The sequence below is a fragment of the Flagellimonas aurea genome (assembly GCF_017313785.1).
GTDB lineage: Bacteria > Bacteroidota > Bacteroidia > Flavobacteriales > Flavobacteriaceae > Flagellimonas > Flagellimonas aurea.
Window position 1 is genome coordinate 1 of sequence record NZ_JAFLNL010000002.1, and the last position, 57,671, is coordinate 57,671.

Annotated in this window: 53 protein-coding genes (1 of these 53 running past the window's edge); 21 read left to right on the top strand and 32 right to left on the bottom strand. The window is 41.2% G+C overall.

The window, feature by feature from the left end; translation table 11 throughout:
• Positions 1-286: 286 nt before the first annotated feature.
• Positions 287-1,864, top strand: coding sequence for a BspA family leucine-rich repeat surface protein (locus tag J0656_RS03400; RefSeq protein ID WP_207031559.1), 1,578 nt, complete (start codon positions 287-289; stop codon positions 1,862-1,864).
• Between the two features lie 456 nt (positions 1,865-2,320).
• Here J0656_RS03400 and J0656_RS03405 read toward each other — a convergent pair whose 3' ends face one another.
• Positions 2,321-2,758 carry a hypothetical protein gene (locus tag J0656_RS03405; protein WP_207031560.1) on the bottom strand — a complete coding sequence of 146 codons (438 nt, stop codon included), beginning with the start codon at positions 2,756-2,758 and terminating at the stop codon, positions 2,321-2,323.
• 423 nt (positions 2,759-3,181) lie between these two features.
• On the opposite strand from J0656_RS03405, the gene J0656_RS03410 reads away from it, so the two are divergent.
• Entirely contained in the window at positions 3,182-4,042 is an 861-nt protein-coding gene (locus J0656_RS03410) for a sigma-70 family RNA polymerase sigma factor (protein ID WP_207031562.1), read from the top strand.
• A gap of 185 nt (positions 4,043-4,227) precedes the next feature.
• Here the strand turns inward: J0656_RS03410 and J0656_RS03415 are convergent, their stop codons facing one another.
• The 9 genes from J0656_RS03415 to J0656_RS03455 all read right to left on the bottom strand — a co-directional run bounded on the left by J0656_RS03415 (position 4,228) and on the right by J0656_RS03455 (position 13,181).
• A complete protein-coding gene (locus J0656_RS03415; protein WP_207031564.1) occupies positions 4,228-4,899 on the bottom strand; it encodes a ferredoxin reductase domain-containing protein in 672 nt (223 codons plus the stop codon).
• Positions 4,900-5,016: 117 nt separating this feature from the next.
• Positions 5,017-5,439 (bottom strand): OsmC family protein, encoded by a 423-nt coding sequence (locus tag J0656_RS03420; RefSeq protein ID WP_207031566.1) that lies wholly within the window; start codon positions 5,437-5,439, stop codon positions 5,017-5,019.
• A gap of 208 nt (positions 5,440-5,647) precedes the next feature.
• On the bottom strand, positions 5,648-6,748 hold the full coding sequence (locus tag J0656_RS03425; protein ID WP_207031568.1) for an alkene reductase: 1,101 nt from the start codon (positions 6,746-6,748) through the stop codon (positions 5,648-5,650).
• 64 nt (positions 6,749-6,812) lie between these two features.
• The gene (locus J0656_RS03430) at positions 6,813-7,403 is read right to left on the bottom strand and encodes a Crp/Fnr family transcriptional regulator (protein ID WP_207031569.1); all 591 of its coding nucleotides are present in this window, start codon (positions 7,401-7,403) and stop codon (positions 6,813-6,815) included.
• 263 nt (positions 7,404-7,666) lie between these two features.
• Complete coding sequence (locus J0656_RS03435) at positions 7,667-8,095, bottom strand: FKBP-type peptidyl-prolyl cis-trans isomerase (RefSeq protein ID WP_207031572.1); 429 nt, start codon at positions 8,093-8,095, stop codon at positions 7,667-7,669.
• A gap of 215 nt (positions 8,096-8,310) precedes the next feature.
• Positions 8,311-9,372, bottom strand: coding sequence for a leishmanolysin-related zinc metalloendopeptidase (locus J0656_RS03440; protein ID WP_207031574.1), 1,062 nt, complete (start codon positions 9,370-9,372; stop codon positions 8,311-8,313).
• A 167-nt stretch (positions 9,373-9,539) separates the two neighbouring features.
• The gene (locus tag J0656_RS03445; protein WP_207031576.1) at positions 9,540-10,385 is read right to left on the bottom strand and encodes an MORN repeat-containing protein; all 846 of its coding nucleotides are present in this window, start codon (positions 10,383-10,385) and stop codon (positions 9,540-9,542) included.
• A 34-nt stretch (positions 10,386-10,419) separates the two neighbouring features.
• Positions 10,420-11,244, bottom strand: coding sequence for a DUF2490 domain-containing protein (locus J0656_RS03450; protein ID WP_207031578.1), 825 nt, complete (start codon positions 11,242-11,244; stop codon positions 10,420-10,422).
• 2 nt (positions 11,245-11,246) lie between these two features.
• The gene (locus tag J0656_RS03455; protein ID WP_207031580.1) at positions 11,247-13,181 is read right to left on the bottom strand and encodes a hypothetical protein; all 1,935 of its coding nucleotides are present in this window, start codon (positions 13,179-13,181) and stop codon (positions 11,247-11,249) included.
• Positions 13,182-13,435: 254 nt separating this feature from the next.
• Here J0656_RS03455 and J0656_RS03460 point away from each other — a divergent pair, with 254 nt between their 5' ends.
• The gene (locus J0656_RS03460; RefSeq protein WP_207031582.1) at positions 13,436-16,825 is read left to right on the top strand and encodes an amidohydrolase family protein; all 3,390 of its coding nucleotides are present in this window, start codon (positions 13,436-13,438) and stop codon (positions 16,823-16,825) included.
• Between the two features lie 67 nt (positions 16,826-16,892).
• On the opposite strand, the gene J0656_RS03465 is transcribed toward J0656_RS03460, so the two are convergent.
• Together J0656_RS03465 and J0656_RS03470 are read right to left on the bottom strand one after the other, a co-directional pair.
• Positions 16,893-18,581 (bottom strand): leucine-rich repeat domain-containing protein, encoded by a 1,689-nt coding sequence (locus tag J0656_RS03465; RefSeq protein ID WP_207031584.1) that lies wholly within the window; start codon positions 18,579-18,581, stop codon positions 16,893-16,895.
• A 281-nt stretch (positions 18,582-18,862) separates the two neighbouring features.
• On the bottom strand, positions 18,863-20,878 hold the full coding sequence (locus J0656_RS03470; protein WP_207031586.1) for a M13 family metallopeptidase: 2,016 nt from the start codon (positions 20,876-20,878) through the stop codon (positions 18,863-18,865).
• Positions 20,879-21,073: 195 nt separating this feature from the next.
• Between J0656_RS03470 and J0656_RS03475 the strand changes: the two genes are divergently transcribed.
• The gene (locus J0656_RS03475; RefSeq protein ID WP_207031588.1) at positions 21,074-23,146 is read left to right on the top strand and encodes a DUF3857 domain-containing transglutaminase family protein; all 2,073 of its coding nucleotides are present in this window, start codon (positions 21,074-21,076) and stop codon (positions 23,144-23,146) included.
• A 124-nt stretch (positions 23,147-23,270) separates the two neighbouring features.
• On the opposite strand, the gene J0656_RS03480 is transcribed toward J0656_RS03475, so the two are convergent.
• The 4 genes from J0656_RS03480 to J0656_RS03495 are packed head-to-tail and all read right to left on the bottom strand — an operon-like array spanning position 23,271 to position 26,151.
• Positions 23,271-24,548, bottom strand: a complete 1,278-nt coding sequence (locus J0656_RS03480) for an aminotransferase class V-fold PLP-dependent enzyme (protein ID WP_207031590.1) — start codon at positions 24,546-24,548, stop codon at positions 23,271-23,273.
• A 36-nt stretch (positions 24,549-24,584) separates the two neighbouring features.
• Complete coding sequence (locus tag J0656_RS03485) at positions 24,585-25,205, bottom strand: YdeI/OmpD-associated family protein (protein WP_207031592.1); 621 nt, start codon at positions 25,203-25,205, stop codon at positions 24,585-24,587.
• Complete coding sequence (locus tag J0656_RS03490; RefSeq protein ID WP_207031595.1) at positions 25,202-25,546, bottom strand: VOC family protein; 345 nt, start codon at positions 25,544-25,546, stop codon at positions 25,202-25,204. The genes J0656_RS03485 and J0656_RS03490 overlap by 4 nt, the downstream gene beginning before the upstream one ends.
• Before the next feature lie 23 nt (positions 25,547-25,569).
• Positions 25,570-26,151, bottom strand: a complete 582-nt coding sequence (locus tag J0656_RS03495) for a YdeI/OmpD-associated family protein (RefSeq protein WP_207031597.1) — start codon at positions 26,149-26,151, stop codon at positions 25,570-25,572.
• A gap of 125 nt (positions 26,152-26,276) precedes the next feature.
• On the opposite strand from J0656_RS03495, the gene J0656_RS03500 reads away from it, so the two are divergent.
• The 5 genes from J0656_RS03500 to J0656_RS03520 all read left to right on the top strand — a co-directional run bounded on the left by J0656_RS03500 (position 26,277) and on the right by J0656_RS03520 (position 33,256).
• On the top strand, positions 26,277-28,472 hold the full coding sequence (locus tag J0656_RS03500; protein WP_207031599.1) for a transferrin receptor-like dimerization domain-containing protein: 2,196 nt from the start codon (positions 26,277-26,279) through the stop codon (positions 28,470-28,472).
• A gap of 187 nt (positions 28,473-28,659) precedes the next feature.
• A complete protein-coding gene (locus tag J0656_RS03505; RefSeq protein ID WP_207031600.1) occupies positions 28,660-29,244 on the top strand; it encodes a porin family protein in 585 nt (194 codons plus the stop codon).
• Positions 29,245-29,511: 267 nt separating this feature from the next.
• Complete coding sequence (locus J0656_RS03510; protein WP_207031602.1) at positions 29,512-31,266, top strand: serine hydrolase; 1,755 nt, start codon at positions 29,512-29,514, stop codon at positions 31,264-31,266.
• A 60-nt stretch (positions 31,267-31,326) separates the two neighbouring features.
• Positions 31,327-32,214: a carbon-nitrogen hydrolase gene (locus J0656_RS03515; protein ID WP_207031604.1), complete on the top strand. Its 888-nt coding sequence runs from the start codon at positions 31,327-31,329 to the stop codon at positions 32,212-32,214.
• A gap of 1 nt (position 32,215) precedes the next feature.
• Complete coding sequence (locus tag J0656_RS03520; protein ID WP_207031605.1) at positions 32,216-33,256, top strand: agmatine deiminase family protein; 1,041 nt, start codon at positions 32,216-32,218, stop codon at positions 33,254-33,256.
• On the opposite strand, the gene J0656_RS03525 is transcribed toward J0656_RS03520, so the two are convergent.
• Both J0656_RS03525 and J0656_RS03530 read right to left on the bottom strand, forming a co-directional pair.
• Positions 33,253-34,494: a glycosyltransferase gene (locus tag J0656_RS03525; RefSeq protein WP_207031607.1), complete on the bottom strand. Its 1,242-nt coding sequence runs from the start codon at positions 34,492-34,494 to the stop codon at positions 33,253-33,255. The two genes, J0656_RS03520 and J0656_RS03525, sit on opposite strands and share 4 nt — an antisense overlap.
• Before the next feature lie 62 nt (positions 34,495-34,556).
• The gene (locus J0656_RS03530) at positions 34,557-36,068 is read right to left on the bottom strand and encodes a DEAD/DEAH box helicase (RefSeq protein ID WP_207031609.1); all 1,512 of its coding nucleotides are present in this window, start codon (positions 36,066-36,068) and stop codon (positions 34,557-34,559) included.
• 240 nt (positions 36,069-36,308) lie between these two features.
• Between J0656_RS03530 and J0656_RS03535 the strand changes: the two genes are divergently transcribed.
• Positions 36,309-37,172: a sigma-70 family RNA polymerase sigma factor gene (locus tag J0656_RS03535; RefSeq protein ID WP_100818963.1), complete on the top strand. Its 864-nt coding sequence runs from the start codon at positions 36,309-36,311 to the stop codon at positions 37,170-37,172.
• Between the two features lie 415 nt (positions 37,173-37,587).
• Here the strand turns inward: J0656_RS03535 and J0656_RS03540 are convergent, their stop codons facing one another.
• Both J0656_RS03540 and J0656_RS03545 read right to left on the bottom strand, forming a co-directional pair.
• A complete protein-coding gene (locus tag J0656_RS03540; protein ID WP_207031611.1) occupies positions 37,588-37,941 on the bottom strand; it encodes a hypothetical protein in 354 nt (117 codons plus the stop codon).
• Positions 37,942-37,953: 12 nt separating this feature from the next.
• Positions 37,954-38,733 carry a hypothetical protein gene (locus tag J0656_RS03545; RefSeq protein WP_207031613.1) on the bottom strand — a complete coding sequence of 260 codons (780 nt, stop codon included), beginning with the start codon at positions 38,731-38,733 and terminating at the stop codon, positions 37,954-37,956.
• 127 nt (positions 38,734-38,860) lie between these two features.
• Here J0656_RS03545 and J0656_RS03550 point away from each other — a divergent pair, with 127 nt between their 5' ends.
• On the top strand, positions 38,861-40,147 hold the full coding sequence (locus J0656_RS03550) for a dipeptidase (RefSeq protein ID WP_207031614.1): 1,287 nt from the start codon (positions 38,861-38,863) through the stop codon (positions 40,145-40,147).
• On the opposite strand, the gene J0656_RS03555 is transcribed toward J0656_RS03550, so the two are convergent.
• Together J0656_RS03555 and J0656_RS03560 are read right to left on the bottom strand one after the other, a co-directional pair.
• Positions 40,144-40,563 (bottom strand): acyl-CoA thioesterase, encoded by a 420-nt coding sequence (locus J0656_RS03555; RefSeq protein WP_176619984.1) that lies wholly within the window; start codon positions 40,561-40,563, stop codon positions 40,144-40,146. The genes J0656_RS03550 and J0656_RS03555 overlap by 4 nt on opposite strands.
• Before the next feature lie 170 nt (positions 40,564-40,733).
• Positions 40,734-41,633: a DUF72 domain-containing protein gene (locus tag J0656_RS03560; RefSeq protein WP_207031615.1), complete on the bottom strand. Its 900-nt coding sequence runs from the start codon at positions 41,631-41,633 to the stop codon at positions 40,734-40,736.
• Positions 41,634-41,947: 314 nt separating this feature from the next.
• On the opposite strand from J0656_RS03560, the gene J0656_RS03565 reads away from it, so the two are divergent.
• Positions 41,948-42,361 (top strand): glyoxalase, encoded by a 414-nt coding sequence (locus J0656_RS03565; RefSeq protein WP_207031616.1) that lies wholly within the window; start codon positions 41,948-41,950, stop codon positions 42,359-42,361.
• Here the strand turns inward: J0656_RS03565 and J0656_RS03570 are convergent.
• Positions 42,347-43,030, bottom strand: a complete 684-nt coding sequence (locus tag J0656_RS03570; RefSeq protein WP_207031617.1) for a DUF2461 domain-containing protein — start codon at positions 43,028-43,030, stop codon at positions 42,347-42,349. The two genes, J0656_RS03565 and J0656_RS03570, sit on opposite strands and share 15 nt — an antisense overlap.
• A 92-nt stretch (positions 43,031-43,122) precedes the next feature.
• On the opposite strand from J0656_RS03570, the gene epsC reads away from it, so the two are divergent.
• The 3 genes from epsC to J0656_RS20090 all read left to right on the top strand — a co-directional run bounded on the left by epsC (position 43,123) and on the right by J0656_RS20090 (position 45,426).
• Positions 43,123-43,914, top strand: a complete 792-nt coding sequence (epsC, locus tag J0656_RS03575) for a serine O-acetyltransferase EpsC (RefSeq protein ID WP_207031618.1) — start codon at positions 43,123-43,125, stop codon at positions 43,912-43,914.
• Positions 43,907-44,791 (top strand): cysteine synthase CysM, encoded by an 885-nt coding sequence (gene cysM / locus J0656_RS03580; protein ID WP_207031619.1) that lies wholly within the window; start codon positions 43,907-43,909, stop codon positions 44,789-44,791. The genes epsC and cysM overlap by 8 nt, the downstream gene beginning before the upstream one ends.
• Before the next feature lie 374 nt (positions 44,792-45,165).
• The gene (locus J0656_RS20090; protein WP_237688837.1) at positions 45,166-45,426 is read left to right on the top strand and encodes a hypothetical protein; all 261 of its coding nucleotides are present in this window, start codon (positions 45,166-45,168) and stop codon (positions 45,424-45,426) included.
• Between the two features lies 1 nt (position 45,427).
• Here J0656_RS20090 and J0656_RS03590 read toward each other — a convergent pair whose 3' ends face one another.
• The 4 genes from J0656_RS03590 to J0656_RS03605 form a co-directional block, all read right to left on the bottom strand.
• Positions 45,428-46,897 carry a magnesium chelatase gene (locus J0656_RS03590; protein WP_207031621.1) on the bottom strand — a complete coding sequence of 490 codons (1,470 nt, stop codon included), beginning with the start codon at positions 46,895-46,897 and terminating at the stop codon, positions 45,428-45,430.
• 8 nt (positions 46,898-46,905) lie between these two features.
• Positions 46,906-48,069 (bottom strand): vWA domain-containing protein, encoded by a 1,164-nt coding sequence (locus J0656_RS03595; protein ID WP_207031622.1) that lies wholly within the window; start codon positions 48,067-48,069, stop codon positions 46,906-46,908.
• 117 nt (positions 48,070-48,186) lie between these two features.
• A complete protein-coding gene (locus tag J0656_RS03600; protein WP_207031624.1) occupies positions 48,187-49,035 on the bottom strand; it encodes a DUF4249 domain-containing protein in 849 nt (282 codons plus the stop codon).
• A gap of 3 nt (positions 49,036-49,038) precedes the next feature.
• Positions 49,039-51,444, bottom strand: a complete 2,406-nt coding sequence (locus tag J0656_RS03605) for a TonB-dependent receptor (protein WP_237688838.1) — start codon at positions 51,442-51,444, stop codon at positions 49,039-49,041.
• 163 nt (positions 51,445-51,607) lie between these two features.
• Here J0656_RS03605 and J0656_RS03610 point away from each other — a divergent pair, with 163 nt between their 5' ends.
• The 6 genes from J0656_RS03610 (at position 51,608) to J0656_RS03635 (ending at position 55,396) form a co-directional block, all read left to right on the top strand.
• Positions 51,608-52,147, top strand: coding sequence for an RNA polymerase sigma factor (locus J0656_RS03610; protein WP_108246070.1), 540 nt, complete (start codon positions 51,608-51,610; stop codon positions 52,145-52,147).
• Positions 52,147-52,689, top strand: a complete 543-nt coding sequence (locus J0656_RS03615; protein ID WP_207031626.1) for a hypothetical protein — start codon at positions 52,147-52,149, stop codon at positions 52,687-52,689. Before J0656_RS03610 ends, J0656_RS03615 begins: the two co-directional genes overlap by 1 nt.
• Positions 52,690-52,702: 13 nt before the next feature.
• Positions 52,703-53,758, top strand: coding sequence for a hypothetical protein (locus J0656_RS03620; RefSeq protein WP_207031628.1), 1,056 nt, complete (start codon positions 52,703-52,705; stop codon positions 53,756-53,758).
• A gap of 63 nt (positions 53,759-53,821) precedes the next feature.
• Positions 53,822-54,487: a hypothetical protein gene (locus tag J0656_RS03625; protein WP_207031629.1), complete on the top strand. Its 666-nt coding sequence runs from the start codon at positions 53,822-53,824 to the stop codon at positions 54,485-54,487.
• Positions 54,487-54,633 (top strand): hypothetical protein, encoded by a 147-nt coding sequence (locus tag J0656_RS03630; RefSeq protein WP_207031631.1) that lies wholly within the window; start codon positions 54,487-54,489, stop codon positions 54,631-54,633. The genes J0656_RS03625 and J0656_RS03630 overlap by 1 nt, the downstream gene beginning before the upstream one ends.
• A 43-nt stretch (positions 54,634-54,676) precedes the next feature.
• Complete coding sequence (locus J0656_RS03635; protein ID WP_207031632.1) at positions 54,677-55,396, top strand: head GIN domain-containing protein; 720 nt, start codon at positions 54,677-54,679, stop codon at positions 55,394-55,396.
• Between the two features lie 13 nt (positions 55,397-55,409).
• On the opposite strand, the gene hisIE is transcribed toward J0656_RS03635, so the two are convergent.
• The 5 genes in view from hisIE to hisA are tightly spaced (at most 37 nt apart) and all read right to left on the bottom strand, a layout consistent with a single transcriptional unit that may run on beyond the window.
• Positions 55,410-56,006, bottom strand: a complete 597-nt coding sequence (gene hisIE / locus J0656_RS03640) for a bifunctional phosphoribosyl-AMP cyclohydrolase/phosphoribosyl-ATP diphosphatase HisIE (protein ID WP_207031633.1) — start codon at positions 56,004-56,006, stop codon at positions 55,410-55,412.
• A 2-nt stretch (positions 56,007-56,008) separates the two neighbouring features.
• Positions 56,009-56,764 (bottom strand): imidazole glycerol phosphate synthase subunit HisF, encoded by a 756-nt coding sequence (hisF, locus tag J0656_RS03645; RefSeq protein WP_207031634.1) that lies wholly within the window; start codon positions 56,762-56,764, stop codon positions 56,009-56,011.
• Positions 56,765-56,801: 37 nt separating this feature from the next.
• Positions 56,802-57,128: a DMT family transporter gene (locus tag J0656_RS03650; protein WP_207031635.1), complete on the bottom strand. Its 327-nt coding sequence runs from the start codon at positions 57,126-57,128 to the stop codon at positions 56,802-56,804.
• A gap of 16 nt (positions 57,129-57,144) precedes the next feature.
• Positions 57,145-57,663 (bottom strand): DinB family protein, encoded by a 519-nt coding sequence (locus J0656_RS03655; protein ID WP_207031636.1) that lies wholly within the window; start codon positions 57,661-57,663, stop codon positions 57,145-57,147.
• Positions 57,656-57,671, bottom strand: the 3' portion of a protein-coding gene (gene hisA / locus J0656_RS03660) for a 1-(5-phosphoribosyl)-5-[(5-phosphoribosylamino)methylideneamino]imidazole-4-carboxamide isomerase (RefSeq protein ID WP_207031637.1). 716 nt of this gene lie beyond the right edge of the window; only the last 16 of its 732 coding nucleotides appear in the window; the start codon falls outside the window, past its right edge; it ends in the stop codon at positions 57,656-57,658. The genes J0656_RS03655 and hisA overlap by 8 nt, the downstream gene beginning before the upstream one ends.

Consider the following 57,671-nt stretch of genomic DNA (forward strand, 5'->3'; position numbering starts at 1 on the left):
CAATTAAATTTGTTTTTGCCATACATCGAAAAAGTTAAAATAGGCAACATAATTTTTGTTTGGAATACTTATATTAGCATAGTCTTACCTGTCACTCGGTTGTACCCTTTGTAAATTATAGAACAAATGTCGTCCTGTTGTATTTTAAGGGTTTTGCTACGCTCTTAATAGGCTATTATTTGAAGTATTAAATTTTTATATCGTTATTTACTTTATTTCGTCGATAAATTTTAAATTACACTTTAAAGCTAATTTTCTTAATTAGCTTTAAAGAAAATAATTAATAATGTACCAGCCCTATTCCCTTTTAATTAGAAGAATTCATTTAATTTTTATTATAATCATATTTTCTTTTTCGGCTTGTTCAAAAGATGAAAAATCAATGGACCAGCTATTTCCTGATGATAATGTTAAAGTAACATCCATTGAAATATTGAGTTCTGAGGCTCAGGTTATAAAAAATAACAACTTACAATTATCAGTTGAACTAAAACCTGAATCAGCTTTAAACAAAAACATTATTTGGAGCAGTTCCAATGAAAGCACTGCAACTGTAAACAATAATGGATTAGTTTTCGCAAAGTCAGTTGGAACTTCTACCATTACAGTTAAATCTGAAGAAAATCAGTCAATATCAGACACTATTGAAATAACTGTAGTTGAAGATAGTAGTTTGGCATTTGTTACAGTCTGGAAGACGGATGTTGAAACTTCAGACAACAAGGATGAAATCACAATTCCAACCCACCCTGATTATACGTATGATTATCAAGTCGATTGGGGAGATGGAACGATTGATTCACATTTAAGTGGAGATGCTACACATACTTATGCAGAACCTGGAATTTATATTGTAAAGATTGCTGGAAAATTTCCGTCAATTTATTTTGGCAATTATGGTCCTCCAGGTGTTACATCAATTCCTAATAAAGATAAATTACTATCCATAGAACAATGGGGCAACATTATGTGGGAGACCATGGAAGTTGCGTTTTTTGGATGTAGAAATATGGATGTGAAAGCAACAGACATTCCTGATTTGACATTAGTAAATTCTACCAGCTACATGTTCGGTGACTGTCCATCATTAATAGCCAACCCTTCAATCAATGATTGGGATACTTCTACAATAACAAATATGAGTAGAATGTTTGGATATTCAACCAATTTTAATCAATATATTGGAGATTGGGATGTGTCCAATGTAGTCGATTTGAATGCCATGTTTATTGAGGCCTCAACATTTAACCAAGACATAGGAACTTGGGATGTAAGTTCGGTAACAAATATGGAAGATATGTTTACACGTGCGTTGGCATTTAATCAAGATATTGGTGATTGGAATGTTAGCTCAGTTACAGATATGCGAGCAATGTTTGCAGAAGCAAGTAGTTTCAATCAAAACATTGGAAATTGGGATGTTGGAATGGTCGAAGATATGGGAGCCATGTTTGCTGAATCCGGATTTAACCAAGATATTGGGTCTTGGAATGTTGAAAATGTAAAAAATTTATCTAATATGTTTCGTGGAGCGAGTCTATTTAATCAAAATATTGGAAATTGGGACGTAAAGAATGTATATAGCATGGAAAAAATGTTTTTGGATGCTATCTCTTTTAACCAAGACCTTGGAAATTGGGATATAAGTAATGTTAACTTTTTTGGCGAAATGTTCAAAGGAGCAAAATTGAGTACAGAAAACTATGATAATCTACTTATTGGTTGGAGTAATTTACCTGAGGTAAGTGGATATAATACAAAATTTCATGCAGGTGAAAGTCAATATTGTTTAGGAGAAGATGCTCGTATAAAGTTAGTCTTAAAAGGTTGGCAAATCCAAGATGGAGGCTATAATTGTAATTAGTTTTTTTAACTCCTGAAAGGAATAATTGAACCCAAAACCCGCTCTGCAAATTTTCAACTCCCCCACTCCTTGACGACCAAACTCAAGACAGGCTGCGGGTTCGGCAAAATAGTATTCATTACATTATTTAAAAGGAAATTTTAGAAGAAATTTTTCGGGAAGTTCAGCACAAACTTTCACTTTTATCCAAAGCTCAAGTTACATAACGCAAGAACATTATATTACATATGTTCTCGTGTAGCAAATTGCGTATTGCTGCACTATTTGATAAAAAATCAGTTCTAACCCTTTAGCGTTAAAAAACAACACCGATTTTATGTCAGAGCAAATTGTGATACAATGTTGGTTTCATTCGTAAGCTATAGAATAAATAATGTTGCTTTAAATTAATTGCAAATTCTTGTCAATTACAAAGTTCAAGGTCTACATTATAACATAACCTAGTTAGACAATATATCATTTATTTACAAATTCAATAAATACGGGGGTAGTAATTGTTCCTCTACACCACCTTTCATTATTGGGGAATGGTGTTCTTCCGCTGGTTATACGGGCTGTATTATATTTCCAACCATAACTAATCCATCTAAGATTTTTATATTCGAACATTTTTCGCTCAACCCATCTTTTGGCTTCTCTATCCACAATGCCTCTAACCCGACTTATTCTTCCGCAACTAGTTACCCCTCCCCAACTATCATACAAATTGGTTTCTATCCGTAAAATCTTATCTTTATGAATTGACGAATAGTCTTCAACTTTCACTTCTATACCATTTTCTTCGGTATTCAACGTCTCCTCGGTCCATTCTTTTAAATTTTCCGATAAATTAATTTCTTGAGATTCTTCCATTCCTTGGAAAAACTCATTCTTATTAAATGTGATTGATTCCATCTTATATAATTAAAATCTTTAAAGGTTATAAATACAACTATATTATTAAGTTTATCGGGGGAAAGTAACTCGTAGGAAGTCAATAACTTGGAGACCAACAAGATAGTTCATATCTCCGAAAAACAATTGCGCGAAATCCTTAAAAATTCTGGGGTTTTTACCCAACAAGATACATTATACCCCTACTCCACTTGGCTTTGCTCAGTACATGTGCAGGTTCCACAAAACTGTATTTTTTTACATTTTTAAGGATTTTTAATGATGTCTTTGCCAAGAAAATGGGATAAACGCTACATTTTCCATACAAAAAGTATAAAAATCCCCTCTTTTATGGGGTATTTTCAAAGAAATCTCATTTTTACTAGGATTTTTGCAAAAAACGGTTATCTTCTAAGTTAGAAATTGTTACACTAAAAAATATATATGAGGCAACTAAAGATTACGAAACAGATTACCAACAGGGATATCAAATCGTTGGAAAAGTATTTTCAGGAAATTTCCAAAATTGATTTGATAACAGCAGAAGAAGAAGTAGAACTGGCCAGAAGAATTCGAGAAGGTGATCAAGTTGCCCTTAACAAATTAGTAAATGCCAACCTTCGTTTTGTGGTGTCCACCGCAAAACAATACCAAGGTAGTGGCCTACGCCTTTCCGACCTGATCAATGAAGGGAACATAGGTCTGGTGAAAGCTGCCAAACGTTTTGACGAAACCAGGGGATTTAAGTTTATCTCCTATGCGGTTTGGTGGATCAGGCAGTCCATACTGCAGGCCATTTCACAAAACTCGCGTATGGTGCGGTTGCCCCTTAATAAAATCGGGGAAATCAGTAAAATAAAGAAAGTCTATTCCGCATTGGAACAAACACACCAAAGACCTCCGAGCGCGGCCGAAATAGCCAACGAACTTGATATGAGTTCCGCAAAGGTAAAATTGGCCATGAAAAATTCAGGAAAACACTTGTCCATGGATGCGCCATTTCAAGAAGGTGAATCCTCCAACCTATATAATGTCGTAGCATCAAAAGACTCCTCGAGTCCCGATGATAAAATGATCAAAGATTCCCTAAGCTCCGATATCAATCAAGCGTTAAAAACCCTTCCCAATCGTGAGAGCGAAATTATACGTCTCTATTACGGTCTTGGAGAACGGACCCCAAAAAGTCTGGGCGAAATAGGTGAACTATTTGACATTACCAGGGAACGCGTACGACAAATCAGGGAAAAAGCCATTAGAATGCTGAGAAAACGTTCGCACAACCAAGTGTTACAAGCTTATTTGTAAGGAGCGGTAAGTAATTTACAACAAAGAAGCCGTCCAAAAAGCAACAATATTTTGATTTTGTCCGGTTGAGCGCAGTCGAAACCCATTGATTATCAATATACTTTTGGTTCTCGACTCCGCTCGAACTGACAGATGACAAGCTTTTTGGACGGCTTCCTTTTATTCTTGATAAATAGGTATTTTCTTTAGGACAACTCCTCTGCTACCATTTGATCTTTGGAAATACCTAGACTTTCCAGATCTTTTTGAACGGACTTCATCATCGGTGGCGGTCCACAGAGGTAAAACTTGGCGTCCTTGTCCGTGATGTGCTCTTTTAAAAAGTCGGTGTCTATATGACCATGCGGGAACTTGCTGCTCTGCTCATCGGAAAGGATGTTGATAAAATCCTTGCCCAACCATTTTTCAAATTCCGCTTGCATAATAATGTCTCGCTCTCGCTTATTGGCGAACAACAAACGGTTTCCTTCCAATTGGTTCTTTTGGGCCAAATACCTAAAGATGGCAATAAACGGGGTTACCCCTGCCCCACCAGCCAAAAATACACCTGGGCCTTGGTAGGAGATGGCGCCCCAAGCATCGTCCAGCAATAAATGGTCGCCTTGTTCCAGTGTTTGCAACATATCGGTTACGCCGTTGTGATCGGGATAGACCTTTATGGTAAACTGTAAAAAGCCATCATCGGGAAGTCCTGTAAAGGTAAATGGGCGCTTTTCTTCGCGCCAACCCTCCTTGTCCAGGGCAACTTCGGTAGCCTGACCTGGCTCAAAATTATAATCAGCAGGTCGTTGCGTCTGTATGCGTAGTACGTTGTGGGTTATAAAACCTATTTCTTGAATCTTAACTTTGTGTGGCATGATATGTTTTTAACTGTTAAACAAAATGTTTCCGTCACTCCTCAATAAGTCTTTCCTAAAAAATAAGGCCAACCTATAACGGCTGGCCCTGTATTGTTTTTCAACTAAAATTTGAGGTTACTTTTTTAAAGAGACCTTTAGTTGAATATCCGCTTTTAGCAGTTTTGAGATAGGACAAACCTCCTTGGCTTTATGCGCAATTTGCTGAAATTGCTCGGCGTCTATATCGGGAATGTCACCTTCTAAATCCAAATTTATCACGGTCACCTCCCCATCTTCGAATGTTACGGTAGCATCAATATCTAAACTTTTTGGGGTAAATCCGTCCTCTCCCAATAAAAAGCTTAACTGCATCGCAAAACAACCTGCGTGTGCCGCTCCTACCAATTCTTCCGGGTTGGTGCCTTTTTCTCCATCTTCAAATCGCGTGTGGAACGAATGGGGCGTTTTGTCCAACACCCCACTTGCCGTGCTCAAAGTTCCTTTTCCTTCTTTGCCCGATCCTTTCCACTGGGCCTGTGCTTTTCTTGTAAATTTCATGTGTTATGTTTTTAAAATTATTTATTCGTTGTGCATTTTGAAAGATTCATTTTCCAAAACCGTCAATTCGAGTGAAATTCCAAAGGAATTTTTTATCGAGAATCGATTTTGGGCTTGAAATTCTGGTTCTCGCTACAATTTTTCTTTCGAAAAACCACTCGAACTGACAAACTTCAATCAAAATGACAACAGATTTGTATTCAATTTTTTATGCTTCCTGTTTGACATTTGCCTTGGGGTAATCGGTATAGCCTTCCTTGCCTGGGGTATAGAAGGTGTCCTTGTCCCACTCGGCCAGTTCTATATCGTTCTCAAAGCGCTCCACCAAGTCTGGATTGGAGACATATGGTTTCCCGAAGGCCACCAAATCCGCATTTCCCGAAGCTATGACGGCATTGCCCGATTCTTGGTCAAATCCGCCATTGATCATTAACGTACCATTGTACAACGGTCTAAAATGTTTGGCAATCTCCGTTACCGCGTAGGGTATATCGGAAACGTCCGTAAAGGGCTCCGATAAATGGATGTAGGCCAAATTGTAATCGTTTAATTTTTTGATTATATATTCAAAGGTGGGAATGGTGTCTTCGTCCATCGTCATTCCAAAAACCCCGTTTAATGAGGGATTGAAGCGGGCACCGATTTTTTCCTCTGGAATAACCTCTTTCACGGCATCCAACACTTCAAAAAAGAAGCGGGCTTTGTTTTCATGGCTGCCACCGTATTCATCGGTCCTTTTATTGGAGGTACCATTAAAAAATTGATGGAAAAGGTAGCCGTTGGAGGAGTGAATCTCTACGCCATCAAACCCTGCTTCTACCGCATTTTTGGCGGCATTCTTAAAATCTTCCACCGTGGTTTTGATATCCTCCTTGGTCATTTCCTTCGGGGTTACGGTGTCTTTGAAGCCCTCCGGTGTGTACGATTGCTCTTCGGGGTTTATCGCCGATGGTGCCAAAGGCAGTTCCCCACCATGAAAATCAGGGTGAGACATTCTACCCACGTGCCACAACTGTATAAAGATTTTCCCTCCTTTGTCGTGGACGCGTTTGGTCACCTTTTTCCATCCCTCCACTTGAGCTTGGGTATGTATTCCAGGCGTATTTATATAGCCTACCGCCCGTTCCGATACTTGGGAGCCTTCGGTTATGATCAAACCTGCCGAAGCACGTTGCTCATAATAAATGCCCTGAAGCTCATCGGTCGGCTTTTTTTCGTCGTTATCGGCCCTACTGCGGGTCATTGGTGCCATTACGACACGGTTTTTCAACTTGATGTTCTTATTGTACGGTGTAAGTAAACTTTGCATATATCTGATTTTATTTATCAGAAAGATACAATCGGTATAGCCTAAATTGATTGACCTAAATCAATTAGCTTTTTTTTAACTCGCGTAGTTTTTTTCGGGCGCGGCTAAGGCCCTCCGCGGTAACTCCCAAATAATTGGCTACTTGATAATTGGGAACACGTCCATTGATATTCGGGTACTTATCACAGAATTCCAGATAACGTTCTTTAACACTTTTTCCCAAAGATGACAGGATACGTTTACGTTGCGATATAAAAGCACTGGTGACCAATAACCTGAAATAGCGTTCGAATATGGGGGCTTCTTGAAATAGATTTTGAAGGTCATCGTAATTGATGGCCAATAAGGTGGAATCTTCCAAGGCTTCAATATATAATTTAGAGGGCACTCCGTTATAGAATGCATCAAAATCCCCGAGCCACCAATTTTCTATGGCAAACTGTACGATATTCTTATTTCCTTTTTGGTCCAAATAATATGCGCTTAAACAACCATCAATCACAAAATATTCATGTTTGACAAAGGTATCTGGCTGCAATAAAAATTTCCCTTTGGCAACGGCTACCTCTCTTAGTTTTGTGGTGAACAATAGCAAATCTTCTGAGCTTGCGTTTACTTGTTTCTTTACATGTTCGATTAACGGTTGATGTATCATTCAGGTTTGAAAAGTATATGTGATGCTGATGTTTAAAGGACATTGTTTATATCAATCCGATATTTCTTCTAAAAATAGGGATAGTAGATAGAACTCAGTTGTTTAATCGTAAAATTGATTAGTCGTAAAAGTTGATTTGGAAATTAGAGGGCACTCTTGATTATTCACATCCTATTTTATCAACTACATTATTCCCTAAACAATAACCCATAAAAAAACCACCCAAAGGGTGGCTTTTCCAATCTAGTATAAAAATCGTGCTTTTATAGTATCTCAACCACTTCAAGGTCGAACACCAAATCTTGGCCAGCCAACGGGTGGTTGGCATCTATAATAATATCTTCTTCTTCTACCTTGGCCACTCTAAACTGTTGCTCTTGTCCTTGGGCATTGGAGCCAACCAAACCCATGCCCACTTCTGGTTTTAGGTCTTCCGGCAATTGTGTTTTAGAGATTTTTTGAAAAAGGGCGTCGTTTACCTCTCCATAGGCGTCTTGCTTATCTATGGTGATGGTTTTCTTTTCGTTAACGGCCATATCAATAAGACCTTTTTCAAAACCTGGTATAAGCTGACCCTGTCCTAATGCAATTTCCATAGGTTCGCGCTCCAAAGAACTGTCAAAAACCTGTCCGTTGGTCAATTTACCTGTGTAGTGCACCTTTACAGTGTCATTCTCTTTTACTGTACTCATAATTTTTGTTTATAGTTTTAAAATCAAAACGTTGCAAATATACAGGGTATAAAATGGTTCAACGAAAGAGTTGGCGGATACCTTTGGAAAAATTCGGTTTTTATCCAAGTTTGCTTGAATTTGTGCTAGAATTCTGCATAAACACGATGAAATTGCATAAAAAAAGCCCACAATGTAAACCAATGTGGGCCATAGTTTTTAAAACGATCTATGCTTTACTTTTTACCTGTATTCACGAAACCTACCGGCATTAAAAGTATTTCTTTGGAGGCAATGTTGAGCCCTTCGGAAGTATCACCCTCCTCAATAGTACTCAAATCAACACCTGGTGTTCCTCGTGGTAGATCGTACTGCTCTCCTACGCTTGCTGCACCGTAGCCCAGATCTTTCATGGAACCGGCGGTAATCCTGCTCAATGGATTTTCTCCCAAGTTTAAGAATCCGGTCATAAGTTCGTTGTTCAAAGTGGACTCTTGCCAGTGCCCGAATGCCGTTCCGGGTCCATATAGGCTTTCTATGGGCAGTTCGCCTGTTCCTCCTTCAGCATTCCAGAATACATTTGCTTTATGTCCTGCAAAATATGGGGTGGTCTCTCCACCGAGCATCAAAGTTCTGTCAAATCCAAAATCAGCAGTGTTCCAAAGTGTTCCAATGCCCAAAACGTGCCCCATTTCGTGTACAATCACATCTTCGAACAAGTCCAAGCTTTCCAAAAAGTCCAGGTCTTCCACGTCAAAGTACATAACGCCCGAAATTGGCAAGAAATCACTTGTGCGGACAAAATTGGGCCCGGCCTGTCCCAATATACCACCTGGACCGTCGATTGGTGCCAATGCCACCTCGATCACAATATCGTCAAGAGTTCCATCTACCGCGGGAGGAAAACCGGTAAATGCAGATGGAATGGTTCCTGTTATGGACGGAACGTCCTTTATAATGATTCGCTCCCATCGGGCTGCGGCTTGATCAAATACTTCTTGCTGACGTTCGGTTGGCGGCAATAAAAACTTTAAGCTGATATTAAAACGTCCGTTATCGGCACCCGCGGCACCTGTTGCCCTTGCGGTCGAAATATCCGTGGTAATCAAATCATCCAAAATAATGGGATCTCCTGTGCGTGCTGCAAGTGTAACCAACGTAGGTTCGGACTTTTGGATGGAGTTTACATCTTCGTCCATACCAACATCGTTGGAGCAAGAGGAAAAAATCAGCATTCCCGCAGCTGCTGTAAATGATAAAGAATAGCGGAAAGTTTTTGTGAGGTTTCTCGTAATCATGTTCTCAATTTTTAAGTTAATCCAGTAAACCAAAGTTTTGATTTTAACTAAATTTAACAAAAAAATGGAGATTACTCTAACCTTGTAACAAAACAGCAATGATTATGTATAGAATGAGGTTATCTATGTAAGAATGGTTCTTTTTTGATGATACTTGAATCCAAGAATCACTTTTTATTGACCTCTACCAATTTATCATCGTTCCATTCACCACCTGCGACCACATCGCCCTCGGCATCGTAGAACCTACCAGCTCCGTTTCGCTTGTCGTTTTTCCACTCACCGGTGTACTTTTCTCCATTGGGCCAGTAGTAGGTACCATATCCATTACGCTTGTCATCTTCATAACTTCCTACGTAATATTCGCCATCGGCCCAGTAAAAAGTGCCTTCGCCGTGGCGTTGGTTGTTTTTCCAATCACCTTCGTACCTACTTCCAGTCTCTAAAAGCGCAACGCCAAAACCGTGGGCCTTGCCATCTTTCACCTGACCGATATAGTGTAGTTGGTTGCCTTTCTTGCTTTTGAACGTAAGATATTCCCCAAATGATTTTTGCTGCAACTGTTTTTTAAGACGGGCCAATTGCACTTTGGCTTTTTCCAAGGAAAAGTTAATTGAATCATACTTTCTAACGGCCTCTTCTTCGGCCCAGTTTGATTCTTGGAGGGTATCCTGTTTTGCAGTTACGCTGTCGGGCATGGGGCTGACAACTATTCTGTTTTGCTTTAACTTTTCCGCCAAGGCTATGCGCAAAGGAATCACCATATTGTTTTCCTTACTGGAGTTCATGGACGCATGGTATGATGAAATTGCGGTATCATACTCTTCTTGGAGCAACAAAGAATCAATTTTATTCAGTTGCTCATAGGTATTTATTTTTTCCGAAATAACCTTGTTTTCTTCTTTGATCTGTGCAAGATCTTTTTGAAGTTGAACCGATCGGGAGGCAAAGAAAAACATTGCCACGGCAAAAAGAGCTAAAAGTATGTAGGGAGCGTATTTTTTTAATTTCATGCGTTAATTGCTTGGTTCACTATTACATACGTGATTAATCGGTCAAATGGACGTCCGGTAACTTTTTTTTAACTCTTCTAAAGTCAGGGGAATAATACATATGGAATCGCAATGTCCAACCTTGTTGATAATAGCCTCCATTGTACCTTTCCTGTCCTTGATTGTACAGAACACCAGCGGCGAATGTGAGCCTAGGGGTAACAATATACCCAATGGTGGTCGTTAAGCGTAGGTCTTCCATCGGGCTTGCGACCACCTCCTTGCCACTCTGCATGATCAACTCTGCCTCCGGTGCCACATAAATGGTTTTGGGGCTCAGTTTATTATTGTTCAATGGAATTTTGGCCCTGAACATGTATCGCCAACGGTTTCTAAAAATATAGTCACTATTCTCTGTGAAGCCTTTGCTCCAACGGTGCTCTATTCGAATTCGATGATAGAACATGGCCGAATAAAACGGCATGGCAAACTGATATTGGTGCCAGATACGCCATTCGGGAACCACATTTTTATCTTCCGAATCTTCATCGGTATTAAAATTGATACGCACTACCCCACCCAATCTAAAATTGGTCTTTTTGTTGAAAATATAACCAATGGCATGTCGGTTATAAATTTGACCGATCTGTCCAATAAACGGGGTGCTTTTGGTTTCCTGAAACCTAAAATGTGTCTGGGCATCCCAGAAGAATCGTTTGCCTATTCTTATGTTTCCATAGGTGTTGACCCAAACTTTCGTCTTTGGGTCTTTGTACTGTGACGTTTCGGGAAGCACTTCGGATTCTGACTCTTGTGCAAAAACCGCACATCCAAATAATAAGACAACAACCGCCAAAAAGCTATTTCTACAATTCCTCATGCTTATTGGTTTTGGGTGGTTGATTGTTCGAGTATCAGTGCCAAAACCTCTGTTGGTCGTTTTTCACGACGGAGTTTGCGCTCCAATTTGCGGGTGTCCTTATTTCTCAAATCCAATATACTTTGGTGAGTTTTCATCATCTGGTCGTTCAATGTCCCCGTATTGTCACATGTTAATTCTTCTGTTGCCGTGTTCAAGAAATAAGGAATCAGGATATCCCTGTAGGCCGATACAATTCGTTTTTTTACCTCCTCTTCCATCACATTGGCCATAAAAGGATTCCAGACGGCATCGGTATATTCCTTTTCCACAACTTCGATACGATTTGGAAGTTCTTTAATGCCTGTTGCCAATTCGCTGAGTTGCACAAGACATGCTTTTGCTCCTTTTCCATATTCCAGTTTTTCCTGGGGATTTTTGACATCCGCATAATGGGTCAAAGAGCTATCGGCCAAATGTTTTAGCTGTTTTAATGCATTCGTATATTCTGATGAAAGTCCTGAAACGGAATCCAATTTCTGCTCTAGATCATTGTTAAGCTCAATAAGTTCTTCTTCCAGTCCATTCAACATTTGAAGCTGTTCCTCGTTGCTCAACCGTGATGCAAGAGAACCCTTTATGTATTCCAAACTCATTTTTGCGTACGTGGCCAAAGCCTCGACCGCCAACAGGTCGTTGCTTTCATATTCAAACTCTTCAGAACTTGGAAGCCTAAATGTTCTTGTATTGCCTTCTTCGTCGGCCACCGCTAAAATATCCGTACTGGGTTTGCCATTGGGCCAAAGTCTTTCCAATAGCAATGGAATCTCTTGGTACTGGACAATTTCCAATTTCTTATGTGCCACTAATGTGGATAAAGGAATCAAGAAGGCGTTTTTTATTTTTTGGGCCGCATTGTAGTAAAAAAGTGCTTCTGGGTCCGTACGTTTTACGATATTCAAATGGCTGTTTTCCAGTATTGTGGAGCTCATTTTTGAGGCATCCTTATATTCCGAAACAATTTTGTCCAAGGTTTTGTTTTGAAGGGAATCCAAAGGAAAGTAAGGTACCCTGACTTTCATGTTGGGCTTAAAATCAGAGGTTCCCAAATGGTTTAGCACAGTGTTGACCTTTTGATAGTAATCCATGTTCTGGTCCAACAAACGTACTGTTTGGCTTTCCCTGCTTTGCAAATGGATAAGCGATTGAAGCAAAGCAATATAGCCCTCGTTCAACTGAACGGTTTTATAGGATGCAACGCTCTTGGTAAATACGTTTATATCCTGTGATTTGCCCTCGGACTTTATTTTTATGGTTCTCAGCAATCCATCCTCGAAGAACCAATCCTCGATATCCTCAACGGCCTCTGTTCCATAGTACGACCATTCATCGTGCGCAAGACCGTCCCTTAAGAATCGACCCACCAGCACGCTGCTATCGTTCTCTATCTGAAAATTTTGACGCGGTACTCCCTTGTCAAAAGAAATGGTGCTTTTAAATATGATTTTTTCAACCTCGGAGTCCTTTATCTGGTTAATGGTGTAGTTCCAATTACCATCCGGTTTACCATCTATTAGGTTTCCCTCACCTATTTCTTGCACGCCACTGACCAAAACCCGGTATTCGTAGCCCACCACCTGACTCTGGCTATTGGTTTTGTATTCGCCAAATTCAAATTCCCATGGTCCGTTGGCAATACCTTTATCAAACTTGCCCGAAAAACGAAAGGATGTGTCCTCGTTTTCCACCAAGGTCTCCAAATTGGATTGTTGTAATTGAAAATCACCGTCAAAAATGGTATCGAGGTCTGAAATAACGAATTGATAAACTGCTTTTCCCGAATAAGGCCCCACTTTAAGCGGACCCTCGTATGTTTTTCGTTCTTGCCCAAAGGTCTGAAGCGAAAGCATCAAAAATAGAAATACAGGAAAAAGCCGTTTTTTGGAAGGCTGTATCATGGAGTAATCTAGTGTTAGTCGAATCGTCCATTTAAATACGTTCCCAAAGGGATATATGGACGACAAGGCCAATGATTTTACGATATTTATGGATATACCCGTTATTTATTGAACGGTTATTAAAGCTCAAAGGAAAATTCTATCAAACTGCTTATCCAGTCTACTTTTGCAAACACTGCAACTGCTTTAAAAATAAATAAATCCTTTCTTTTTTTTCATACCTTGTTCTCTTGATTCATCAATAAACTAACTCAATGAGAAAAAATTATTACCTGTTGGCATGTGCCATAGTATTTATGAGTACTTCTTCTTTTGCTCAGGATAAAGAGCAGGTTGCGGACAGCACAAAAAAGGCAACCGAAGAACTGCCCTTAGAACCGGAGAGAACCATTTCTTTTACCACCAAAGAGGGTACCTGGATTTCTTTGGATGTAAGCCCTGATGGCAAAACCATCATTTTTGATTTGATGGGCGACCTATACACGATTCCCATCCAAGGGGGCAAAGCAACTCAGATTACAGAAGGAATAGCCTATGATGTCCACCCGAGGTTCAGCCCCGATGGAAAATCCATTGTTTTTATTTCCGATAAAAACGGGTCCGATAATATCTGGACCATGGAATTGGAGTCAGAAGAAACCAAACAAATTACCAAGGACAGTGATCAGAATTTCTTTTCGGCCGACTGGAGCCCGGATGGAGACTATATTGTTGGTGCCAAGGGCCGCAGGAACATCAAGCTGCACATGTACCACAAAGATGGTGGAGGCGGTGCACAACTTATCTCCGAACCGGAAAAACTGAAAGCCATTGACCCAGAATTCTCGCCAGATGGAAAACTCATTTATTTTTCGAGACGTACAGGAGCATGGAACTATAACGCTCAATTACCCCAATATCAATTAGGGACGTACGATACCGGGGATGGTGGGGTTTCCCTGGTTACCTCCCGATATGGTTCCGCATTTACCCCTACGCTTTCGCCCAATGGTAAATGGTTGGTATATGGTAGCCGTTTTGAGACCGAGACGGGACTTGTATTGCGCAATTTGGAAAATGGTGACGAGCGTTGGTTGGCCTATCCTGTACAACGGGATGAGCAAGAATCCATTGCACCGCTTGGCGTACTGCCCGGAATGGCCTTTACTCCGGATAGCAAAAACTTGGTGGCAAGCTATGGAGGGAAAATATACAGTATAAATATCGACTCGAATTCATCGGTTGAGATACCTTTTGAAGTGGATGTTACCCTTGAATTGGGCCCGCAGCTATCTTTTAAATATCCCATTGAGGACACCAAGGAGGCTTTTGTAACCCAAATTCGTGACGGGGTTCCGTCCCCCGATGGTAGTAAGCTTGCCTTTACGGCCCTAAACAGGCTTTATGTGATGGATTTGCCCAATGGCACACCAAAACGATTGACAAAAAACGACTTTACCGAAGCTCAACCTGCTTGGTCCCCAGATGGCGAGAGCATTGTTTTCACTTCTTGGGAAACCGATGGTGGCTATCTGTACAAGGTAAGTGCAAACGGACGTGGAGGCTCTAAAAAACTAACGGAGGAGTCGGGCATCTATAGCAATCCGGCCTGGTCTTACAAAAGCAATAGAATTGCCTTTACCAAGGGTTCTGCGCAAGTATATCGCGATGCAATTGGCCCTCGTGCCAGTGGTGCGCAGGAAGATTTGGCATGGATTCCATCCGAAGGCGGAAAAATTACGGTGATAGATAAATCCGAAGGTCGTTCCAACCCACATTTTACCAAGGTGGACGACCGAATTTACTTGAGCAAGGACAAAGATTTACTTTCCATTCGATGGGACGGCACCGACCAAAAGGAACACCTTACGCTTAGCGGTATTACTACCTTCGGTTCCTCTTCCTTTGGGTTCCATGATGAAAACGGAGGGCATAGTATTTTACCGGGCTCTGAACAAAATCAAGCTCCAGAGGATAAATCATCTGCTCCTTCGGAAATCAAGATTTCACCGGATGGCACTACGGCCTTGGCCAAAATCAACAATGATATTTACACGGTGACTGTTCCTAAATACGGAAAAACGCCAAAAGTATCCGTAGCAGATGCCGATAAAGCGGCCTTCCCCGCAATGAAATTGACACTGTTGGGAGGTGAATTCCCTGCTTGGTCAGGTGATAGCAAAGATGTGCATTGGTCTTTGGGCGCCAGTCATTTTATTTATAACCTTCCGGCCGCCAAAGCATATGCCGACAGTGTGGCAATTGCTAAAAAGGAAGCCGAAAAACTAAAAAAGGAGAGCGAAGATGATGAGGAAGAAGATGAAAAGGATGAGGACAAAGAGGAAGACAAAGGATATCAAGCTAAAGAAATCAAGGTAAAGGTTAGTTATACCAAAGATATTCCCGAGGGTACGGTGCTGATAAAAGGAGCACGTATCATCACAATGAAGGATGACACCGTAATTGAGAACGGTGATATTCTTATCGAGAACAACAGAATAAAAGCCATCGGAAGCTCAGGCACCCTAGATGTTCCCAACGGTACCGTTGAGATTGATGCAACAGGCAAGACGGTCACCCCCGGTTTTGTGGACACCCACGCACACATGTGGCCCAACTGGGGTATCCATAAGAATCAGATTTGGATATATTCCGCCAATTTGGCCTATGGTGTTACCACAACCAGAGACCCGCAGACAGCTACTACCGATGTGTTGACCTATTCCGATATGGTGGATGCGGGGATGATGCACGGACCCCGTGTGTATAGCACTGGGCCTGGTGTAGGCTATTGGTCGTACAAAATCAAATCGTTGGAACATGCCAAGGAAGTGCTGAAGCAATACAGCGAGTACTATGATACCAAAAGCATAAAAATGTATTTGGTGGGGAACCGACAGATGCGCCAATGGATCATTATGGCGGCCAAGGAACTGAAATTGATGCCCACCACCGAAGGCGGATTAGATTTTAAATTGAACATGACCCAATTGTTAGATGGATATCCCGGACATGAGCATTCGTTCCCGATTTATCCAATTTATGATGACGTTGTACAATCCGTTGCAGAATCCAAAATGGCGGTCACTCCTACCCTTTTGGTATCCTACGGCGGACCATGGGCGGAGAACTATTATTATGCCACCGAAGACGTGTACCATAACAAAAAGCTACAATACTTTACTCCTTATGAAGAATTGGCTCAAAAATCAAGACGAAGAGGAGCTTGGTTTATGCCCGAGGAGCATGTTTTTCAAAAACATGCCGAGTTTATGAAAGATCTTGTCGAAGCTGATGGTCTCGGAGGCATTGGTAGCCACGGTCAGTTACAGGGGTTGGGTTACCATTGGGAACTCTGGTCCGTGGCCAGTGGCGGTATGAAAAGCATGGATGCACTGAAAGTTGCCACTATTTTGGGTGCAGAATCCCTTGGTTTGGACGGTGATTTGGGAAGTATCGAGGAAGGTAAATTGGCGGATATTTTGATCTTGGATAAAAATCCGTTGGAAGATATTCGAAACACCAACACAATTACCCACGTTATCAAAAACGGTAAGGTATACGATGCCGATACGTTAGATGAGGTGGCTCCTGTTAAAAAAGAAGCAGAGACATTCCATTGGCAAACGAAAAAACCAGAGGGCATTCCTGGAATGAGGAAATAAATAAATTTTCAATAACAAAAAAGGCGCACTGATCAGTGCGCCTTTTTATTTTTATTTCGGCCTTTCCTTAATTATTGTTGAATGTCCAATCGTAATCTAGTCCTAATTCATTGATTTTAGCAAGGGTGGTTTGGTCTATCAAATTTGTACCTGGATTGTTTTGGAAATCGATATAACCGAAAGTAGTTGAATTTAGCACGGCTTGATCGTAAATGAAAGAAATCATTTGGTCCAGCTCTGGTCCCAGAAACTGATTGCCGCCAACTTCAAAAACAAAAATATTGGGATTTTGGGTAATATCGATTTGACTAATGTTGTTATTCTCTATATTCAAACTTACCAATTCTGTATTTTGTGACAAATCCAAATCAGTCAACAAATTATTCTCCATGAACAACTGTCTTAGCTTTAGGTTAGCCGTTAAATCAATCGTGGTTATTTGATTTCCATACAATTCTAGACTTCCCAATTCGGAATTCTTGGACAGGTCAATCCCCGTAAGGTTATTTCTGCCCACTCTGATTTGACTTAAGTTTAAATTTTGTGAAACATCAATGTTGGTCAATGAATTATCACTTAAATCAATTGATTCAAGAACTGAATTATTGGTAAAATCAAAAGTTGTAAAATTATTTTCACTCGCTAGAATGGCTTTTAACATAGGATTGTTGGAAACATCCAAACTTGAAATTTGATTTCCGGACACAAATAAGGACTCTAGATCAGCATTTTCAGTGACATCTATTTGGGTCAACTGGTTATGTCTCGCCCAAAGCGTTTTTAAATTCACATTATTCGAAAGATTCAAATTTGTTATCTGATTATAACCAACACTCAATTTTTCCAGCGCAATATTATTGGAAGTGTCCAATGATGTCAGTGCTCCTGCATAAAATTCGCATGTTTTCAGCAAAATCAGTTTATCGATTTCTGCGGATGTGATATTGCTTTCAAAGTTTTGTTCTTGATCACTGTTGTTAAAACTTAAATATTCTATGACCTCAACAGCTCCAGTTACTTTTATTTCATAAATGCCGTTCTCCTGGTATTGATGAACTAGCTCATTCTCAATATTAATTGTGTTTAGGGTAGACACATACTCTTCAATGGTTCCATCTCCCCAATCAATGGTATATTTTGAACCGGTCAATGACTTTAAAACAATTGTTTTGGAGGTAAGAACCGCTGAATCATCAACAGTCATTGTAAAAAAGTCTTCGGAATCAGGAAAGGGCAGTCCCGCTTCATCGTAACCAAATTCGACAAATGAGTAACCATCCGCCCCAATATTTTCAACAGTTGTGGTTTCGGAATCCGCTGACTGAACCGTAAAACTATAGGGCAACGATGTTCCCGAGAACCGAGATAAGGCAGAGGTCGCAGTGGGAACCAAAGCAACCACTACGTCATCAGAATCCACCAGGACAAACTCTGTAAGGTTATAAGTGCCGGGGTCCAACATAACTTCTTCGGTCACATAACCATCTCCTAGGGCAAGAACATCCAGCTTTTCAAAATCGAGTACTTGAACACCATTGTCGGTTTCAATGCTTATAAAGGCATATACCGGTACGTATACCTTTCCCACACTGGAAGCAGTTTTGGCCGTTATTTCTTTATTGAAAATACTAAAGGATTGTCCTCCTTGTTCCACTGCTTGTGGCTCTTCCGGTCCATCGGGGCCGATAGGGCCTTCACTCTCTGAACAGGAAACCATAAAAATGATCAACAATAGTAAATAGAAAGTTTGTTTCATGATAAAGGAAGGTTACTTAACCTAACATGCAACTTGAATAGCAGGGCAAGATTGTCGTACAGAAAGAATCTTCTGAAGGGGTTCATGGTCAGGGTTAAGGTTGATTTTAATTTAATGTGCGTTCTAAAAGTAGGATTTTTCTTTGAAATATGGATTGGTTAGTCGCGAGACACTGTATTTTTCAGATGAAATACCGATGTATCCATCTAGATGCATACTATACCTGAATAAAAAAGCGCACCCAATGGTGCGCTTTAATGTTTTAATCAAGATATGATTTCTTACCAGATCTTTATTCTTTCCTCTTCTGGTTTATAGTTTTCTTCTCCCTCCTTTACATCAAAAGCCTCGTAGAACGGAGTAAAATTCATCAAAGGACCGTTTACCCTCCAAATTGCAGGAGAGTGCGAATTGGTATTCACATAGTTCCTCATAAACTCATCACGTACTTTTACGCGCCAAATACGGGCAATGGACAAAAAGAATCGCTGATCGGGTGTATACCCTCCAATTTTTACGGTATCCTGTCCTTGCTCCGTCATTTTAAAGGCATCGTAAGCAATTGCGATTCCTCCATTGTCGGCTGTGTTTTCACCAATGGTCATGGCGCCCTTAAGGTGCACTGTGTCCAATACGGTGAAAGAGCTGTATCTATCAATCAATTGTTGGGTCTTGCCCTTGAATTTTTCCAAATCTGATTTGGTCCACCAGTTTTTCAGGTTTCCTTCGCCATCGTATTGCGAACCATTATCATCGAACGCATGGGTAAGTTCATGACCGATTACCATTCCGATACCGCCATAATTAACGGCGTCATCAGCGGCCATGTCAAAATAAGGGAACTGTAGAATCCCAGCAGGGAAAACAATCTCATTTAAAGAAGCATTGTAATACGCGGTTACGGTTGATGGCGTTGTGCCCCAAGCATCTTTATTGGGTGGCTTGTTAAGGTATTGGACGTTATACTGGTAATTGTTTTCCTGTAGGGCAACCACATTTTCAAAGTATTGGTCTCTTGCAATTTCAACATCATATTCCCTCCAAACATCTGGATATCCAATTTTCTTGGTGATGGCATACAATTTTTCCTTGGCCTTTGTTTTGGTGCTATCGCTCATCCAGTCCAGTTCGGACATTCTGTTTTCAAAGGCTTTTTGAAGATTATTTACCAAATCCAATACCCGTTGCTTCGCGGCTTCATCAAAATATCGTTTCACGTACAATTGTCCCAAGGCAAAGCCTAGATTCCTATCAACCTGTTGGGCCATGATCTGTGCCCTTGGTTGTTGTTCGGACTGCCCCAACAAGACCTTGTTATATTCAAAGAGGGCATCTTCGAACGGCACGCTCAAAAATCTGGAATAATTTTCCAAGGTATGCGCCTTTAGGTAGGTTTTCCAATCATTCACAGAAAGGCTTCCAAGCAAATTGTCCAACTTATCATAATACGCGGGCTGTCTCACATTGATGGAATCTGCCTCTAATTCCAATTTTGTAAGCATAGATGCCCAATCAATATTAGGGTTTGATGCAGTAATAGAAGAAACCGCCAATTTATGATAGTTGGCCTGTGGGTCTCTTCTTTCGATACGGGTCTTATGCGATTCTGCCAGTTGTTTTTCTATTTCGTACACTGTTTCTGCTTTTTCGGCACCATCTTCAATATCCGTTAAATCGAATAAGGTTGCCAAATAAGTTTTGTAAGCTTCCTGAATGCCAACTGTTGATTCATCTATCTTAAAATAATAATCCCTGTCCGGCAGTCCCAAACCTGATTGTCCGGCATGTAAAATATTGATTTGACTGTTTTTGTTATCGGGTGCCACACGCAGTCCCATGATGGAATTATTTCCCTTGGAAATTTGTTCAGTGACAAAATCGACCAACTCCTTTTTGGTGGTAATTGCATCGATTTCTTCCAAAATAGGCTTTATGGGTTCATATCCACGTTGGTTAAGGGTAGCCGTGTCCATCCCTGATGCAAAGAAATCACCCACTTTTTGTTCCACGGTGCCTTTTTCGTGCTCGGAGGATGAAACTTCTTCCAAAATATTCTGCAGCAATTGGCGCTGTGGTATGTTTAAGAAACTATAGGAGCCTACACCGACCTGATCATCGGCAATTTGGATGGTATCGTACCATGTTTTGTTCACATGGTCGAAAAAATTGTCGCCCGGTTTTATGGACTCCGTGATTACTGTAAACGCAATTTTGGACGGTTCTTTTTCTTGCTTTTTTTCCTGTTGACAAGATAGCAACAGCATGCCCGCGAGGGCCATTGTTATTGAGTATTTCATAGGGTTGGTATATTTACTCAAATATACCTATTTATCAAAAGTTGTTCTTTGGCAAGCATGCCAAAAATTAGTTAAGGAATTTATAAAAACTTAAGGGTAGAATATTTGATTATGGACCATTTGAGCCAAGAAATTTCTGACTAATTAGATTTGTTTGCTATTTTAGGGTAACATAACCATTATCAAACTAACCAAATGTATAAGCCAATTACCCTAATCATACTATTTTTATCTTTTTATCTCCCCTACTGTCAAGTTTCAATTACCAAAGAGCCTTCTTGGATAATTAACGAAGAATACAACCCTAATGCAGTAGCGCCTGAAAATGGCCTTTATGGAGGCACTCATGTTCTGTTGTATACCGAACAAGTACATGTTGACCGTGAGGAAGCTTACATTAAAAATGTAGCAAAGGCCGTAGAGTACAGTGGTATACAAACTATCTCTAGTGTTGTTGCAGATTACGACCCCAGCTACCAAGAATTAAGGTTCCATCATATCGATGTAATCAGAAATGGGAAAAGGATTAATAGATTAAATCAACAGGATATTCAAACCGCCCGACGTGAAACCAATGCTGAAAGTTATATTTATGATGGTTCCATTTCTGCTTTTGTGAATATACCAGATGTGAGAATTGGAGATATTGTTGTTTATAGTTATAGTGTGAAGGGGTTTAACCCTATTCAAAAGAATAAGTTCTCCACTAGTTTCGTTTTGAATTCTACCCAACCTATAGACCGAATTTCAGCACATGTTTTTTCCAAAAATCCGTTACATTATAAAATGCTCAATTCGGATTTGGTGGCTGACCTTGAGAAAAAAGGGGGCATTAACCATTATAAATGGTTCCAAAAAAGCGTTCCCGCAATACTAATGGAGGAACAAACACCGTCTTGGTATATCCAAAATGAAACTGTTTTGGTTACCGAATATGATTCTTGGGACCAAGTCATCGATTGGGGTGAAAATATTTTCACTTTTGAAGAACCTTTGAGCCAAGAGCTTCAACAAGCCATTTCTAAAATTGAGATCAACAATAAAACGGAAGGGGAGCGTATTAAATCTGCTTTATCATTCGTTCAAAATGAGGTGAGATATCTTGCCATTTCTTCAGGTATAGGAGGATATAAACCTAACCCTCCGAACAAGGTCATGGAACAGCGTTTCGGTGACTGTAAGGACAAAAGTGTTCTTTTCGCCACTATGCTCAACCAAATGGGTATTGAGGCCCACCCTACATTGGTAAATACTACCCTAAAACGGGAGTTGCCAAATCTTTCTCCATCATCCAAAATATTTGATCATTGTATTGTAAAAGTGGTGGACAAAAATGGTTCAACTTTATGGTACGACCCAACACTTACCGACCAAGGTGGCACCTATGCCAATACTTATATACCAGATTATAGATATGGTTTGGTCCTGGACCAAAATATGTCAGACTTGGACACCATAACTGATTTTCGAAGTAATATGATTGAAACTTTTAGCACCTTCACCTTGGAAGAAGGAGGTTTGGGTGCTGACCTAGAGGTTCGTACGCAATACTACGAAGGTGAAGCCGATTTTATGCGTTCCATATTTCGAAATAATAGTAAAGACCTTATTCAACAGGAGTTGATGTCCTATTACTCAGATAATTATGGGAAGGTTTCATCTTTGGCTCCTCCAACCATTGAAGATGATACCATCAAAAATGAATTCCTGTTGTTGGAGCGTTATCATTTGGACTCCATTTGGAGCCCATCCGTAGAAAAGACAAACACTATGAATTTATCAATCTTTCCCAACGGATTAATCTCCAATTTAAGCATGCCAACCCAGTTGCAGCGATTAACACCATATGCACTTACCTATCCTTTCGTTCGAAAGGAACATATTAAAGTTAAATTAGCTGAGGCCATAAGGGTTAAACCTGAAAATGTGACTATTAATTCAGATTATTTTTATTATGATTTTAATTCCAAGTATGACGCAAAGGAAAAGATTATTGATTTGGATTATTACTATAAACATCAAAATGACCATGTCCCTGTTTCAGGATTTGACACCTATTACAACGATATGGTCAAATTAGATCAAAACATCGGATACCTTATTTTCACCAGCAATGATACTCTTTCCTCTTCAACCTACTCCTTGGGCTACTCCTTGGGAACCATTATTGGTATTGGAATCATAATTGCCATCCCTGTTGGATTGATAGCATTGATAATCATTCTTGTTGTCCGGTATAATAAACGTAAAACAGCCAATCCGTCTTAATATAGGATGGTCGACAAGTTAAAATTGTAACTCTGAAAATCCTTTCGGTCACGCATGTGGAACCATGTAAATTGAGGTTGAAACCTCAATTTACATAATGTCCAAATTTTTAATCTATTGGTAGCTAAGCTAGTTCTTTGACAAGACTCAAAGCCCTATCGATTTCTTCCTTGGAGTTATAAATATGAACGGAATGCCGTATCATTTCGTTGCCTACCGAACGGGGCTGTAAACGTTCCTTGTCCCACATATATTTTTGCAGGTCAGGGCCGCTCATGCCTGTAACCCCGTAGGTGGTGATTCCTGCCGCCATATCCTCGTTGGTAGATGAATAAAACGTGACGTTTTTTATTTCCTTAAGGCCATCCCTGAGATATTTGCCGAGTTCCTTCACACGGGCCAACCATACATCATGACCAATGGTATTGAAGAAATCCACAGCGGCATCATACCCCGCCATCAGTCCTGCATTTCCCGTTCCGTTCTGCATCAAACGGAAACCATGATCCTCTTGATTGTCCCAATTATAGCTGGCAATGGTGGTCCAAATATCGCCCACTACATCTTTATTGATATAGAGCAATCCACTGCCCGAAGGAGCTAACAACCATTTGTGCAGGCTGGAGTAATACGCATCGCAACCGATGTCCTTAACATCCACGGGTATCTGCCCCACGCATTGAGCACCATCCAAAACGGTGAAAATGCCACGTTTTTTCGCTTCCGCACAGATTTCCTTCACAGGCATTACGGTTCCGAAGCCTGAAATTATATGGGGTACGGCTATTACTTTGGTCTTGGGTGTGACTTCCTTAAAAATGGCATCCACGATTTCTTGGGGGTCGTTCGCAAGTTCGGGCATGGTGGCCTGTTTGTACACACAGCCTTTACGTTTGGCCAACAATTGCCAGGCTCCGAATCCGCCCCCGTGTTCCTGATTGGTATTGAGCAGTTCGTCGCCTTCCTGTAAATTGAGGCCCATCCCCACGTAGTTCATACCGAACGTAGCGTTTTGTGTCAGGGAAATTTCCTTGAAATCACAGTTGATGATCTTGCCCAGCTTGGTACGCAGGTCTTCGTAGGGAAAATAGCCCGTCAACAATTCGGGTCCCGAACCATTTTTATAGTCCACCGTAGCCGCTTCTACGTTCCAGTGCATCATGTGGTCGAACATTTTGTCGAGTACATAGCCTGGGGGCGGTCCCATGGTGCCGTTGTTAAAGTAGGTCTGGCCTTCTTTTAAGGGAAACTGTTTGCGGACCATTTTCCAATACGCCTCATCTTTGGGTGCATTGGTTTTTAGAGATGAGATGGACCAATCTTTTTGGGGGTCAAAAGAGATCAACGGTAACGACATCATGGCCGCTGCTCCCTGCTTCAGAAATTTTCTACGTTGTGACATATGGGTTGATTGTTGATTGAACATTGACATTGTTCGTCAGTCATGAAAACCGAGTCCTTTCAATATCTTGGGAATATACTTCTCCACACGAGATGCGCGGGTCTTTGACTGTTTCGCCCCTGCAAAATAGAGCAAATAGCCTTTTTGTCTGCCTGGAGTCAATGCTTCGAACGCTTCTTTCAAATCGGCATCGGTATCCAAACGTTCTTGAAACTCTTCGGGAACATCATATTCCGAAATATTTTTAAAGTTCACCTTCAAACCCTTTTCATCGGCTTCAATGGCCTCAAAAATATAGGCCTTCAACACATCTTCAAGTGCAGCGATTTCTTCCACTTGAGTGAACCGCACCACTCGCCCTGCTTGGGAATTCTTTCCAGGCTTTTCCAAAATCCCATGTTCATCTTTTAAAAGTGCCCCCTTAAAAAAACTCAGCGTCGCACTTTCTTTAAAGGCCACGACCATAACTATGGTATGGCCGTTATGGGTATAGCAGGGCACTTTCCATTTTAATTCCTCCGTTAATCCACAACTCAAAACGAGTTGCCTTAGGTATCTGAGTTCCTCTTGCCAAGTATGCACCTTACAATTCGGTGTGCCGACCAGCGAACATCTACCGCATCCTTCCTGCAAATACGAGTCAATTTCGGGATTCATAGGTGTGACAAAAGATTAATTGTGGCCCCATTGGGGTCTTTTACAAAGAATCGGCGTACACCCCAACTCTCGTTCCTTAATTCGTAAACTATACTGAACTTATTTTCTTGGGCCTGCTTGTACAATTGGTCCACGTTGGACACCTCGATGGATATAAAGGATGCGTCAACTATGGGCTTATCATTCTTAAAGATATTGATTTGCGCCGTTGGATTTTCTTTCGAGGCAAATGTTATGACCCATCCAATATCCATCACCAATTCCATCCCTAGGAAATCCATATAAAACAATTTGCTTGCTTCGAGGTCATTGGAATGGATGTTGGGAACAATTCTACGCATTGCTACAAGGATTTATTTAAAAACTACTGTTCGTTATGTCCTTTCCCTTCAAAAATTTTGGGGATGGATTTTTCAATTCTGGTTATTCTGGTCTTGGATTGTTTGGCTTGGGAAATATGGAGCATATACCCGCGTTGTCGACCCGGCGTCAATGCCTCAAATGCTGATTTGAACTCTGTATCCGAATCCATTTTCTTCTGAAGCTCTTCGGGCATATCAAACTCGGAAGTCTTTTTTAGCTTTACTTCCAAACCTGCTTTTTCCACTTCAATAGCTTCATAGATATAAGCTTTTAGAATTTTTTCTTGTTCTATAATTTCTTCAACATCAGTAAATCTAATCTGGCGTGCGGACTGCACATTCTCGGTCTGTTGCACTAAAATATGTTCTGTATCCTTCAACAAAACGCCTTTATGAAACAACAAAGCGCAATATTCCTTAAAGCCATGAATCAAAAAAATATTGTTGTCATTCAAGGTATAGCAGGGCTTGCCCCATTTAAGCTCTTCGGTCAAACCTGTGTCGAGCGCAATTCTTCGTAATTCCCTGAATGCATTTTGCCATTGGGATGGCTTTTCAAAAAAGAAATCAACTTTTGGGTTCATGATATTTATTTTTGAGGGTTCCTTTCAAAGGAAATGCAAATTCTTTGAAAATTTGGCATCACTTCTCTCCTTTTTGCTTCATTACCTTTAAACAATCCCTTAAATTTAAGTGCTAATTCAAAACAATGAAAAATAAATTACTTTCCCTACTCCTACTTTTTGGAGTAATCAGCGTCTCGGCCCAGGACAAAATCATTGGGTTCAGTGAATCAGCTTCGGAGGCACAAAAAGAGCTCGAAGCCAAATACGAAAAACAACTTTCCGCCGACAACCTCGACCAATGGATGAAGCGCATGGCCGCCGAACCCCACTGGGTAGGCACCGAATATGGCGAAGAGAACGTAAAATGGATGGAAAAACAGTTTAAATCTTGGGGCTACAAAACCAAGATAGATACCTACCACGTGCTGTTTCCCTATCCCAAGGTTCGTTTGCTGGAATTAACGGCACCCACCACCTACACAGCATCTCTGGAAGCCATTCCCGTGGAGGGCGACCCATACACCGCGCAGGGCGACAAATTACTGCCCAGCTACAATGCCTTCTCCACCGATGGCGACGTAGAGGCTGAACTTGTCTTTGTGAACTACGGAATCCCCAGCGACTACGAAGAGCTCGAAAAACTGGGTATCGATGTAAAAGGAAAGATCGTGATCGCGAAATACTACGGTTCTTGGCGAGGGATCAAGCCTAAACTTGCCGCCGAAAAAGGTGCGATTGGCTGTATCATTTATTCCGATCCCGAGGATGATGGCTACGCCCAAGGGGATGTTTATCCGAAAGGCGCATTTAAGAACAAAACAGGCGTACAGCGCGGTTCCGTAATGGATATGCCGTTGTATCCTGGTGATGTGTTGACCCCTGGTTATGCCGCCACCAAGGATGCCAAGCGTTTGGACCGCGAAGAGGCGCCCACCATTACCAAGATTCCCGTATTGCCCATCTCCTACGAGGATGCACAACCGCTTTTGGAAGCATTGGAAGGCCCTGTGGCCCCCGCTTCTTGGAGAGGCGCTTTGCCCATTACCTATCATATCGGGCCTGGACCCGCCAAGGTGCACTTAAAATTAGAGTTCGATTGGCAATTGAAGCCAGCCCATAACTTGATTGCCACTTTGGAAGGTGACGAGTTCCCAGACGAGTGGGTGATCCGTGGCAACCACCATGATGCCTGGGTACATGGTGCCAGTGACCCCATCAGTGGTATGGTCGCTTTAATGGAAGAGGCCCGCGTAGTGGCCCAATTGGCCAAGACAGGCAATAAACCAAAACGTACACTGGTCTACTGTGCCTGGGATGCCGAAGAACCTGGACTGATCGGGTCCACCGAATGGGTGGAGGACCATATTCCCGAATTAAAAGAAAAGGCCGTGGCCTACATCAATACAGATGGCAATAGCCGCGGTTATTTGGGTGCTGGAGGATCACATTCCCTACAGGCCATGGTAAGCCAAGTGGCCCATGCGGTGACCGACCCACAAAAAGGCGTGTCCGTAGCGGAGCGTCGCAAGGCTGCCAATGTTATGCGCGGTGGCGACAACTCCTTTAAACTGTCCGCTTTGGGCTCTGGGTCCGATTACACCCCGTTTATACAGCATACGGGCATCCCCTCGTTGAACCTGGGCTTCGGCGGTGAAGGTTCTGGTGGGGAATACCACACCATTTACGATACCTATACCCACTACACCCGTTTTAAAGATCCTGGTTTTGACTACGGTGTGGCCTTGGCCAACACAGCGGGGCGTATTTCGTTGCGTTTGGCAAATGCCGAGGTGTTGCCGTTTGAACTCACCCAATGGCACAGCACCATCGAAGGCTATTTGGGCGAAGTGATGAAAACCTTGGAGGGCATGCGTGCCGAAGTGGAAAAACACAACAAACTGGTCGCATCAGATGCCTACCAACTGACCATGGACCCCAAAAAACCAGTAGCACCCGCAAAAATGAAGGAAGAAGTACCCTATTTGGACTTCTCGCCCATACAAAATGTGGTTGCCGAACTAGAAAAAAGTATCGAGGCCTTTTCCAAGGCCGATGTACTTGCTTTGTCCAGCGCCAAAAAGGCTCAACTGAACGAAAAGTTGATGGGCTTGGAGCAGGTATTGCTACAGGACAAGGGTCTGCCCCGTAGGGACTGGTTCAAGCACCAGATCTATGCCCCTGGATTTTACACAGGGTATGGGGTAAAAACACTTCCAGGCGTGCGCGAGGCCATCGAACAGAAGGAATGGAAAGAAGCACAGGAACAAATTGGGGTATTGGCCACTACCCTTAAGAATTTTAATGCCGAAGTACAGAAACTGAATAGCATTGTGCAGTAGCTAGTTTCTCCTGAAAAACCTAGACCTGACCCTATTGTGCAAACTCCTGTTGTATTTATACCGTATTTCTTGAGTTAAAAATTAGTTGCCTGACCTTTAGCGTCAATAATTTCTTGGTATGAATTAATTCAAAAACAACTCGCATTCTACTTTCGTGATGGATTAGAAACCCCAAAATATTTTTATCATGAAAAAGAATTTGATTTTATTAGGTGTCCTGTTTATAGGATTTACCTCTTTCGCCCAGAATACGAACAATGTACAGCTAGGAGTACGTGGTGGTGCCAATTTTGCTACCGTTGCAGGTGATGATTTTGATAGTCCAGACTCAAGAACATCATTTTACTTAGGTTTGTTGGCCGAAGCGCCATTGTCCGACCATGTGTCATTGCAGCCAGAGGTGTTCTACTCAGCACAAGGTTTTGATATTACCGATGAACCGGATACACCAGATGCACAATTTCAGGTTGACTATATACAGGTTCCTGTACTTTTAAAGTTTTACATTGCTGATGGACTTAACATTCATGGTGGACCACAGTTTGGTTTTAAAGTGAACGAAGAGCTTGATTTTGATCCAGGAGAGGATTCTGGTGATTTTGATTCGGATTCCATCAACAGCTTTGATTTTCAGGGAACAGCTGGTGTAGAATATAAATTCCCATCAGGATTCTTTATTCAGGGAAGATACTCTTATGGTTTTTCCGAGATGATCGAGGATGTGGACGTACATAACTCCGTATGGTCCGCAGGTCTTGGATTTATGTTCTAATAGAACTGTAAAAAAAAATTGAAAAAGGAAATGAGAAACTCCATCTATTAACTTAGATGGAGTTTTTTTTGCTTAAAATGCTTTAATGATTCATTTGTTGGGTAATTTTAGTCTTTCAGGTAATTCATCTACAAAACTCAACTGTATTCAAAATAATGCTCAAGAGGTACTGTTTTTATAGGGTATGACACTAAGGTGACATCTAAATGTCGTGGCGCTGTCATGTACGCTCCGATAACTTTGTTCCCGAACTAAAAATCATATATCATGAACAATTCATCAATTGGGGAACGATTAAAATATCAAAGAAAAATTAAAGGTTACTCGCAAGAAGAACTAGCAGACAGAACCAATGTAACCGTCCGAACCATTCAACGAATAGAAAAGGAAGAGGTCTCCCCTCATCTAAATACCATCAAACTTTTGGCCATTGCGCTGGATATTGAAGTGGATGAGCTTGTTGCTTTGGATGATCCAAAAGAAGAAACCGTAAAAAAGAAATGGTTACTCTTGATGCATGCAACGCCCTTGGCCGGGTTGATCTTACCACTATTAAATGTACTGATTCCACTTTTTCTGTGGATTCACAAGCGGGAAGATAATCCTGTGTACAATGAACATGGCATCAAGGTCATTAATTTTCAGATTACAGTACTGATTCTGGCCATTTTGTCCTTTGTAAGCTTGCTGACTATTGAAAAGTGGGGGTTTTTCATTTTTATTTCAGTGGTACCGATTTGCATTGGGATAATGTTGTTCAACATCGTGTATGTAGTACAAAAAAATAAATGTTATTATCCGTTCTCCATTCCATTTCTCAGATTGAAGAAAAGCAGAACATTTGTTTTGATGGCTTTGATAGGTATGACGCTACTGGGCAGTTGTGCTGTTCAAAAGCAAGAAACCATCGAACGTTTGGACGGTTCTGTGGTAACCAAGGACTCTGTAACCGCCAAAATCCACCAATTGATGGATGATGCCAAAATATATGGTACTGCCATATCAGTTTTTAACGATAACCAACCCGTCTATCAAAAAGTTTTTGGTTATAAAGATTATCCAAACCGTATTCCATTGACCGATTCCACCAACATTTATGGGGCTTCCTTTAGTAAAGCTGTATTTGGTGTTTTGGTGATGAAGCTGGTGGAGCAGGGTATTATTGATCTGGATACGCCACTTGAATCTTACTTGCCACAAAAAATATATGACTACGAACCCCAAACAAGTTGGCACGATGATTTTTCCAGCTTAAAGGAAGATTCGCTCTACACTAAAATAACAGCTAGAATGTGCCTGGCCCACACTACTGGGTTTAAAAATTACAGATGGTTCGAAGAGGATTATAAATTACGAACGCATTGGGAACCGGGTACCAAGTTTGGTTACAGTGGTGAAGGCTTTATTTATTTACAAGTAGTACTGGAAAAATTAACAGGAAAAGGTCTGGAGCAGTTGGCCCAGGAAAATATATTTGAGCCTCTGGGCATGAAAAATTCCGCCTACGAGTGGAAAACCAGATTTGACAAGGATTTTGCATTGGGCCACGATGAAGATGCGAAAGCACTTAAAAAGGACAAGGACAATGAACCCCGTGGTGGAGGTACTCTGGAGACGACTTCCAAGGATTACACCAAATTTCTCACCGCTGTGCTCAACCAAGAATTGATCAGTAAGGAATCCTACGAAGAAATTTTCACTCCACATATTCGTATCAGAACAGAAAAACAATTTTATGAGGGTGAAGGCAAAATCACGGATAAATATGATGATATCAACCTAGGTTATGGATTGGGTTGGGGCTATTTTGAAACACCTTATGGCAAAGCAGTTTTTAAGGAAGGTCATGGCAGTGGATTTGTACACCATTCCGTTTTATTTCCAGAAACTGGAAAAGGAATAATGATTATGACCAATTTTGAGAACGGGAACAGTATCTTCAAGGAATTACTAGAGGTTGTTTTGATGGATACTTATACCCCTTGGGAGTGGGAAAATTATATTCCGTACGATAAAAAATGACCCATTTTTATAACATTACAAGTATCTTTACTGGAACATAATAGAATTTTTCAGAAGAGCATGGCAAAGAAAAAGTACATCATATCAGTAATACAATTAAACCTGAACAATACTCCGGCGAACAATTTGGTCAAATGTACCGAGTGGGTAAAAAAGGCAGCGAGTAAAGGGGCCGAGGTCATTTTGTTGCCCGAGCTGTACAGCAGCCATTATTTTTGCCAGAGCGAGGACACGGAGAACTTTGCGTTAGCGGAACCACTTTATGGCACTTCTTTCAAGGCGTTCAGTGCGTTGGCAAAAGAACTCGGCGTGGTCATAATTGTTCCGTTTTTTGAAAAGCGAATGGCCGGGGTGTACCATAATAGTGCGTACATAATTGATACGGATGGAACAGAGGCCGGATTATATCGTAAAATGCATATTCCGGACGACCCACATTTCTATGAAAAATTCTATTTTACTCCAGGAGATCTCGGGTTCAAGAACATTCCTACCAAAAAAGGAAATATCGGCACCTTGATCTGTTGGGACCAGTGGTATCCGGAGGCAGCAAGGTTAACGGCTTTGCAAGGAGCGGAAGTACTCTTTTACCCTACTGCCATTGGTTGGCATCCCCAGGAAAAAGAGGAATTTGGTGAAAAACAGCACGGTGCTTGGATGAACGTAATGAAAGGGCATGCCGTTGCGAATGGGGTCTATGTGGCCGCCGCCAACCGAATCGGGCTTGAAAAATATCTTCCAGACACTAATGGCATCGAGTTTTGGGGGTCTTCATTTATCTGTGGACCACAGGGAGAGATTTTGGCGCAAGCATCCAATGATCAGGAAGAAATATTAATGGCCGAAGTAGATCTGGACCTTCAGGAAAATGTAAGGCAAAATTGGCCGTTCCTTAGGGACAGGCGTATAGATATGTACGGTTCCATTACCAAACGCGCCATCGACTAATATGGAGAAGGAAAATTGGGTATTTCCAGCAGAATGGGAAAAGCAAGAGGGTATTTTGCTTTGTTTCCCTCATAATGGTAACGATTGGCCAGGTAAGTACGGAGCCATTCAATGGGCCTTTGTGGAATTCATCAAAAAAGTTTCGCAATTTGAAAAGGTGATTCTTGTAGTATCATCAGAAAAACTTCGGGATAAAGTGCATGGTATGTTGAGCACGGCGCACGTTAACATGGAGAAAGTTTCCTTTATCGTGCACAAGACCAACCGGAGTTGGATGAGGGATTCTGGCCCCATCATCGTCAAAAATGGAAAGAAACGGAAAGCCATCAACTTTAACTTTAATGGTTGGGCAAAATATACCAATTACAAACTGGATAAACACGTGCCCAAAAAGGTCTCGGATTTTTTAAATATTCCTGTTGAAAGGGCAGTGTATAAAGGCAAGCCCATTGTTTTGGAAGGCGGAGCCATCGATGTGAACGGTAAGGGCACCTTGATCACTACCGAAGAATGCCTTTTGGACCCTAATGTTCAGGTAAGAAACAAAGGCTTTACCAAAGAAGATTATGAGGCCATTTTTAAGGAGTATTTTGGGGTTACCCATACCATATGGTTGAAAGACGGCATCAAAGGCGATGATACACACGGACACATTGATGATTTAGCACGATTTGTAAATGAAGACACTATTGTCACCGTGGTCGAAAATGACCCCAAAGCATCCAACTATGCTCCGTTACAAGAAAATTTGAAGCGTTTGAAACGGTCAAAATTGGAAAATGGAAAATCACCAAAGATTATCGAGCTGCCAATGCCCCATCGTTTGGAATTCGATGGTCTGGAATTACCAGCCAGCTATGCCAATTTCTTGATTTTGAACAAAGCTGTTTTGGTGCCAACCTTTAATGATAGCCGTGATCGCGAAGCTTTAAATATCTTGTCAGAGGTATTTAAGGATAGAGAAGTAATCCCAATAAATGCCATTGATTTAATATGGGGGTTCGGAACTTTGCACTGTCTAAGCCAGCAAATACCCGTTTAGGTACAACTTTTATTCTTTGCCTCAATCCATTTTGCCATATACTTGGTGCTCATCATGGTTTGATGTTGCAGCAACTTTCCAATGAAATTTTGTTCACGGTGAGTTTCCAACGCTCTGCGTATTTGGTTCACACGCTCTTCCAGGCGGTCTTGTAAAAATGCTCTGTTATAAATAGTTTGAAGAAGTTCAAGCCCTTGCTCTTGAGCTGTCTCCCACAAATCTTTGCTTTGATGAAGTTTTACGGAAATTTGGGCGAACGCTTTCCAGTTATTAGTGATCGCGCCGTTCCAGGGAAGGTCTTTGTGCATACCTTCCGCACCTACCGTGGTAGTTACGCTGGGTGTTCCGGTTCGCATGGCATCCATTAGTTTCCCCTTTATACCGGCTCCAAACTGTAAGGGTGCCAATAGAACTTTTGCGCTATTGAGTACGACATCCACATTTTCGGTCCATCCTTTCACATAAAATCCTGATTTTGGATGGTGCATTTGACTCACTTGTTGAGGTAAGTACGCGCCATAAATGTGAATCTCTGCATCGGGCAATTCTTTTCGTATGCTAGGCCATATCTCTTGCTTTAGAACTTTAATGGCATCAACATTTGGTGCATGCTTGCCGTTACCAATGCTTATGAAGCCTTTTCTATCATCAAAAGGGATAAACTTTTCTTTGGATATGGTCGAAACATCAACCATGAAAGGTAAATGCATGAGCAACTCCGATGGAATATGAAGTTCTTTTTGTAAAATTTCCATTTCATAAGTGGAAATTATTAGGCTAAGGTCACAACGATAGATACTGGCTGTTTCCCGCAGGGTCATTGGATGGTTTTTCCAATGATCGGTCACAAAGGGACTTTGTTTTCTAGAAGCTTCTTCCCTAGCCTTTCGTAAAGCATGTAAATCTTCTGTATTGAGAATACGCAACGCTTTTGGGGCAAATTCAGCAACTCGCCATCCAAATTGCTCTTCGATCATAAAGCGGTCAAAAATGACAATGGTGGGCAACAGTTTTTTAATAAAATCATCAAAACTGGAATGGTTGAGTTGAATGGTGACTTCGGCGACTCCGACTTTTTCCAAATCCAGACTATACTCTGTTCTGCTTGCCGTACTCGCAAAGGTGATTTTGTAACCAAATCTTAAAAATGCTCCCAATAATTGTTGCATACGGCAGCCCGCAGCAGTAGTGCTAGGCTCTGGCCATACAGACCCAATGACAAGGAGTTTTTTTGACATGTTAAATTACAGATACATAGGTAAAGCGTAAAAGCACTAAGTGCAAATCCAAAAATTCAGATTTACATTTTGGCAGCGAACATTTTAGAGATGCTGGAGCGTAATTTACGCTCATAATCCTCTTCCAACCACTCTTTATAGTTTTTAGTATTGTTCATAATACAATAGGAATATTGCTTGACCCGGTACTGGATTTCATCTTTTAGCTCTTTGGCCAAAATACGGGCATCGAATACATCCTCACTATTTTCAACGCATATTTGAGCGTGCTGTTCAATACTTTTTTCGAGGACCAATTTTGATTTTTTTCCCTGCGCAAAAATCTTTTTGTATTCCTCTTTTACATCAAATGTGATGTTATCGGAGTTACTGAATTTGGCACGGAGCTCATCTGGCATCTCATAAACAAAATCACGCTCGATTTCCTCATCATTTTTAATGTTCTCCAAATAAAAGTCAGGAAAAAGAAAAATTTCCTGCCAATCCACCGGGGCATCCCATGGGCCAAAACGGGCAATGTTGTTACCCATATCGATTACGTTGAACTCATTCTTGTTCGGAAGAACCCTAGAACCTCTACCGATCATTTGGAAATACAGGGTAAGTGACCTTGTGGCCCTGTTCAAAATAATGCTCTCGACCGTAGGTTCATCAAAACCAGTGGTGAGAATACTAACAGAGGTCAATATGGCATCGGGAGTTTCCGCGAACCACTCCAAAATTTCCTTTCGTTCGGTTGCCGTGTTTTTGTTGTCCAAGTGCCTAACATTATAGCCCGCCTTTTTAAAGGTCTCGTAAACGTAGAGGGACGTGTTGATACCGTTGTTGAAAATCAATGTTTTTGTACCCTTCGCAATCTCTTCGTAAGCTGTAAGCAGTTTGCCGAGCATACTGTGGGCACTGTAGAATTCATCGGAAGATTTTACGGTATAGTCCCCATTAATGCCCAGTTTTAAGGTGCGTAGGCTGACATCGTAATTGTAAAGATTGGCCTTGGCCAAGAAATTTTTATCGATCAACGATTGTATGGACTCCCCAATGATCAAATGCTTGTAGTTGTCTTTCATCGGGAGTTTGATGTTGGAACTCAACGGGGTTGCCGTTACGCCCAAAATGGTGGACTTATCAAAATATTTAAAGAGTTTCCTAAAGGAATTGTAGTGGGCTTCATCGATAATGACCAAGCCAATATTATTGATTTTGACTTTTTCTTCCTGTAAACGGTTGTTCAAGGTTTCCACCATGGCAACAAAGCACATATAGTCGTCCTGATCATAAAGCTCTTTAACCTCACTGTTGATGACTTTGTTGGCTACTCCAAATCCCTTGAGCATTTTGGAAGTTTGTTTGCTAAGCTCTATCCGGTGTGTAAGTACCATTACCTTTTTTCCGGTCTGCTCAATAAACCTGCGGGTGATCTCAGAAAATACTACTGTTTTTCCGCCTCCTGTTGGTAGTTGGTACAAAATATTGGTACCCTCCGGAAGCTCGTCCAGTTGGGTGAAGATTTTGTTCAGGTCTTCTTCCTGATAACCGTATAATGTTTTCTTCTTGACTTTTTTGTTTACCTCCAAAGGGAATGCGTTATGGATTGTTAAATAAAAAACCCTACAAAATTAGGGGTTTTTTGCGCTTGAGACCAATCCTTCTTGGCTTTTCTATCAAAATTGTATTAACAATTAAAATACCACTCCTTTTTTTGTGAATCGCTTATCTGCTCATAACATTTTGATAACAATAACATTTTGGACTTGGAAAAATGCATATTATAATGTATAATGATAGTTTATAACATTAGTAAACCAGATACAAGAATGAGGCAGCTAAAAATCATCAAACAGGTCACGAACCGGGAATCCAAATCACTTGACAAATACTTGCAGGATATCAGTAAAATCGATTTGATCACCGCGCAGGAAGAAGTTGAGCTAGCACAGAAGATCAGGGCCGGTGACCAAGCTGCTTTGGAAAAATTGACCAATGCAAACCTAAGGTTTGTGGTGTCCGTTGCAAAACAGTACCAAAACCAAGGGCTAAAGCTCCCGGATTTGATAAACGAAGGAAACGTTGGATTGGTAAAAGCAGCCAAACGTTTTGATGAAACCCGCGGGTTTAAATTTATTTCCTATGCTGTTTGGTGGATTCGCCAGTCCATTCTACAAGCTTTGGCGGAGCAGTCCCGTGTTGTACGTTTGCCATTGAACAAAATCGGGTCAATAAATAAAATAAAAAAGACATTTTCCTATCTAGAGCAAGCCCATGAACGTCCGCCGTCACCAGAGGAGATTGCCAAAGAATTGGACATGACGGTTTCCGAGGTGAAGCAATCATTGAAAAATACAGGTAGACATGTATCTATGGATGCGCCATTAAAGGAAGGTGAAACTTCCAATCTATACGATGTTCTTAATGCCGGAGATTCCCCAAAACCTGACAAAGGGCTGATGCATCAGTCTCTGAATACAGAAATAAACAGGGCTTTGGATACATTGTCGCCAAGAGAGGCCGATGTGGTACGCCTGTATTACGGTATAGGTGACCAACCATCCATGACCTTGGAGGAAATTGGAAGCACTTTCGATTTGACCAGGGAACGTGTACGCCAGATTCGGGAGAAGGCCATTCGAAAATTACGGCATACATCAAAAAGTAAAATTTTGAAGTCCTATCTTGGATAAGTCAAGACAGTCAATAAATAAAAAAGGGGATGTTTTTTTGAAACACCCCCTTTTCCATGATATACACTTAAACATCATTGCTTGCTCAAAAGACTAATATCAAAGTCGGTGAGCATGTCTTTCAAATCTTGAATAAAATTCAAGTAAGCGGCGTTTTCTTTGTTAGGGTTTTTCATGGTAACAAGTTTTGGGTTGTTGGCTAACTATAGGTAATCAAGTTCGGCAAGTTCGTTTACCGTCAAAATTTCGTTGAGTTCTTGTAAAAAGGCTAAGTACTCTTCTCCGTAGGTATCGTATAACATGGTAATCTTTGGTTTTGGTTCGGGGGTTTTTAGGTATAACGCAGTTTCACACATAACATTATGTTGCTTTCACAAATTGTGGTGAACATATCAAATTATGAAGTGAAATGTTTTTATTTCATATTTAAAATGTCGAGTTCAACTTCAAAATCAAGTTCGTTGTCTATTTTGCTCGGCCTAATATTGAACTCGTCATAAATAAAACAAAGGTTCATGGGCAATCTTCTTCGTTCCGCATCGGACAACACGCCCAATTTTGACTGCAGTTCGTTTTTAACGGCAAAAGCCTTGTTACTGATTTTCGGATTGTGATGGGATTCCAGTTCAGAAAGGAAGGGAATCTCTTTCCTATCCCCTACCTTCAACATTTCATCCAATAACATTAATTGGCACTCCAAGTCTTCCGTATGCTGGAACAAAGGATAAAATATGCTTTGAAGGTATTCGGGCAGTTGGTTGGTTTCCATTTTGATTGTGTATTAGATTGCGCGGAATATTTCCATTTCAAAATCTATTTGCTCTTGAATGCGTGGATACTCTTGAAGAAATTGATCGTACAAAAAGTCAAGGTGCTTTTTATCCCTATCCGTTTTGCACAACCTTGAAATTTGTTGGGTCACTTCCAAAAGCCCTGATGTCTTCATCATACGCAACGAAGGCATTATTTTTTGACAGGAAAGCTCGAGCTCTGTATAATTTTCGTTCATTAGATTGACTTTGGCACTTCCGACAAACTCAAAAATGTTTTGTTTGAACATGCGCACCAACTCTTCCAATAGTTCAATTTGCCCCATGCAATCCTCCAAAACGGGTTGGAGATCAATCTTTTGGGAAGAAAAACCAGCTTGAAGGCTCTTCTCAATAAATTCAAAATCGGTCGACATACGTTCTCTATTTTTATTCTGATCTTGAGGCTTCTCTTGTATGTTCTGTATCCTTTTCTTAATCTCTTCCACAATACTTTTTTGTGGTTCAGAAAGAATTGTATCCTCCAAGGACTTTATAAGCATCAAAATTTCGCTGTCATTCGGGGCAGTAAATGATTTACTATCAGAACCTTGGATGCCTACATTTCTATATAGGTCTTCGAGCTGCTTCATTTCGGAAATCCCAAAAACTTTGCTTTCAAGTCCAAACTTGAACATTTCAAAAGTCTTTTTAAGTTCTCCAGCCTCAACTACTCCCAATTCTTCATAAGAAAAAGAACTCAAACCTATTTCAAGCTTCTCCAGATACGTTAACAATTCGCGTGTTCCCAATTTTTTGCGTTAATGGTTATTAATCACATTAAAAATGTCGATTAAACTGAGGGATTACAATTTATTGTTCCGTAGCATTCGGATATTGTTGTCAAATTGCGTTATTTGTATGTGTAAAAAACCAACCATGAAATATTTTTATCTATTCCTTAGTATTACCTTATTGATTTCTTGCGGGAAGAAAAAACAAGAAAAGACTGAAGAAACCTTGGAAGAGAAAGCGCAACGGATTCACGATTCCGTGATTACCATTGATACGCATGACGATATCAATGTCCAAAACTTTACGGACAGTATCAACTACACCCAGAATTTGGACACACAGGTAAACATACCCAAAATGAAAGAGGGAGGTCTCGATGTGGCATGGTTAGTTGTGTACACAGGTCAAGATACCTTAACAACAGAGGGTTATGCCAAAGCATCTGAAAATGCAATCTCAAAATTCGAGGCTATCCACAAGCTCTGTGAGGAAATTGCTCCTGACGAGATTGAGTTGGCCCTGACCTCTGATGATGTGAGAAGAATTGTGGCCGCAGGCAAAAAGGTGGCCATGATCGGTGTGGAAAATGCCTACCCAATTGGCGAAGACCTTTCTAAAATTGAAGAATACCAAAAGCGTGGCGCCCGATATATGTCCTTGGCGCACAATGGCCATAGCCAATTGAGCGATTCCAATACAGGCGAACAAGATAGTGTTTGGCTTCATAATGGTTTGAGCGACCTTGGCAAAGAAGCGGTTGCAGAAATGAACCGTGTTGGAATGATGATCGATGTTTCCCACCCATCAAAAGAAGCGATGAAACAAATGATCGAGCTTACCAAAGCTCCGATAATCGCATCGCACTCATCGGCAAGAGCACTTTGTGGCCATAGCCGTAATCTTGACGATGAACAATTAATGTTGATGAAGGAAAACGGAGGTGTCGTACAAACCGTAGCTTTTAGTTCTTACTTGAATACCGAGAAACATGAAGCACGTTCCGCCTACATGGCTGAGGTGTACAAAAAAGTGGCAGATTCCTTGGGTCTTGTTTGGTACGATCGCTCCCAGTTTGGTTCGTTGACCGATGAACAGCGCGAAGAGTTCTTTGCCAATTACGGAAAAATCAGAAATATCGCCGAAGAATTGGCCGGAACCGACCCCAACGTGCCACCTGCGGTGAACGTATCCGATTTTGTGGACCATATCGACTATATGGTGAAATTGATAGGTATTGACCACGTGGGCATCAGCTCCGATTTTGATGGCGGAGGCGGTATTGAAGGATGGTCGGATGCATCCGAAACCTTCAACGTAACCTTGGAACTCGTAAAAAGAGGCTATACCGAAGAAGAAATTGCCAAATTATGGGGCGAAAATCTATTAAGGGTATTGGATGAAGTTCAAGCGGTCGCCAAAACAATGAACTAAGAAGTTGCTTTCTGCTCTTCTTTTTCTTTTTTGGCAAGTCGGTCCTTAACGTATTCTATTTTCGTTTTACCATGAGCTTTCGGATTACCGTTCTCGTCTAAGTTTACCATAATAATATTGTCCACGGTAACAATACTTTCGTGGGTCATCTTGTTTCTAACTTCACAATTGAGCGAAATTGAGGTGACCCCGAATTTTATGACTTCGATACCAATTTCTATGATGTCCCCCTCGTGGGCGGTGCTCATAAAATTGATTTCGGACATATATTTGGTTACGATTTTTTTGTTTTCAAGCTGTATAATGCTGTACAATGCAGCCTCCTCGTCTATCCAAGCTAGGACCTTGCCTCCAAAAAGAGTTCCATTGGCATTCAAATCTTCTGGCTTTACCCATTTTCGTGAATGAAATCGCATAATTGAAACTTTTATAATTCAAGTACAAAGTTAGCGGAATCCTTTGAAGATTTTCTTGATAAAACCTTTAATTTATGCGAATTACGAATTTGAAATATTTCGTAGAGGGTAAATATTGAGTAAATAATTTTGAATGCCCAAGATTTTAAACTTGATCAATTTGTGCCATTTTAATCGAATAAACCTTTTTGGGCAGGTAAAGTAGTCTTGGGTATATGCAAATTACAATTCATTTTGGCATTTAGTTGCTCAATAAAATAAGCGGATAACAAAGGAGACTCAAGTTCAAGATTTTGATGCACAAAAAAGTGAATATGCTCCAACCCTATGGATTTCCAAGAATTTAAACGTTCTATCCAATCATCCAAACGGGGATAATCCGATTTATGGTTCGCTCCAACATATCTAATAAAGGCTTCATTCGTGGTCAATCGCATGTGCATAAGGTCCCTCCTGCCAGCGGTATCTACCAAAACGTTGGAGATATTGTTCTCTTCAAGTAGGTGATAAAGCTCCTGTGCCACCTTATCATCATTGAACCAATCCGTATGTCGAAACTCCATGGCCAAGGGGAATTCCTTCGGCCAATATTCCACAAAGCGCACTACCCTGTCCCAATTTTTGGGACCAAAATTGTTGTGCATCTGCAAAAAGATGGTCCCTAGCTTGTCGCCTAGTAAGGAGGTTACTTCCAAATACCTATCGGCGATTTCATAAACTTTGTCGTTCATGCGACGAAGATGGCTTACTTCGTTGGTCATTTTTGGAAAAAACTTAAAACCTTCTGGTGTCTTGTCCCGCCACTTTTCATACTGTTCCGCCGGAAAGATTCGATAAAACGTAGCATTGAGCTCAATACAATTAAATTGGGACGAGTAGTATTCCAATTCATCCTTTGTACCCCTTGGATAAAAATTCTTCAAATCTTGCCGGTTCCATTTTGCGCAGCCCACATATATTTTGGTCTCAGCACCAGTTTTGGTTTTGGATAGAACCACCGGAGTATCGGGATGGTCGGATGGAATGGTGAAATCAATATGTTCTGGGTGGTCTACTTTTCCGAATTTCATTTTGAATTCAATTTGAGATAAAAATAAGGCTTTTGGTCCGTAAAACGATTTAATACATTTTATCTGTTTTTTCGTTATATTCAGTATTGAAACATTTTCCCAGACCTTCTAGAATACCTAAACTATTCAGATATTGGGTTCTGACCGAATTTTCAATCTGTTTGATATGCCTTATAATGTATTGGGTATCCAAGTTGTTTTAAAGTTTTACCCAGCTTACAATAGATACAGTTGTTCATAACCTAGTTGACAACTATTGTCACAATTAAAAATGTGCAGTGCATCATTCTGTAATTTTAGTAAAAATCACAGCCATGGACTCACAATCCGACCGTAGATTGGACATTCGTCCCACAATTTCAGCGTCACATTTTAACAACCAAATGGGTTTTGATGAGCATTTTCAGAACAAGACCCTTCGTCCTGTGATCAAACTCCAAAATGATTTGTTGGTAGAGGCTTTTAAAAATTATGCCAACAAGCATAAGGGAGCTTTTTACGGACTTTCTCTGGAGAAAAAGATGGAGTATATAGAAAGGGCAATCCAAAAGGACATCAAATTCAGAAACTCTTTAAAAGGAATGATCATCGGTCAATTCACCGTAGAAGAGTACCGCGATTACATTACCAACTCTTCGGCTCTCAATAAGCGAATGATGAATATGGTGGTGGAACGGTTAAAGGACCAAATACAGCTGTTGGAGGAAGAAGCCTTATTCCAGAATTGATTCTCCGTTCAAGTTCGTAGTAAGGATATCGCTCATCATGTCAAAATATGGCCGTATGGCCCTGTAGGACCTGTCCACTTCTTCCAAAAAGGAAGGTGATAAAACCTCTTTGTCCGTAAGGTTACGCACAAAAACAAACTGTTTTTTCTTGATCAAATCAATATCCGGGTGTTCTTTGTCGAATCCTTTTGGTGCGGTTTTGACTTCATCTCCGCTGAGTTCTCCCCAAATGGTTTTCAATTCTTTCTTATTGATGACATTCCGGAATTCGGAGGCATCCATTTCCAGTTCTTTTCGAATACGAAAAAGATCACCCTTGTTCGGGTTCCAAAATCCGGTGGCCAGCAATGACCCTCCAGGTTTTAAATGAATATAATATCCTCCCCGTAAATGGGCGCCAAGTCTAGAAAAGGATCCTGCTAAATGGCTTTTATATGGAGTTTTATCATTGGAAAAACGGACATCGCGATAAATACGGAACATCTTCATCTTCTCAATCTCATCATGGTGGTTCAAGTTGTCCTTTACGGCTTCAAAAAAGGACTTGACCTTGGCCTGGTGGTTCTTGAATGTGGGTTTATGGGCCTCGAACCACTCTCTATTGTTGTTGTTTTGGAGTTCTGTCAAAAAATCAAAGACTTCTTGGGAAATTGTAATATCACGCACCATATAACGATAATATGTTATTTTTAAACTAAAGTTACTCTTTTATGGGTGGGTATGGTAAGGATTTCTATAATTTTAAGACAATATAGCGCAGCATGGACAAGGAAAAAATCATAGCCGAACTTAACAGGCACAAAAAACTGCCCTATCTTGACTTTAGATTGAAGCAGGAAACGGAGGACTTTACCGATACTCTTTTTTATACCCTATTTGATGCCAACACCCCAGTTGCCGTAAACTTGGAGCTATTGGAGAATAAATTCAATCAGCTAATGGATATGGCTTGTTGGGATTTGGAGAAGCCCAATGAAGAACTTTGGGGCAATTATGTGGCCCATCTGCCACAGATTCTGGAGAATCTAAATTTAGACGCAGAGGCCATATTGAATTGTGATCCGGCATCCCTCTCCATGCAGGAAATTTATATGGCCTATCCTGGTTTTTACGCCATTGCCATTTATAGGTTGGCGCATGAACTCTATGAAGAGGGTGTGCCCTTAATTCCTCGGATGATGACCGAATACGCTCATAGACAGACCGGTGTGGACATTAACCCAGGGGCCAAAATTGGCAAGTCCTTCTTTATTGATCATGCCACCGGTGTAGTTATCGGTGAAACTGCTGTAATCCATGACAACGTAAAAATTTATCAAGGGGTGACCTTAGGTGCCCTGTATGTCGCCAAGAACTTGCAGAAAACAAAGCGGCATCCCACCATAGAAAACAATGTGACCATTTATGCCAATGCCACTATTTTAGGAGGCGATACCGTTGTAGGTGCCAACTCCGTAATCGGAGGTAATGCATGGATCACGTCCTCTGTGCCCCCCAACTCCACTGTTTATCACAAACCAGAAATTAAAATAAAGACAACCCCAAATGTCTAACAGCATACTAGATCTTATCGGAAACACACCTTTGGTTGAATCCAAAGTTTTGAACACCAATCCAAATGTAAAAATCCTGTTTAAGCTAGAGGGAAACAACCCTGGTGGTAGTGTAAAGGACCGCCCAGCATACAATATGATAAAAAGCGGGCTGGAACGTGGTGATTTTACCAAGGAAACCAAATTGATCGAGGCCACTAGCGGAAACACTGGTATTGGTTTGGCCATGATTGCAGGAATCTTTGGGCTTGATATTGAATTGGTAATGCCCGAAAACTCTACAAAAGAAAGGGTACAGACCATGAAAGCCTATGGTGCTAAGGTTACCTTGACCCCTGCCGATGTAGGTATTGAGGGTGCCAGGGACTATGCTGAGGACAAAGTCAAAAAAGAAGGGTTCCAAATGTTGAACCAGTTCTCCAATGATGATAACTGGAAGGCCCACTACAAAACTACAGGACCAGAAATCTGGAGAGATACGAATGGTGAGATCACTCATTTTGTATCCAGCATGGGGACCACGGGAACTATCATGGGCACTTCCACCTATTTAAAGGAACAGAATCCAAATGTACAGATTGTGGGCGTGCAGCCTACGGATGATTCCAAAATCCCCGGTATACGTAAATGGCCAAAGGAATATCTTCCCAAAATTTTTAATCCTGACAAAGTGGATACCGTAATGGAGGTTAGCGAGCAAGAAGCTACCGAAATGGCAAAGCGCCTTGCCAAAGAAGAGGGTATATTTTCCGGAATGAGCAGCGGTGGCGCTGCAACCGTCGCACTTCGCTTGGCCGAAACCTTGGAGAGCGGTACCATTGTATCCATTGTTTGTGACCGGGGCGATCGTTATCTATCCTCCGACCTTTTCGATTAGATTTCTACAAGAAATTTCATGTTGATTTTTTATACTTTGATGTCGGATTTTTCGGATTATCCAACATTGTTTGCCGATTGTCGATTTCTTTGAAATAGGAGTTCTGAATCTCCGTTCTTTGTACTGTCAAAGTCCTTAAATATCAACATAGTATGGATGCACTGTCAAAAATAATCACTTGGAAACGAAACATACTAGCCAGCATAGCTGTCTTGTTAACTTTGATAGTGTTAAGCTTTTACGGGGTTTATACGAATCAATTCTACTTTTTAAAACCCGACAATTATATATTCCCTATTTTGAGTTCGGTTCATTTTTTATACTTATACGTAGTTTGGTTCAAAATTTCCGAGGATGAACTACCCGACCCCAAAATGCGCAACATTGAATATGTGCTCTACGCCATCATGATTGTTTACGTTTTCAAAATTTACGACAGCATTACCGTTCTCAATTCCATTAAAACGTATGGAGAACACGTGATACCTGCAACCTTTAAACCAATGGCAACATTATCCGTAGTACTCTTCAGCATTTTGCCGATTCTAACGCTGTATACCTTTTGGCTGAGAAAACGTTATGTTGGAGTCTACAATTTTGAAAACTATAACGACAACCTAAATATTTGGCAATAGTTTATAGTCCTCGGATATAACTACCGTACAGATCTTTAAACTGATACCCTTGCTGAAAGCGGTGCTTGCTCAATTTTTTATGGGCAACCAAGCCCCAAAGCACTAATTCTTTCAAGAAATATGACTCTTCTTTCGGAATTTCTGGCTGATATTCTTTCATTAGATTGTTCAATGGGCCAATAGCGTCGAGTTTGGATTTGTAATCGGCTTCTTTTTCATCGTCCAGAAGGTCAAAACCCTCCCCCTCAAAAAACCAGCTGACCAATTCATCGTATTCATTTTCTTCCTCTTTGCGCTGAAGCTTTTCGATTTTTGGAAAATAAATAGGGAACAAAGATTTAACGGCATCTTCTATCAAATTTTCGGCAACAGAGCCTGCTCCCTCCTGCTCTCCTTCGTAAACCAACTCTATTTTTCCTGTGATGGATGGCACCACACCCATAAAATCACTTAAACGGACAGTAGTCTTTTTATCGCCTGCAACTATGGCCCTACGTTCCGCAGTGCTCAATAAATTTTCGAAAGCAGTGATACTCATACGGGCACTTACCCCGCTCTTGGCGTCTACATACTCACTTTTTCTGGCCTCAAAACTGATCTGTTCCAACAAATCCATCGCGATTTCGGGTACTTGGACGAAATCGGATTGGCGCTTATCGAGCCGTGCTTCTTGCTTGGTGATTTTCTTTGCAATCTCGATACTCTCAGGATAATGGGTCAAAATTTGAGAACCTATCCTATCCTTCAATGGTGTTACAATGCTTCCCCTATTGGTGTAATCTTCAGGGTTTGCGGTAAACACAAACTGAATGTCCAAGTGCAAACGAAGCTTGAACCCACGAATTTGTATATCCCCTTCTTGCAGAATATTAAACAAGGCTACCTGAATCCTTGCTTGAAGATCGGGAAGTTCGTTTATCACAAAAATACAACGGTTGGCCCGCGGTATCATTCCAAAATGAATCACACGGTCATCTGCATATGACAGTTTAAGATTGGCCGCTTTAATGGGGTCCACATCTCCTATCAAATCCGCTACCGTAACATCTGGCGTGGCCAATTTTTCATAGAAACGCTCGCTTCGGTGTATCCAACTCACAGGAGTGTCGTCCCCTTTTTCCTTGATCAGCTCGGTGGCGTATCTGGAAATAGGATTCAGTGGGTCATCGTGAATTTCAGAACCTTCCACAATGGGCATCCATTCATCAAGCAGTTGTACCATCAAACGGGCCAAACGTGTTTTTGCTTGCCCTCTCAATCCTAATAAATTGATGTTGTGTCGGGATAAAATGGCTCTTTCCAATTCTGGAATTACTGAGTTTTCATAACCCCAAACACCTTCGAACACCTGTTCTCCCTTCGATATTTTTTCCAAAAGGTTTTCCCTGAGTTCGTCTTTGATGCTTTTACTTGTATAGCCAGCTGATTTAAGTTCGCCCAGCGTTGTAATGTTGGTGTGATCCAATTTCATATGTTGCGTTATCCTTTTATTCTTCTTTTTCTGTTCTGTTCGTAATCTTCAAAAATCATTTCGCCCAAACCTTTTAGACCCGTGTAGAAGGCTTTTCCTTTGTTTGCCTTGGTAAATTCGCGCACAAACTGCATCAGATAAGGGTCCTCTGCAATCATAAAGGTGGTTATAGGGATATGAAGTTTTCGGGCCTGTTGTGCCATTGCGTAGCATTTTTCAACAATATACTCGTCCAGTCCTACGCTATTTTTGTAATAATCACCATTCGGAAGCCGTAAACATGAAGGTTTTCCGTCGGTGATCATAAAAATCTGCTTGTTGGTATTCCGCTTTCTGCGGAGCATGTCCATGGCGAGTTGCAATCCCGCAACGGTATTGGTGTGATAAGGCCCCACACGTAGATAAGGTAAATCCTTAATCGGAATAGGCCAGGCATCGTTTCCGAACACCAAAATGTCCAAGGTATCCTTTGGATAACGGGTCGTAATGAGTTCAGCAAGTGCCATTGCCACTTTTTTGGCGGGTGTGATTCTGTCCTCACCGTACAAAATCATACTATGGCTGATGTCGATCATCAACACCGTGCTCATCTGGGCTTTGTGCATGGTATCTTCCACCACCAAATCCTCTTCGCTCAACGAAAAGTTATCCAATCCGTGGTTGACTTGTGCGTTTTTTAGACTTTCCGTCATACTGATATGCTCCAACGAATCCCCAAATCGGTATTCACGGAACTCACCAGTGTGCTCGTCGCCCTTGCCTGATTTCCCTGTTTTGTGGTTACCAGAACCACTACGTTTGATTTTTCCGAAAATCTGGTCCAAGGCCCGTTGGCGCAGCATTCGCTCGAGCTTGGCTGTTACGGAAAGACTTCCGCCCCCTCCATTCTCATCGCCTTCTTCACCTTCGCCGCCCTGAGGGCCATCCATGTCAAATTCCTCACGGATGTATCCTTTGGACTTGAGGTCTTCGATAAAATCATCAATTGTGTAATCGTCGTCGGTAAGTCCGTATTCTTTGTCCAATTCACGGAGCCAGTCCAGAGCCTCCTCTACATCACCCGAAGTGTGGGTTACTAGTTCTTGAAAAATCTCAAAGAGTTTTTCGAACGGAGTTTGGTCGGGTGCCTCGTAATTGGTAAAACGAAACCCTTTTCTTGTATTCATAGCCATCACATAAATTTACGGTATTTCGCTGTAATGGCTACGGCTTTAGAAAAAACTTAACGCTATAAACCAAAAAAGCGCCGAGCCCTAGAAACCCGACGCTTGGCATCCAACCAACTTAAACTAGTCTTCGACAAAAGTGTAACTCGTTTTTACCACCTGTGATAACCTGAAATACCCAAAGGCATAGTTTTCAGGATTTGTAGTATTGATACAGTTGCCTTTCACATCCACTGGTGTCGACTCAAAAAGACCAACACCGCCCAATTGGGAGATGAGTATCTTGATATAATCATAATAGGACTTGGAAATTCCGTACATTCCTATGTTCACTACATCGCCAGGTTTAAAGGGTTCTATTTCAGTATTATCGTCCTCCTCAATTTCGTACCACCAATCAATCTCGTTGCCATTCAAGAATTCATCTTTCCCTTCTTCCAAATCAGGCAACAAATCACCATCTCGTTGAAATTTGAAAAGATAATGGTTCCCTTCTTCCTCTGGATCGGTAAATACCACATGTACTTCCAATACTTCATCATCAAAACCATCTTTACGGTCCTGAAAAACATTGGTGATATCCGTCACAGGGGTCATGGTCTCCTTTGCGGTATATACCTCGCCATTATATTCAATTCTCAGGGAATAGGTCTGCCCTAGAACGGGTTCAAAATTCGTGGTCAGGTATTCTCCGTTGCCCTGATCTTCAAAATTATAGGTTGCTCCATTGTCATCATTGGTCACCACAACGGAGGCACCTGTTACCTCTGTGTTGGCATTGGTATTAAAAAACGGAGTGGATTCTCTCAATCGGATGGTCTGTACATTTCCGTCCGTTCCCTTTTCCCAATCCAGGGATGCTTCTACCACCAATCGTTTTGGTCCTTCCTGGACTTCCACATCCACGACGTCCTCACAGGCGGCAAAAATGATAACGGTAATCGCCAATATGATTTTTTTCAATGTTTTCATGATTTAAAATTTAAAGTTGTAGGTCAATGAGGGTACTATACCAAAAATGGCTGTTCGGGTAGCTTCGTTGGCCCCAGTTTCCAAATTTTGCCCAAAGGAGATAGAAGCGGCATTTTTTCTACTGTACAGATTATAGACACTGAACACCCATTCGCCCTTAAACCGTTTATTCTGATATTTTCTGGGTTTGTAATTGATGGAAACATCCATCCGATGGTAGGCTGGTAAACGGTCCGAATTTCGGGGGGCATAGCTTGCTATGGACAAATCCTCGTACACATATTGCCCATTGGGATAAGTTACAGGTCTACCCGTTTGAAAAACCAGATTGGTCCCAAAGCTCCATTGGTCGTTCAATTGGTACGCTCCCGATAAGGAGATGTCATGTGTTCTATCAAAAGAGGCATTATACCAATTTCCATTATTGATTCCTGGCCCTCCAGCCGTTCCTCCCAAGGTTCGTTGCTCCGACTTGGAAAGGGTGTAGGCAATCCATCCCGTAAAATCACCCTCGTTCTTTCTAAGCAGGAGTTCCAATCCATAGGCCCGCATTTCGCCGTTCAAAATTTCGGTCTCAATGGTATTTTGACCAATCAGATCGGAACCGTCTATGTAATCGATTCGGTTATCAACGGTTTTGTAGTAGGTCTCTACTTCGAGCGAATACACCATGTCCTTAAAGTTGTGAAAGTATCCCAAAGCATACTGATTGGACAACTGTGGTTTTATGAAAGGTCCACTGGGTGTCCACACATCCAAAGGGGTTACGGATGAAGTGTTGGACAACAAATGAATGTATTGGGCGGTACGTGAATATCCTGCTTTTATGGATGATTCCTCGTTGAGCAGGTAAGCCAATGAAACCCTAGGTTCAATATTGCCGAAAGTTTCAATAACATCACCTTTGTCAAAATTGGTCTCCCCCGTTGCTTCACCCCGCTCATAAATGCCCAGTTCAGGATTGTACACTACGGGCCGATTGTTTGCATAAGTGCTGATGGGCTGCCCTCCAAACCGTGAGAATGCACTGTAACGCAAGCCATACTGTGCTGTAAGCTTGGGGCTTAGTTTATGTTCCGCACTGACATACAATCCGCTTTCCAAGGCTTTTTTCTGATCTAACTTTAATGGATTTACGGGCGATGTTTCGGCAGTAGGGTTTACTTCTCCAGGGTTGAAATCATAATAAATACCATTGGCACCAAAATCCAATTTAAAGGCGTCACTCAAATAATACTTAAAGTCGTATTTGAGGTTGTAGTTGGTGATGGACGACAGCCATTCAAATTCATCCTGTGCAAACTCCAGATCGTAGTCATATCGGCTTAAAATGGCCGAAAGATTGGAAAACAACCTGTCGTTAAAAATGTGGTTCCAACGTAGATTTCCTGTGGAATTTCCATAACTACTGTCAAAACTGCTGCCCAATTTAAAGGCATCACGACCAAAATAACCGCTCAAGAAAAGCTTGTTGTTACGATTGATGCTATAATTGGTCTTTAGGTTCAGGTCATAAAAACTTACACTATTTTCATCGCCTGCGGCTTTGAGCAACAGATCTACATAGGAACGGCGGCCAGCAATTAAAAAGGATCCTTTGTCTCCAAATACAGGGCCTTCTGCCGTTAACCTACTCGAAATGACCCCGATTCCTCCGTTCAGTTCAAAATTTTTACTGTTTCCATCCTTCTGTCGAATATCCAGTACGGAAGATACCCTGCCACCAAAGCTAGCAGGAATACCGCCTTTGTAGAGTTTTACATCCTTGATGGCATCCGCATTGAATACAGAGAAGAACCTGAACATGTGCGAAGTGTTGTATATAATGGCCTCATCCAAGAGCACGAGGTTCTGGTCCTGTGCACCGCCCCTCACATGAAATCCACCCGTACCTTCTCCATTATTGGTGACCCCTGGCAACATTTGAAGGGATTTCAATACATCCAGTTCCCCTAATACCACGGGCATTTGTTTCACGGTGCCTATGTTCATCTTTACCACGCTCATTTCAGGTTTTCGCAATATGGCCCGTTCTGGCTCGTCTGCCATTACGACCACTTCCTCCAATGCGGTCGAGAATTCTGAAATTTCCACATCGTGTACCATGTCATGATTCAAATCAATCTCAATGTTGACCTCATTATAGCCCATGTATGAAATGCTCAATACATATTTTCCTTCGGGAGCGGTAACGGAGTAAAATCCGTATTCATTGGTGACCCCGCCAATGGTGGTCCCGCTCAAGAATACAGAGGCACCGAACAAGGTCTCCCCATTGCTTTTGTCGGTAATGGTACCGCTAATGGTGTGGCTGGTCTGCCCTATGGCAGACATACAGCCCAAAAATAAAGACCACAATAACCAAACGGTACATTTGCTTATTGGGTTTAATTGTGACTTACTGTTCATTTTTTGATGTTTTGATGGTTGTACACTAAATTTTCAACATCATAGACAGGACAAAAAAGGAAGGGTTGCATGTATAAAATTTTTTAAAAGTTTTTTCCTTCATAGTGCAACCCTTTCTTTTTTCTTTTGTCTTTAGCTACAGATAAGGCATCAACCTAAACCATTGGAAACCGAAATCCGTTTTACGCATAAGGCCATAGTAGAGCAGTGCAAAGCAGGCAATAGCAACTCACAATACGAGCTGTATTCCCGCTATGTGGATGCCATGTACAATGTGGGGTTCCGCTTTTTGGGCAATGCGGAAGATGCAGAGGATATAGTACAGGACAGTTTTGTGGATGCCTTTAAAAACCTAAACAACTTTAAGTACGAAAGTAGTTTTGGTGCATGGCTGAAGCGAATTGTCATCAATAAGAGCATTAACCACCTAAAGGCTAAGCGTATACCTGTGGTTCCCATGGAGGCACATGAGTTCCATCTAACGGATGAAGAGCCCATAGAGGCAGAGGCAACGGATTTGAACAAAGTAAAGAAGGGCATTGCCCTGTTACCCGATGGATACAGGGAAATCATCAATCTATATTTGATTGAAGGGTACGACCATGTGGAAATTGGGGAGATTTTGGGTATTTCTACAAGTACTTCAAAATCCCAGTACCACAGAGCAAAGAAAAAATTATTGGAAATCATCAATGAACTGTAATGGATAATTTTGAAAAACATATTAGGGACCATGCAGCCCAATTCAACGAGCGAAGGGCGGACAAGGACAAAATGTGGGCGAAGATTTCAGAAGAACTGAATCAAGAGCCATCCAAGGTTATCCCACTATGGAAAAGGCCTCTTTTTCGTGTGGCTGCCTCAGTGCTATTACTACTGGGTGTGGCTTCGTTTTTTGGACTGGCGGTCTTGAACAATAATGCCAACAAAACACAATATGCTTCCAAGGAACTGATGGAAATAGACATGTATTACAAAGACCTGGTCTCCTACCAAGTGCAATTGGTAAGGAACAATCAGAATCTTTCAGAAGAGAACAAAGCGGAATTCCTATCCTTTATGGATGAACTTGATGCTGAATATGAAGTACTCAAAAAAGAGATGCAGAAAAACCTTGACAATGAGCAAGTGCTGGAAGCTATAGTAAGCAATTACAAAAAGCGCATTGAACTCATTGAGAATTTGTTGCACCAGATAAACGAATCTAAAAAATTGGATGAAGATGATTATGGATACACATTATAAAACGATCCTAGGGATGGCATTTTTACTGATTTCAGTGAATTGTGCCATGGCACAGGAAAAGGTTCATAAAACCATTGAAAAAAGCTTCCCGTTCACGAATTCGGGAGAGTTTCAAATAGAAAATAAATATGGTAACGTAACACTTAAAGGTTGGGAACAGAACAAAGTTCAGGTAAACATTTCTGTTACCGTGAACCATCGTAAAAAAGAGAACGCCAAGGACATGTTGGGACGTATCAGCCCAAATATCAAGGCGAGCAACAGCTATATTTCCATTGTTTCTGAAATCTCCAATAAAAATACGGGGTGGTTGGCCGATATATTGAATCGTGCCAATCCCATTGACTTTGACCGCAGTCATGTTCAGATAGATTATGAGGTCTATCTTCCCAAAAAGGCAGGCCTTAGGATTACCAATCGTTTTGGGGATGTGGTCATTGAAAACTGTACGGGTATACTAAATACCTTGATCGAGCATGGTGATTTATGGATCGGGGAGAATTTGAACAAGGCGGATATTATTTTGAAGTATGGTAAAATCCGAGCAAAGGATTTGAACTATGCAGACCTTGATTTGAAAATAGGGGAATTGAACATGGAAAATTCAAAAAACCTACGATTAAAAAGTGATGGTTCGGAAGTCCATATCAATTCGGTCAATTCGTTGGAGGTGTATTCCAACAAGGACAATATTTCCATTAACGAAGCAGGATCCCTGTTTGGTAACCTGGAATTCACCACGTTTAAAATAGAACGATTGGCAGGCGATATAGATGCTACAATGAAGATTACCGATTTTCAGGTGTACAATATTATAGATCCGTCGGCTGATATATCCATACAACAGGAATCCGCGGATATCACTTTGAATATTGACCATTTTCCTCATGACTTCACGGCAACCTTGGAACAAGGTGTGGTCCGCTTGCCAAAATCATTTGAGAATGTAGGTTCCGAAATGTTGGACAAGGGCCGTAGGCTCCGAAAAATAGATGCCACTTATGGCAAGGAGAGAAAAGGAAAGATTTCCATACAAGGCGAAAAAGGAATTGTGACCATAAACGATTAAGAAATGCAACCTTTTAACAAATGCCTTGTCCTTAAAACAAAATCAATCATAAATCCAATTAAAATGAACAATCAAAAAACAACAACTTTATTACTCTTTTTGCTCATGTGCACTATGGGGTTCGCCCAGAACGATGATAACGAATACATCACCTTTAACGACCGTAAAAATGTGGTGCACGGGGTCTACCTGGGTTTATCTACCTACTTTGGTGAAATCGAGGGAGAGGATACTTACATCGGCGGACTAAAAGTGGCCTATGTGGCCAACAGACAGTTTGAAGTGGGTTTTATGGGCAATGTGCTTTATTCCCGACAGAATATCTTTAATCCAAGAACCAATAACGACGATGATATTGTGGCCATATATGGAGGAATTCATTTGGAGCCCATATTGTTTGGCAAAAAAAGAGTAAGTCTTTCCTTTCCAGTGTTGATAGGCGGCGGCGGTGTAGGCTACGTGGATCATAATGCCGTGGTGAACGATGAGAACGTTGATCTTAACGATGACGATATAGACGCCGTATTTGTGCTTGAGCCAGGAATGAATGTATTGTTCAATATTTCCAGATTCGTGCAATTGGAGGCTGGTTTCCGATATAGAATGTCCAGCAAAATAGAATTGCCGCAAAGCCCAGTGGACCGTCTCAATGGTTTTTCTGGTGGTATTGGGGTGAAATTAGGAGTGTTCAATATGGGGCGTAACCGCTACAAAAAGCAGTTGAACTAATGGAAAATTACAGCAACCGTCTTCACCATCCGATAAAAACACTACGGGTCTACACAAAAAACGAGCAAGTATTCGCCCAATATGGAAATAGAGCATGGGCCGTTATTCCATTTCAATGGGTGCCTGTTCCACTTTTCAACCCTTAGCATTTCTTGCACACATTATTACATCAATCAAAAATCAAAACAAATGAAAACACAAATCAGTTTTATACTGCTTTCCGTACTGTTTATCTTTTCTTCCTGTGATTATGAGAAGATTTACGCCGAAGGCGAAGTGACCTCTATCAAATATGACATAAATGATTATAATGGACTTAGGGTTTCCGATGCATTCCATGTTTATGTACTTTTTTCCGAATCTGAAGAAGAAATCCGAATTGCGGCCAACAACAATCTGCACGAAAAAATTGTCGTCAAAAAAGACGGTGACGAATTGATTATCCGATTAAAAGATCGCACTTCGGTAAATGGTAAGGCTGTGATGAACGCATACATCACCACCAAAAACCTTTCCAAGTTCAATATTGATGGTGCGAGCAGGTTGATTTTGGAAAATCAATGGGAAGTACAGGATGGAAAGATTACAATCTCGGGGGCCTCTGATTTTAAGGGGGAATTGCTCGCTGATCGATTACAAATGAATCTCGAAGGAGCCTCTTCCGTTGATCTTTTTGGTAGTATCTCATCCTTGGAAGCGGAGATTTCAGGGAGCAGCGACCTGTTGGATTATGATCTTAATATTTCCAATCTGGACATAAACCTGTATGGGGCGAGCACGGCCTTTCTTTCTGTAAATGAAAGTATTTCCATAAAAGCTTCAGGTGCCAGTGTATTAAACTATAAGGGAGACGCGACGATACAGGAAAGTGAACTTTCTGGCTCCTCCAGTATTATAAAAAAGGATTGAATACCTCATGTGGTCAATGTCTCTGCTCTAGAATATTGACCACAGCATTGAGGTCAAAGTTCTTTGCCTTCAATAATATCAAATAATGGAACAGCAGGTCGGCACTTTCGTTCAAGAAAAGATCATCGTTATCATCTTTGGCTTCGATGACTGTTTCCACAGCCTCCTCACCTACTTTTTGGGCAACTTTGTTGATGCCCTTTCGGAACAGGGAAGCCACATAACTATCAGCATTCTCTTGGTCGTTCTTTCTGGATTCAATGATGTTTTCCAAGGTGGATAAAAAACCATATCCTTGAACATTTTCCTCGGCCCAGCACGTATCGGTTCCCTTGTGACAGGTTGGTCCAACGGGGTTTACTTTCACCAAAAGCGTATCATTGTCGCAATCCACTTGCATATCCACAAGATTTAAAAAATTGCCACTTTCCTCACCTTTGGTCCATAACCGCTGCTTGGAACGGCTGAAAAAAGTGACTTTTTGATTTTTTTTGGTTTTTTCAAACGCTTCTTGGTTCATATAGCCCAACATCAACACATTTTTGGTGGTTGCATCTTGAATTATAGCTGGTACAAGTCCGTCTGAATTTTTATTGAAGTCTATTTGCATTGTTATATTCTTACAGGAATTCCTTCTTCCTTTAATTCTTGTTTAAGTGTGTTTATTTCAATTTCCTTAAAGTGAAAAACACTGGCAGCCAAGGCCGCATCAGCTTTTCCATCTTTAAATGTATCGGTAAAATGAGAAATATTTCCCGCCCCACCTGAGGCAATCACTGGAATGTTCACCAGGGCGGACAATTTTGCTAAAGCTTTATTGGCAAAACCATTTTTGGTGCCATCATGGTCCATCGAGGTAAATAAAATCTCACCTGCTCCGCGTTCTTCCACTTCCTTTGCCCAATCAAAAAGATCCAGTTCCGTAGGTACCTTCCCTCCTACCAAATGGACTTTCCATTTTCCGTCTAGCTGTTTGGCATCAATAGCAACCACAATACATTGCGAACCGAATTTGGCCACCAATTCATTGATCAATTCAGGTCTTTTCACCGCTGATGAGTTAATGGAAACCTTATCGGCCCCGTTTTTGAGGAGAATATCCACATCTTCCACGGAAGAAATTCCTCCGCCAACGGTAAAAGGTATGTTGATGGTCTCAGCCACGTGATATACCAATTCCGCCAAGGTCTTCCGTTTTTCCTCCGTAGCCGAGATATCCAGGAAAACCAATTCATCCGCTCCTTCTTTGGCATAAATGGACGCGAGTTCCACAGGGTCTCCTGCATCACGTAGATCAACAAAGTTGACTCCTTTCACGGTGCGTCCGTTTTTAATATCGAGACAGGGTATGATTCTTTTTGTAAGCATTTATTCTTCTTTGGCAGCACTTTTTATTAGTACTTTATTAATGTGAGACTACCTTCAAACCAACAATTGAAGCAATCAATGTTGTTATGAAAAATAATCTCCAAAACGTTGCGGGTTCCTTAAAAACAAAAATTCCAAACAGGACCGTCCCCACGGCACCGATACCGGTCCAAACCGCATATGCTGTACCTATCGGCAATTCTTGTGTTGCTTTGACCAACAAAAACATGCTGATTGTAAGGCAAACTACAAATCCTATGTACCAATACGTCATTTCCGTTCCCGTTGTTTCCTTGGCCTTTCCAAGACAGGCTGCAAATGCAATTTCAAAGAGTCCTGCAATTATCAATAGTATCCAGTTCATAGGTTGTATTGTAATGCTAGCTTTCGTTTTTTGCATTCAGGTTGATCCCACCATAAAACCCAAGGTCCCTGTTTTCTAAAATTTTTGTCCAAAGTGCTATTTGGCCCGTGTGGTAGGACAAATGCTCGGTAACATGGATAATGTTGCCCACACCTGAAAAATTGAAGCCCTGCACGTTTCGTTTCCGCAACAATTCATTGAGCGGGGCATCATAAAATGCCCTTTTGGCATCGGAAATGGTGTCTTCAAGCTTTTTGATGAGCTCTGCTTTGGTAAAACCTGAATCGGTGGAAAACTCCTCATCCCGCTTACGCTCATCTTCCAAATTTTGGATGGAAGCTATCCCGTATTGGGTAATGTTTCCGCATAAATGAAGGATGAGATTGGCGATACTATTGCTCGATTCATTGGGTTTTTCCCATACCTGTTCTTCCGATAACTGATCTAAACAAATTTTGATCATCCGCAGGCTTTCGTTCATACGGTACCCTGCGTTCCATACCAATTCTTCTTGGAGTTCTCTTTCTTTATCCATTTTCAAGA

What these genes read in the sequence shown, in the direction of transcription:
- J0656_RS03595 (WP_207031622.1), bottom strand. Translation starts at nt 48,069, where the DNA reads ATGGCTATGAATACAAGAAAAGGGTTTCGTTTTACCAATTACGAGGCA.
- J0656_RS20090 (WP_237688837.1), top strand. Translation starts at nt 45,166, where the DNA reads ATGCGCAACATTGAATATGTGCTCTACGCCATCATGATTGTTTACGTT.
- J0656_RS03525 (WP_207031607.1), bottom strand. Translation starts at nt 34,494, where the DNA reads ATGTCAAAAAAACTCCTTGTCATTGGGTCTGTATGGCCAGAGCCTAGC.
- J0656_RS03590 (WP_207031621.1), bottom strand. Translation starts at nt 46,897, where the DNA reads ATGAAATTGGATCACACCAACATTACAACGCTGGGCGAACTTAAATCA.
- J0656_RS03540 (WP_207031611.1), bottom strand. Translation starts at nt 37,941, where the DNA reads ATGGAAACCAACCAACTGCCCGAATACCTTCAAAGCATATTTTATCCT.
- J0656_RS03555 (WP_176619984.1), bottom strand. Translation starts at nt 40,563, where the DNA reads ATGCGATTTCATTCACGAAAATGGGTAAAGCCAGAAGATTTGAATGCC.
- J0656_RS03520 (WP_207031605.1), top strand. Translation starts at nt 32,216, where the DNA reads ATGGAGAAGGAAAATTGGGTATTTCCAGCAGAATGGGAAAAGCAAGAG.
- J0656_RS03400 (WP_207031559.1), top strand. Translation starts at nt 287, where the DNA reads ATGTACCAGCCCTATTCCCTTTTAATTAGAAGAATTCATTTAATTTTT.
- J0656_RS03440 (WP_207031574.1), bottom strand. Translation starts at nt 9,372, where the DNA reads ATGATTACGAGAAACCTCACAAAAACTTTCCGCTATTCTTTATCATTT.
- J0656_RS03405 (WP_207031560.1), bottom strand. Translation starts at nt 2,758, where the DNA reads ATGGAATCAATCACATTTAATAAGAATGAGTTTTTCCAAGGAATGGAA.
- hisF (WP_207031634.1), bottom strand. Translation starts at nt 56,764, where the DNA reads ATGCTTACAAAAAGAATCATACCCTGTCTCGATATTAAAAACGGACGC.
- J0656_RS03495 (WP_207031597.1), bottom strand. Translation starts at nt 26,151, where the DNA reads ATGAACCCAAAAGTTGATTTCTTTTTTGAAAAGCCATCCCAATGGCAA.
- J0656_RS03510 (WP_207031602.1), top strand. Translation starts at nt 29,512, where the DNA reads ATGAACAATTCATCAATTGGGGAACGATTAAAATATCAAAGAAAAATT.
- cysM (WP_207031619.1), top strand. Translation starts at nt 43,907, where the DNA reads ATGTCTAACAGCATACTAGATCTTATCGGAAACACACCTTTGGTTGAA.
- J0656_RS03465 (WP_207031584.1), bottom strand. Translation starts at nt 18,581, where the DNA reads ATGAAACAAACTTTCTATTTACTATTGTTGATCATTTTTATGGTTTCC.
- J0656_RS03450 (WP_207031578.1), bottom strand. Translation starts at nt 11,244, where the DNA reads ATGAGGAATTGTAGAAATAGCTTTTTGGCGGTTGTTGTCTTATTATTT.
- J0656_RS03435 (WP_207031572.1), bottom strand. Translation starts at nt 8,095, where the DNA reads ATGAGTACAGTAAAAGAGAATGACACTGTAAAGGTGCACTACACAGGT.
- J0656_RS03605 (WP_237688838.1), bottom strand. Translation starts at nt 51,444, where the DNA reads ATGAACAGTAAGTCACAATTAAACCCAATAAGCAAATGTACCGTTTGG.
- J0656_RS03650 (WP_207031635.1), bottom strand. Translation starts at nt 57,128, where the DNA reads ATGAACTGGATACTATTGATAATTGCAGGACTCTTTGAAATTGCATTT.
- J0656_RS03615 (WP_207031626.1), top strand. Translation starts at nt 52,147, where the DNA reads ATGGATAATTTTGAAAAACATATTAGGGACCATGCAGCCCAATTCAAC.
- J0656_RS03625 (WP_207031629.1), top strand. Translation starts at nt 53,822, where the DNA reads ATGAACAATCAAAAAACAACAACTTTATTACTCTTTTTGCTCATGTGC.
- J0656_RS03490 (WP_207031595.1), bottom strand. Translation starts at nt 25,546, where the DNA reads ATGCGTAGAATTGTTCCCAACATCCATTCCAATGACCTCGAAGCAAGC.
- J0656_RS03655 (WP_207031636.1), bottom strand. Translation starts at nt 57,663, where the DNA reads ATGGATAAAGAAAGAGAACTCCAAGAAGAATTGGTATGGAACGCAGGG.
- J0656_RS03475 (WP_207031588.1), top strand. Translation starts at nt 21,074, where the DNA reads ATGTATAAGCCAATTACCCTAATCATACTATTTTTATCTTTTTATCTC.
- J0656_RS03455 (WP_207031580.1), bottom strand. Translation starts at nt 13,181, where the DNA reads ATGATACAGCCTTCCAAAAAACGGCTTTTTCCTGTATTTCTATTTTTG.
- J0656_RS03480 (WP_207031590.1), bottom strand. Translation starts at nt 24,548, where the DNA reads ATGTCACAACGTAGAAAATTTCTGAAGCAGGGAGCAGCGGCCATGATG.
- J0656_RS03425 (WP_207031568.1), bottom strand. Translation starts at nt 6,748, where the DNA reads ATGCAAAGTTTACTTACACCGTACAATAAGAACATCAAGTTGAAAAAC.
- J0656_RS03515 (WP_207031604.1), top strand. Translation starts at nt 31,327, where the DNA reads ATGGCAAAGAAAAAGTACATCATATCAGTAATACAATTAAACCTGAAC.
- J0656_RS03570 (WP_207031617.1), bottom strand. Translation starts at nt 43,030, where the DNA reads ATGGTGCGTGATATTACAATTTCCCAAGAAGTCTTTGATTTTTTGACA.
- J0656_RS03620 (WP_207031628.1), top strand. Translation starts at nt 52,703, where the DNA reads ATGGCATTTTTACTGATTTCAGTGAATTGTGCCATGGCACAGGAAAAG.
- J0656_RS03565 (WP_207031616.1), top strand. Translation starts at nt 41,948, where the DNA reads ATGGACTCACAATCCGACCGTAGATTGGACATTCGTCCCACAATTTCA.
- J0656_RS03415 (WP_207031564.1), bottom strand. Translation starts at nt 4,899, where the DNA reads ATGCCACACAAAGTTAAGATTCAAGAAATAGGTTTTATAACCCACAAC.
- J0656_RS03630 (WP_207031631.1), top strand. Translation starts at nt 54,487, where the DNA reads ATGGAAAATTACAGCAACCGTCTTCACCATCCGATAAAAACACTACGG.
- J0656_RS03485 (WP_207031592.1), bottom strand. Translation starts at nt 25,205, where the DNA reads ATGAATCCCGAAATTGACTCGTATTTGCAGGAAGGATGCGGTAGATGT.
- J0656_RS03430 (WP_207031569.1), bottom strand. Translation starts at nt 7,403, where the DNA reads ATGATACATCAACCGTTAATCGAACATGTAAAGAAACAAGTAAACGCA.
- J0656_RS03550 (WP_207031614.1), top strand. Translation starts at nt 38,861, where the DNA reads ATGAAATATTTTTATCTATTCCTTAGTATTACCTTATTGATTTCTTGC.
- J0656_RS03560 (WP_207031615.1), bottom strand. Translation starts at nt 41,633, where the DNA reads ATGAAATTCGGAAAAGTAGACCACCCAGAACATATTGATTTCACCATT.
- hisIE (WP_207031633.1), bottom strand. Translation starts at nt 56,006, where the DNA reads ATGCAAATAGACTTCAATAAAAATTCAGACGGACTTGTACCAGCTATA.
- J0656_RS03470 (WP_207031586.1), bottom strand. Translation starts at nt 20,878, where the DNA reads ATGAAATACTCAATAACAATGGCCCTCGCGGGCATGCTGTTGCTATCT.
- J0656_RS03600 (WP_207031624.1), bottom strand. Translation starts at nt 49,035, where the DNA reads ATGAAAACATTGAAAAAAATCATATTGGCGATTACCGTTATCATTTTT.
- J0656_RS03460 (WP_207031582.1), top strand. Translation starts at nt 13,436, where the DNA reads ATGAGAAAAAATTATTACCTGTTGGCATGTGCCATAGTATTTATGAGT.
- J0656_RS03410 (WP_207031562.1), top strand. Translation starts at nt 3,182, where the DNA reads ATGAGGCAACTAAAGATTACGAAACAGATTACCAACAGGGATATCAAA.
- epsC (WP_207031618.1), top strand. Translation starts at nt 43,123, where the DNA reads ATGGACAAGGAAAAAATCATAGCCGAACTTAACAGGCACAAAAAACTG.
- J0656_RS03420 (WP_207031566.1), bottom strand. Translation starts at nt 5,439, where the DNA reads ATGAAATTTACAAGAAAAGCACAGGCCCAGTGGAAAGGATCGGGCAAA.
- J0656_RS03500 (WP_207031599.1), top strand. Translation starts at nt 26,277, where the DNA reads ATGAAAAATAAATTACTTTCCCTACTCCTACTTTTTGGAGTAATCAGC.
- J0656_RS03505 (WP_207031600.1), top strand. Translation starts at nt 28,660, where the DNA reads ATGAAAAAGAATTTGATTTTATTAGGTGTCCTGTTTATAGGATTTACC.
- J0656_RS03535 (WP_100818963.1), top strand. Translation starts at nt 36,309, where the DNA reads ATGAGGCAGCTAAAAATCATCAAACAGGTCACGAACCGGGAATCCAAA.
- J0656_RS03635 (WP_207031632.1), top strand. Translation starts at nt 54,677, where the DNA reads ATGAAAACACAAATCAGTTTTATACTGCTTTCCGTACTGTTTATCTTT.
- J0656_RS03445 (WP_207031576.1), bottom strand. Translation starts at nt 10,385, where the DNA reads ATGAAATTAAAAAAATACGCTCCCTACATACTTTTAGCTCTTTTTGCC.